This is a genomic window from Streptomyces sp. NPDC051243 (assembly GCF_044455405.1).
GTDB lineage: Bacteria > Actinomycetota > Actinomycetes > Streptomycetales > Streptomycetaceae > Streptomyces.
In genome coordinates this window covers 170,850-228,087 of record NZ_JBITES010000001.1, presented here as the reverse complement: position 1 = coordinate 228,087, position 57,238 = coordinate 170,850, and the positions used below count along the sequence as shown (strand labels likewise).

Here is a 57,238-nt window from a genome sequence, read left to right as displayed (position 1 = left end):
GAAGACGGCGACCGAGAGGGACGGTTCGAGCTTCTTGGCGAAGTACGCCGCCCACAGGCCGGTGTAGCCGCCGCCGACAATGGCCACGTCGACGGATTCCTGGCCGGTGAAGCGGGGGAATGAGGGCTTCTTGTCGGCCAGTTGGGCCACCCAGAAGCCGAGTTCTCCGTTTCGGGGTGGTGCCGCAAGGGCGTTCATGGTGTGTCCTTCATCTGTCTCTGGGAACCGCGTGGGCCGCTGCTGGAAGGCGGTGTGGCCGCCGTCGACGGGCTGCGTTGCCCCGGTGATGTACGAGGAGTCCGACTACGCGAGGAACGGGACGGCGTCGGCGATCTCCTCGGGAGTGGCGAGGCGCTGGAGCGGGATCGGCCCTCATGGTCACGGCGGGTGGCCTCTTGGTCGTACCTGCGCCGGAAGGACGCCTCGATGACTAGGCCGTGTCCGCAAAGTCCCGCCTGCCCCGCGGCGTCTGGCACGCACTCTCGCCGCACCGGGCGAAAGCTCACGTACAACCAGTACGAGGGCTTCCGCCCGGCACGCCGAGAGCACGCACCAGACGCCGCGGGGCCCGCCCTCCGGGCGGACGACGGGACTTTGCGGACACGACCTAGGCCGTCGCTGTCCTGCATCGCGTCGGCCAGCAGGATCTGCACCGGGGTGTCGATCGTGCCGGCCGAGGGCGTCGATGCCTGTTGAAGCCGGGCCACCGCCGCACTGCTCATGATCGGCTCGCCGCTACACCGCAGTGCAGATCACCTGGATCTCGACAGGGGTGTTGAGGGGCAGCCCGGCGACGCCGATCGCGGTGCGGGCGTGCCGTCCGTTCTCGCCCAGCACCTCGATGAGCAGTTCACTGGCCGCGTTGGCGACGTTCGACTGCTCACCGAAGTCCGGCGTGCTGGCCACGAAGACCAGCATCTGCACGATCCTGACCCGGTCCAGGTCGCCCACCGCCTGCACAGCGGCCGCGAGCGCGTTGAGCGCGGCATGGCGCGCGAGCTCCCGCGCCGTCTCCAGGTCCACGTCCCGGCCGACAACGCCCTGACCCAGCAACTCGCCGTCCTTGAACGGGAGTTGGCCGGAGAGGTGGATGGTGGAGCCCACCGTCCGGTGGGGCACGAGATAGGTGGTGCCGGCGAGGACGGGTAGCTCCAGCCCTAGGGCGTGGAGCCTTTCTGAAGCCGAGTCACCCTTGACGGTCTGGGGCAAGGGCTGACTCATGCCGCCACCGCCTTGCTGTGGATCATTTCCTCAGTTCTCCGCTCGGGCGTCAGGGCCGAGGCAGGCCGAAGAGGACCGGGAGGTCGGCGATGTCGGTGATCCGCTCGTAGCCGAGCCAGTGCTCGTCGTGCTCCCAGCCGCGGTCGACGTACACCTTGTTCTCGATGCCCATGATGGCCGCTGAGCGCAGGTCGTACATCGGGCTCGCGGAGACATGCACGAGCTCGTCGGGTGTCACGCCGAGCTTGTCAAACATGTACTCGAAGGTGCGGAGTCGCGGCTTGTAGACGCCCATCTCCTCGGCGCTGATGACGTCTGCGAACGGGGCCTTGAGGTTCTCCGCGAGGCGCACGGCGTGCGCGGTGTCGCTGTTGGTGATGATGACCAGCGGGACCTCCTCGGCCAGGCGGTTCAGCGCCTCGGTGACACCGGGCCACGGGCCCCAGGTGGGGATGCGCTCGTACACCGCCCGCGCCTCGTCCTCGCGGTACTCGAGACCGACGCTGCGCGAGGCGCGCTCCATGGAACGCGCGACGACCTGGTGGAACGGCTGGTACGCGCCCGTGCACTCGTCGATCCGGTACGCCTTGCAGATCCGCAGGTATTCATCGGCGACCTCGGCCGGCAGGCGGTCGCCCAGGACCTCACGCATCGTGTCGTTGATGCTGAACTTGATCAGCGTTCCGTTCATGTCGAACGTCACGAACTTGGGCTTGGCGTCGAATGCCACGTGTCCTCCTGGTGTTTCAGTGGAGCGGCTGGATTCTGGTCGATTGTCGACCATCTGCTTGGTCGATTGTCGACCAAACGTTCCTCGGCTGTCAACAGGGTCGGACGAGCGCCTCGGGCGGGCCCGGCGCTGATCCACTTTCAGATGAGTGGGGTGATCCGCCGGGCAGGGCGCGACTATGGGCATGCCGAGCCACGGACGGCCACGCTCCCCTTGGCCGGCTGCATCCCCCTGCAGGTCCACAAGCGCCCGCGTCGCCGGATCGGCACCGGCCTGACAGCCAGACGCACCACCCGAGACGCCGACTGTCACCCGCGACCCGTGAGTCGGATGGGACGCGGCTGCGCTTCAGGAGTTCCGTGCCGGACGGCCGACTTGAGCCGTGGACGCAAAACCAGCAGAGGTATAGTCGACAAACGACCAAGTGGTCGACAAGCACCGAGGAGGGCGACGGGGTGGACCACAAGTTCGAGTGGCAGGAGCAGCGGATGACGACGCCGGACGGCGTCTACCGCACACTGCGTGCCGCCATCCTCGATGGGACCGTACCCCCTGGTGGCCAGCTGCGCGAGGCGCACATCGCCGCTGATCTCGGGATCAGCCGCTCCCCGCTGCGCGAGGCGCTGACCAAACTGGAGGAGGAAGGGCTCGTCGTCAAGATCCCCTACCGTGGGGCGTTCGTCGTAGAGGTGAGCGCTCGTGAGGTCGCCGAGATCGACTCGATCCGGCTACGTGTCGAGCCGTACGCCGCCGAGCTCTCGGCCGAGGCGCTGCGCGGTCCTGAGCGGCCCCAGTTGCTGCAAACCGTCGAGGATCTCCGTCGGGCCATGGAGAAGGACGACATCCCGGCCAGCATCGACGCGCACCTTCGATTCCACAGGCTCTTCTACGAACTCTCGGGGCACGGCGTCCTGCAGAGTCTCTGGAACGGCTGGGAGACCAAGCTGCGCCTCCACCTCAGCGTCGATCACCGCACTTACAGCGACGACCCGCAGCAATTGGTCGTCGAGCACGAGAGGTTGGCCGCGGTTGCCCTGGAAGGCGACACCGACGCGTTCCGCCGGGAACTGGCTGCCCATTTCCCCATGGGGCTGGGAGCCCAGTCGGGAGATCCAGGGGAACACGCGCCCCGGCATGCATGAGGCCATGTCGGCGTGCGTGAAGTGTCCGAGCCCGCTCGCCACTGTGATCAACGCGATCTTGTAGCGGATCTTGAGTGAGGTTGCCGGTTGCCGGTTGCCGGTTGTCGGCCGCCGGCACGGTGGGGCGGGTAGGCGGCGACGGGCCGATTATGGCCGCGCGGGCGGGCCCGTTCCTCCAAGAGACGGCGCGTCGTGGCGGCCTTCCGTCATATGCGCTGCTTCTCCTGCGGCGCAGTCGGCGTCGACTCCGGGGCGCTCGATCATCCCGGGGAAACCTTCAACTGGGTGTCGTCGGCAGGCGTGGATCTACGGCTCCATGGCGCGTGGGCCGCGTGAGTGCAGGAACCGGTCTGCACAGCGCCGACGGGTGACGCCCTCGCGCCGGGGCCCCTCCGCCGATTTCCATCTCCTCTCCCGCCCGCGTGCGCACCAGACGGCCGTCTCCCGTGCGGGAAAGGGTGGCTCCGTGTGGCCGGGCGCCCAACCATCCACAGCAGAGCGCCTCGTGGGCCGCCGACTCGGCGAAGATCACCGGGATCCTCCCACCGGAACGCGTAACGCTTGATCCCCTGCACCGCGACGCGGGACGCGACCCCGTTCCGTGGATCTTGCGGTTCCCGGCCCGCCGTCGGCCACTGCCTTGAGGTTGAGGATGCCTCACCGCTTGAGGGATCGGGGCCGTGGCGGCGGCTTTGATGTCGGCGCAGCCGGGCTCGCGGTAGGTCGGGAACGCCTCGCGGCACTGCTCCAGGGTCTCGCCGAGCCGCCGCCTGTTCTCGGAGATCGGCCGGCGGCGCGTCGGACTTCAACGGTCTGGCGGACAGGGCCGGAGTCGCGCCCCGGTGACGCCGTCCGCACCGTGCCGACGTTTGCTTTGCCGCGCCACCGCCAGATGATCACGATTGAGTCTTAGTCTTGACAGAGTCTAAATTTGGCCATACTTTCAAGCTCCTTGAGTAGGTGTGTGTGGCCTGGGGGTTTGTTCGTGTTGGTTGGCCGCCACATCCGGCCCCTGCTGAAATCGGAGTTGGACATGAGGTGCTACGACTGCCTCCAAGAGGCGCACAGCGACACCACCGGCATCGGTGTGTGCTCGCGCTGCGGCTTGGCCGCCTGTGAGAATCACGCCCGCGTACGTCAGGTGCAGGTCACCCGCCAGGTCGGCATGGGCGCCGCGTACGGCCGTATCCCGGCACGCAGGGTGGTATGCCATACCTGCGACAGGGCCGAGACGGCGCACTGACCGCATGGTGCGCTTGTCGCACCGGCATCACTGGTCGCCGAGGGGGCCGCTGTCCGTCCGGGCATGCGTTCTTGGCCTGTCCGGACGCCGTCTCTGATCGCTGTCGCAGTGTCCGGGCCTCAGCCGCGGCCACGGCTCGGTGCGCCACGCTGGAGGCGCGACCACGGACGACAAGAGCCGTAGGGGCGGGGCTTGTTCCTGCTCGGCGGCAGCTTCCTCAAGGCTTCATGACGTCCTTTTGTCGACGATCGTCCCGGCGTGTCGTGGTGGGCTGGCACAGTCATGGTGTCCACGCTGACTGCCGGACAAATCCGTCTTGCCCTGGCAGGTGACTTCGGTGATCAGGCCTTCCGGCAGTGTGGTGAAGGGGCCGGCCTTCCTCCCGGCCTGCAAACACCCGCAGGCGGTCGATCAGTTCCGAACTCGCCTGGAAAACTCACGCCACTGCGGCGTCTGCCTGAACCGCCACATCGCACCCTCGAACTGATTCCACGGCCGCTCGGGGTGGGGGGCCGTACTCGCCCATCGGCAGGAGCGCGCGGTCAACCTCCCCTGCTTGTCGGTGAGTTGCCTCCATGTCACGGTCGTCTTCCTGCCGTATCTCCCCAAGGCCGGCGGTGTTCTTGCCGGAACAACCGGGCGGCAGGCCGAGCCGCTCTGGTGGCATGGGGTCTCGTCGGGCGTGAGGTCGACCATCCGTGTCAACCGCTCGAGAGCCCGCTGCCGACGGCGATCGTCGTGAGGTGAGCCGGGTCGTGGCCTCGACCGGCGGCTGAAGTTTGTATTGACAGTGCTCGACGGACCCTCATATGGTCGACAAACGACAATACGGTGGCGGTATTAAGCCGCTATACGGCGTTATGTCACCACTGTTACTCGAGGAGAGAACCGAGTGCAGATGATCAACAATCATGTGAAGCGGGCTCTCGTGGCCAACTGCGTGGGCATGTGCCCTGTTCGGTCTGCGGAGGTGCCGCGATGAGCCAGTCCGTGGCTTCGGCAGCGAACACCGACTCGGCTTCCGATCGGCTCCAGACCCTGGGGCTGACCCTTCCCGGGCTCCGTGACAACCCGTACTACGTGCACCACCGGACCGTGGGATCCAGCATCTACATCTCGGGCCAACTGCCTTACAACGACGGCGAGTTGCTGGGTCAGGGCGTTGTCGGCCGGGACGTGGACCTGGAGACGGCGCGGGAGCTCGCGCGCCATGCCGCGCTCAACGCGCTCGCGGCCGCTGTGCAGGCGGTGGGCGACCTGGACCGGGTCAGGATCGTGCAGATGCTGGTCTTCGTGGCCAGCACGCCGGACTTCGGTGGGCAGTCGAACGTCGCCAACGCGGCCAGTGAACTGCTCATCGAGGTGCTGGGCGAGAACGGACGGCACGCTCGTACCGCGATCGGCGTCGCCGGGTTGCCGCTCAACAGTCCGGTCGAGATCCAGATGGTCTGCACCGCTGTGTAGGGCGGGCGCCCCTCGATCATTCCAGGCAGAACCACAAGGAGGGCAGCGTGAACCGGCTGCAACGAGCACTAGACGCTCTTGTCGAGCGGATCGACACCCCCGCGCCGATCGTGCTGGTCGACGTCATGCAAGGCAACATCGACCGCATACAGGGCTTCGCCGACCAGCACAACCTCAAGGTCAGGCCGCACGTCAAGACGCACAAGTGTGTGGAGATCGGCCGCCGCCAGATGGAGGCCGGCGCGGTCGGGATCACCGCGGGAAACGTCGGTGAGGCCGAGGTCTTCGCCGCGGCCGGGTTCGACGACATCTTCCTCGCCTACCCGATCTGGCCCGCGGGATCGAAGAAGCCCCGGATTCGCCGGCTCGCCGAGTCCGCCCGGCTGCGGGTCGGCGTCGACAACGTCGCGGCGATCGAGGCCCTCGCCGACGCGATGGGAGACGAACCGGACCGGCTGCAGGTCGTGATCGAGGTCGACTGCGGCGCCCGTCGTTCCGGGGCGCCGCCCGAGGTGGCGGGCGATCTCGCGCTCGCCGCCCGCAAGCGCGGTCTGGTGCCGGTGGGCGTCTTCACCTATCCCGGTCACGGTGGCGCCGGCCAGGACGTTCGCCGGCGCGCCGCGCAGGACCAGGAGGCCGCGCTCATCACCGCGGTACGCAGCCTCGCCGACGTCGGGGTCACCGCTGAGGTGGTCAGCGCCGGCTCCACTCCCACCCTCGAGTTCTCCACCAGCAGCGTGATCACCGAGATCCGTCCCGGCGAGTACGTCTTCGGCGATCTGAACAACGCCCGGCTGGGCTCCTGCGGGGAAGACCAGATCGCGCTCTTCGTCGCCGGCACCGTGGTCAGCGACTGGGTCCCCGACCAGGTCATCCTCGATGTGGGCACCAAAGCCCTCAGCCGCGAAGGCAGCCCCGAGATCGGCTACGGCAGCATCGCCGGCACGAAGGCAGTCCTGGCCAAGCTCAACGAGTACCACGGGTTCCTTCCGCTGCCGGACGGCGAGTTCCGCCCCAGCGTCGGCACCGTCGTACCGGTGGTGCCCAACCACGTATGCCCCGTAGTCCTCGGTTTCGAGGAGCTGATCGTCACCGACAGCACGGGCACGTCGCTGCAGCGCTGGCCGGTCGACGCCCGCGGATTCCTCAACTGAGCGGCCCCCAGGGACAAGACGCCGTGGTCGAGCCCGCAACCCGACGACCGATCTCCCCCGTAATGGAGTACCTGACATGAGACTCAACAACGTCACGGCCCTGGTGACAGGCGCCAGCAGTGGCATCGGGCAGGCCGTGAGCTCCCACTTCCGCCGCGAAGGCGCGCGACTGCTGCTCACCGGCCGCAGGGAGCGACTCGACAGCGCTCAGCCCGACGACCTGTATGTGCCCGGAGACCTCAACGACGAGGCGTTCGTCGAGCACCTGGCCAAGCAGGCCGCCGAGTCCTTCGGCACCGTCGACGTCGTCGTCCTCAACCACGGCCTGCAGGCCGCCGGCCCGCTCAGCGAGATGGCCCTCGACGACGCGAAGAACGTGCTCGAGAGCAACCTGCTCAGCGCCTTCCTGGTGATGAAGCACTTCGCACCGCTGATGCCCGAGACCGGTGGCTCGTTCGTCTGCGTCAGTTCACGGCTGGGCATGGTCGGCATGGCCGGCCAGGTCCTGTACTCCGCCGCCAAGGGGGGCCTCATCATGCTCGCCAAGGGCGCGGCGATCGAATGGGCCCCGCGCAACATCCGTGTCAACGTCGTCGCTCCGGGCCTGACCGCCACCCCGATCATCGAAGCGGCGTTCCAGCGCAGGCCCGACCCCGAGGGCTACCGCCGCGAGCGCGAGAGCACGATCCCGCTCCAACGCCTCGCCACCCCTGAAGAGGTCGCTGACGCGGTGCTCTTCTTCGCATCATCGGAGTCGTCGTACGTGACCGGATCGGTCCTGACCGTCGACGGCGGGTACACCGCTTTCTGAACATCCCCGCTGGGAAGGCATCACCACCAGCAATGGGCTGAACGACCTGCTCTCCGTCTCGTCTTCCGCCTCGGGCGACCGCCGATTGCGGCATGAACGGTCGAACACACGTCGAGCGCCCCCCAATCGCCGCACTCGAACGGTGCCACCCGCAGTGCGCCCGTGCCGGCAACCGCATCCGAGGCACCCGGCCACCCGGCCACCCCCGCACCAGCCGCGACGTGTCGCCGGCCTCCGCACACCGGGAACGGGCCGCGCCCACGAGTGTGTGCCCGAGCACGTCGGCAACGGCTCATGGACCGTGGCGGCGGCTACCAACTGCTCAAGCTCAAAAAGGAAAGACATGTCGCTCCTGAAGGCCATCGACACCAATCCCTCCTTCGCGCCGCGAAAGTCCGGCCCGCTCCCGGAACGCCTGATTTCCGGCAACCCCACTTTCCGGACCTGGGCCCAGGACGTCGCCCGTGGCGAGTCGATCCATACGGGAGTCTGGGAGGCGACGCCCGGCGAGATGCGCTCGATCAAGGGCGAGACCTTCGAGTTCTGCCACATCCTCTCCGGCATCGTCGAACTCACCCCCGAAGGCGGCGAGCCGGTGATCTACAAGGCCGGCGACAGCTTCGTCATGAAGCCGGGCTATGTCGGCGTCTGGAAGACCATCGAAACCGTGCGCAAGATCTACGTAACCGTGATGTGACGTCGATGCCCGCCCCGATCGTCTTCGGGATCTCTCGCGAAGTCACCTGCTGAGCGACGTCGCCGGGGCCGATGAACCGCTCGGCCCGCCCCTCAGCCGCACTCCCGGCTCTGCTTCATCCCTCGCGAGAGCCCTCACGCTGCGGCTCTGGTGAGGACCGCCCCACTCCGCAGGTCACCGCCTGTCACGGCTCCAGCTTCCCCACCGCTACTCAGCCGGTCCTCCAGTCGGCGTCGCTCCGACGACAAGGTCGTCGGGGACTTCGATCCACAGCGAACACGTGCCCACAGCGGCGATCGGCAACGCAAGCGGGCGATGCTCTGTCCGCGTTCGCCACCCTGCACCATCCCCCCCCGCACCCGCGAGGTAAAGCCCCGCACAGCTGGTCCCACGCGTCCCCAGATGAGGAGTATTGCCATGAGTGATGCCCAGATCGGTCGTAGAGCGCTCCTGCGCGGAGCAGGCGGCCTCGCTGCCCTCGCCGCTCTTCCCTCCCTCGCCGCCTGCGGCACCGGTACCAGCCGCGTGTCGGCCGGTGGGGGTAAGGGCGGCAAGACGGTGGTCGTCCGTGACAGCGGTGGTTCGTACGGGGCTGCGCTGCAGAAGGCGATCTATACGCCGTTCACGCAGGAGACCGGCATTGCCGTCAAGGTGCTGAACCTGGATGACGCTCCGCTGCTGGCGCAGATCAAGCAGGGTCGGCCGCAGTGCGATCTCATCAACAACTCGATGATGTCGCACACCAAGTATGCGAAGCAGGACGCGCTGGAGGCGCTGGACCTCGACCGGGTCAAGAGCGTGAAGAGCGCGAAGATCCCCGAGGCCCAGATCACTGAGCATGCCATCGGCCACGCCTTCTACGGCCAGTGCATCGGGTACCGCACGGACGCGTTCGGGGGTAAGAAGCCGGAGTCGTGGGCGGACTTCTGGGACACCAAGGCGTTCCAGGGCGGCCGTTCGATGGTCAGTCCGGACGGTGACCTGCCGGAGCTGGAGTTCGCGCTGCTGGCCGACGGTGTCCCGATGGACAAGCTGTACCCGCTGGATGTGGACCGTGCCTTCAAGGTGCTGACCCAGCTGCGGGGCGACATCAAGAAGTTCTGGGACAGCGGCCCGCTTCCCGGTGTGCTGCTCAGCCGCCAGGAGGTGACGATGTCCACCGTCTGGGACGGCCGGCTCGCCGATCTGCAGAAGCAGGGTGTCCCGGTGGAGCGGCAGCTCAACGGTACGCGCCGGCAGTTCTCGGGCTATGCCATCGCCAAGGGCGCGGCCAACATAGACGCCGCCTACCGGCTGATGGACTTCTCGTTGCGGGCGGAGAGCCAGGCCAACCTGGTCAAGTTCTTCCCGTCGAACCCCTCCTCGCCGGTGGCTTACGCCAAGCTCACGGAGGAGGAGCGCAACGCGTCCGCGGGTGCGCCGAAGTACTACGACAAGGGTTTTGACGCGGATGTCGACTGGTGGCTGAAGAACGAATCGGCCGTCACCAAGCGCTGGTTGGAGTGGGCTCGTGGCTGAATTCGGTGTCGCCGCACCGTCGGTGAAGGTGGCCGGCAACAAGCCGGCCACGGCGACCGGCAAGTCGCTGTCGGTGGTGGCTCTGCGTAAGACGTACGGGGACGTGGTCGCCGTTGATGAAGCGTCGATGGAGATCGCGGCGGGGGAGTTCGTCACTTTCCTCGGTTCCTCGGGGTCGGGCAAGACCACGACGTTGATGATGATCGCCGGGTTCTGCGAACCCGACTCCGGCACCGTCACCGTCGGGGACCGTGACGTCACGCGGCTCGCGCCGCAGAAGCGGGGGCTGGGGTTCGTCTTCCAGCAGTACCTGCTTTTCCCGCACATGACGGTCAGTGAGAACGTCGCGTTCCCGCTGACGCTGCGGGGCGTGGGCAAGGACGAGATCCGCCGTCGGGTGGGGGAGACGCTGGAGATCGCGGGCCTGTCCGGGTTCGGCGGCCGCAAGCCGCGTGAGCTGTCCGGTGGTCAGCAGCAGCGTGTGGCGTTGTGCCGGGCGCTGGTCTACCGCCCGCCGGTCATTCTCATGGACGAGCCGCTGGGCGCCCTGGACAAGAAGCTCCGCGACCAGCTTCAGGTGGAGATCAAGTCCATTCAGCAGGAACTCGGCCTGACCGTCATCTATGTGACGCACGATCAGGAAGAGGCGCTGGTCATGTCGGACCGTATCGCGGTGATGCGCAACGGCCTGATCGAGCAGTTCGACACCCCGAGGGAGTTGTTCGAGCGGCCAAGGACGCCGTTCGTGGCGGACTTCCTCGGCGCGGCGAACTTCCTGCCCGGCTGCATCGACAAGCATGACGGCGAGCACACCCTGGTCCGCCTTACCCAGTCCGACACTCTGCTGAAGGCGCGCCGTCACGACCTGCCCTCCGGCACCGAGGTGAAGGTTGCGGTGCAGCCGGGCCGGCTGCGGGCCTGTGCCGCCGATGACGGCTTCTGTACCGGCACGGTCGAGACCGCGACTTACGTGGGCACGTTGGTGCGCGCGGGTGTGCGGGTCGACGGCAAGGAGGCGCCGTTGCTGCGCCTGGAAGTACCCGCAGGCCGCGGCCCGGTCGCCGGCGAGCGGGTCGGAATCAGCGCGGACCCCGAGGACGTCAACCTCTTCGCCGACGAAAAGGCAGGGTGAGCCATGGCCGCCACCCTCACCGCGGCGGCTCCCGCCCGTCCGCGCAAGCTGTTGGCCTCGCGCCGGACCCGGGTCGGGATCCTGTACGCGCTGCCGGTCGTCGTCTATCTGCTGGTGCTGTTCGTCTACCCGATCTTCTCCACGCTGCTGCTCAGCCTGAAGGACGCCGACGGCTCCTTCACCCTGCACTGGTACGCCGACGCGCTCACGGGCGTGAACCTGTCGGTGCTGTTCACCACGCTGCGGATCTCCGCCGAGACAGCGGTGCTGAGTCTGGTGTTCGGGTTCGTTCTGGCTCAGGCGATCTGCCGGCTCAAGCCCATTCTGGCGGGTCTGGCGATGCTGGTCGTGGTCGTGCCGCACTTCGTCAGTGCTCTGGTGCGAACCTACGGCTGGATCATCATGCTCGGTGACAAGGGTCTGGTGAACGAGTCCCTGGCCGCGATGTCGGTTCCCGGAGCGCCGTTCCAGCTGCTCTACAACGAGCTTGGCGTGGTCATTGGTACCACCTCGATGATGCTCCCCTACACCGTGCTGCTGCTGTACGGCGTGATGCGCGGTGTGGACCGGCGGCTGCTGGCGGCCGCATCCAGCATGGGCGCAGGCAGGGTGACCATCTTCCGCCGGATCTATCTGCCGCTGGTCGCCCCCGGGCTGGCCAGTGCCGGGCTGCTCAGTTTCATCCTCTCGCTGGGCTACTACATCACCCCGGCCCTGATGGGCGGCCCCAACCAGACGATGATCGCCACCCTCATCAACCAGCAGGTCACCAAGGAGAACCAGTGGAATGGAGCGGCCGCGCAGGGCGTGATCCTGCTGGTCCTCACCCTCGCCGGACTGCTCCTGGTCAAGGCCGTGACCTCGCTCGGCGCCAGCCGTAAGAAGAGGAGCGCCACATGATGGAGCTGCGCAAGACCCTCGCCGGGCGGGTGGCGCTGACCGCGGTCGCCACCGTCATCCTCCTCTTCCTGGCGCTGCCGATCGTGGTCATCCTCGTCACCTCCTTCAGCAACAACGCCTTCGCCGCCTTCCCACCCGAGACGTGGACGCTGAACTGGTACAAGGCTCTGTTCGCCGACGGCAGCAAATGGCCCGCCGCCCTCACCCTGAGCGCTCTGGTCGCCGCGCTGAGCACCGTCTTCTCCCTCATCATCGGGGTGACCGCGGCGACCGCCCTGGTCCGCAGCGAACTCCCGCTGCGTTCGGCGGTCTTCGCCCTGGTCCTGGGCCCGCTGGTCATCCCGCAGATCGTCACCGCACTCGGCCTGTTCCTGCTGTTCGAGCCGGCCGCGATGCTGGGCAGCCCGATCGCCATCGCCCTCGGCCACACGGTGCTGGCCTCGCCGATCGCGGTGCTGATCCTGATCGCGACCCTGCGCGGGATCGACGAACGCCTCGAGGACGCCGCGGCCAGCATGGGCGCCGGCCGGCTGACGATCGCCCGGAAGATCACCTTCCCCCTGGCCGCGCCCGGCATGATCGCAGCGGCGATCTTCTCCTTCATCACCAGCTTCGACGAGTTCTACATCTCCCAGTTCCTCTCCTCCGTCGACACCGTCACCCTGCCGGTGCAGGTCTACAACTCGCTCACCTTCGAGATCGACCCCAGCGTGACAGCGGTCAGCGCGATCCTCATCGCCTTCGCGATCCTCGCCCTCGGCATCGTCGCCCTGGTCCGCTGGCTCGGCTCCGGACGGCAGGACTCCCTGCTCTCGGTCGAGAACACGGTCGGCGTCGCCAACCCCGGACGCGAGGCCGTATGACCACCCACCGATCGTGCTCCCTCGACACACCATCCTGCGATCAGCGAAAGAGCCACGCGCATGACTGACACGCTCACCGCTCCCCCAGGGGAGTCGGCAGTCCTGGAATCCGTCCCCCGTGGCTTCCTCGCCCACGACTGGCAACCCGCCGCCGGCGGTCGCACGTTCGAGGTGCGCAACCCCGCAACCGAGGAAGTCATAGCCACCGTCGCCGACTGCGGCGCACAAGACGCGCTCAAGGCACTGGACGCGGCGGCCGCGGCAGCCGACCAGTGGGCCCTCACCAGCCCGCGGGACCGTGCGACCGTCCTGCACCGGCTCACCGACTCCCTGATCGAACACCGTGAGCGTCTGGCCCGGATCATCACCCTGGAGATCGGCAAGACGATCACCGAAGCCCGGGGTGAGGTCGACTACGCCGCGGCCTATTTCCGCTGGTACGCCGAGGAAGCGGTCCGCCCGCACGCGCGCAGCACACCCTCCCCGGACGGCAAGAGTCACATCGTCACCGTGGCCGAACCGGTCGGGCCCTGCCTGCTGATCACTCCATGGAACGTCCCGCTGGCCATGGCCGCCCGCAAGGCCGCAGCCGCCCTCGCCGCAGGCTGCACCGCCGTGCTCAAGCCGGCCGCGCTCACCCCGCTGTCCTCCCTGGTGCTGGGTGAGTTGGCGCGTGAGGCCGGCGCGCCCGCGGGTGTCCTGACCGTGATCCCCAGCAACGACGCGGCAGGGGTCAGCACGGCTCTGCTGGCCGACCCCCGGCTGCGCAAGCTGTCCTTCACCGGGTCCACGCCGGTCGGCAGGCTGCTGCTTCAGCAGAGTGGTGCCCGGGTGCTGCGCACCTCGATGGAGCTGGGCGGCAACGCGCCGTTCCTGGTCTTCGACGACGCCGACCTCGACCTAGCGGTCCGCGAAGCGATGATCGCGAAGATGCGGCTGGGAGGCCAGTCCTGTGTCGGCGCCAACCGGTTCCTGGTCCAGGAGGGAATCGCCGACGCGTTCGCCGCTGCCATGGGCGAGCGGATGGCCGCCATCCGGGTGGGCTCTCCGGACCGGGAGGACACTGAGCTCGGTCCGCTGGCCGACCACCGTGCGGTGGACAAGGTCCGCCACCTCGTCGAGGACGCCGTGGCCCGTGGTGCCGTCGTCATCGGCAAGGCGGACATCCCTGACGGGCCAGGCCACTACGCAGCCCCGACCGTGCTGGACCACGTCCCCGCCGACGCCGCGATCATGCACGAGGAGGTCTTCGGACCTGTCGCCGCCATCCACCGGTTCTCCACCGAGGCCGAGGCCATAGCGGTGGCCAACAACACCGAGCACGGCCTCGCTTCGTACGTGATGACGTCCCACATCGACCGCGCCCGCCGGGTCGCCGCCCGTCTGCAGGCCGGCATGGTCGGCATCAACCGCGGCTTGGTCTCCGAGGTCGCGGCACCCTTCGGCGGGATCAAGCAGTCCGGTCTGGGCCGCGAAGGTGGACCCGAGGGTCTACACGAGTACCAGCAGCTCAAGTACCTGTCCATGCCCGGCTTCAACACCTGAGCAAGGCGGACTCGAGCGCAGGCCTCGCCCGTGTGCCGGCCGGGTGACCAGTGACCGGGATGATGATCCGTTCCGCGACGTCCACTGGGGCGCGGCCAAATCCGCCCCGGGTGGCCAGTCTCCGGCGGCGGCCTTGATACCGCCGGCCTGGCCGCCGGGACCGATCTTCGGCAGGACGGTGCTGTGAAGCAGTTCCCGCCGCTGGTGCCTGCCTCGCAGTGCTTGGTCATCGACGGCAAGGGGCATCCTGCAAAAGCTGAGCAGGTGTCTGGGGCGTCAAGCTGCCACGGCAGCCCGGTGGGAGCCTCGGCTCTTCCTCACCGGGCTGACGCCTTGTCGGCGTACACAGACGCCTTGTCGGCGTACACATAAGGTGCACAGCCACGCCCGGCATCCAGAGGCTCGACACACGCGTTGCGCTGCCGCCTCTGATCAGCTGCTGTCCCGCAATGCGGTGCGCCAGCGCATCGAACGGTTGGAGCGTCAGGGCCACATCGCCGGCTGCACCATTGTCCGCGCGGGTGAGGACACCGGTGTTGTCGTCTCGGCGCTGGTCCTCGTCTACCGGCAGGACCGCATGCGCGGCGGCGACGTCCTGGCCGCCCTCAAAGGCATCCCCGAGGTCGTCATCTGCGAGATCCTCAGTGGCGACTTCGACATCATCCGTACGGGACACGGTCACCGCGCTCACCCTGTCCAGCGTCGTCAACCGCCCGCGAGAAGGGCGGAGTTCTACGGCAACAGGGTGAGCAGCGCCGTCGCCTCTTCCCTCTCCAGCAGCCCGCCCTGCACCACGAGGTTGGCGCCATCGCTGAATTGGGCGAATGGCAGCCTCAGCTGCGCACGACCTCTTGCTGATTGATCGCCTGTGTTGCGGAGGTCCCGGTGCTCCGCACGGATGTAGTTCGAGGTGCCGTTCATGATTGTCCTGGACGCCGGTGATCTCCAGGCCGCCGAACATGGCTCGGCGGTGCGCAGGACGGGGGTACCGCTGAGTACCGAGCCCTCGAACTCGAAGCTGACACCACGCTCGACGGCCAGTCGCATCAGCGCCCGGCCGGCGAGCGCGACCGGTCCCTTGTCGGTGGTGCACACGTGCTTGCCCGATTCCAGGGCCCAGCGCACATGGGTGAGGGTGGGCTCGCCGTCGGTGGGGTTGGTGAACGTCGCCTCCACGACGATGTCGGCCGGCACCTCGCGGATCACCCACTCGTTGCGCGGAACAGCGCTGCCGCCGGCAAGGCCCGCGAAGCTCAACTCCCCGGGCTCGGCGGTCAGTAGCGGTGTCAGATCGATGTCGGCGGTGTCCACCAGGGAACCGGCCCGCAGATCGGTGATCGCCACCACTCGCAGGGCGAAATCCAGTTCCCCGGCCAGACGATCCCCGCTCCGGGATATGAGCTCGGTAAGCGCGCGATTGACGCCGCCGAATCCGATGAGGGCGAGATCGTATCGGCCCATGAGATCGCTCCTTCACAGTCCGCCGCCTTCACGGTGCGGCTGCTCAGAGCCTCGCTTCTGTGCCTGTCACCTGCTCCATGCCACAACGACCACACGGCATGCCGATCTGCTGTGTCGTAGGGCGATTCGCCCACCCAGGCAGCAGACCCACCGCAAGGGCCGGTACGGCGGCGAGGAGAAGCCACGGCACGGGCCGGGAGTCCCAGGTGCGGGCGGCGGCCACGACCCCGAAACCGGCCGCGATGAGCAGCAGCTGCGGTAAGCGCGGGCACGTACGCGGCGGTTGCCCGGAAGGCCGACCGATCAGGATCGTGGCTTGTACACCAATACGGTGGAAGGGCACTGACCGGAACAGACCTCAGCGGACCCGCAGGACATCGAGGGCCGTGAGTGCCACGTGCAGTTCGGTGCGCTGTTCGCCGGACTCGAGGTCGCAGTCGAGGATCCGCTCGATGATGCGCAGGCGTTGGTAGACGGTCTCGCGGGACAGGCCGCCGGAGCGGGCGGCCACGGTCTTGTTGCCTGCGGCGTCCAGGTAGTGGCGCAGGGTGGTCAGCAGGTCCGTGCCGTGGCGGGCGTCGTGGTCGGCGAGTCGGCCGAGCCGGCGTTCGGCGTAGTCCTGGATCCGGGTGTCTTCGCGGAGGGCGAAGAGGAGGCGGCGCAGGCCGATGTCGGATCGTTCGTGGTAGGAGCGGTCCGGGGGGAGCGGCTGGCCGGGCTCGGTGGCTTCGGCGACGCGGGTCGCCTCGCGGAAGGAGCGGGCGACGGCGGGGAGGTCTGTCGCCTCGCCGCCCGTGCTCACCGTTGTCCCGGGAACCAGGTCGAGTGCGGTGCGGCTCAGGTGCTCGACGACGGGTCGCCACGGTTGCTCGGGACGCAGGGACAGGAGAACGCCGACGCGGGTCGGTCCGAGGAGGCCGACGAGGGCCTGTGTTCCCTTCTTCTTCAGCTCCTCGGAGAGGAGTTCCTCGGCCTTGGCCGTGTCGTCCTCGCAGGGGACGTCCGCGAGTACGGCGATGAAGCGGGAGTCCGCCGTGGGCAGGCCCAGCGCGGCGATCCGGGCCTCGGCGTCGGCGGGCGAGCGGTGGCGCTGCTCGACGAGGTCGCGCAGCACGCTGCGGTGTGCGGCGCGTTCCCAGGGCGTGGGGTGGGTGAGACGGGCGATAGTGAGGGCCATCGCGGTTCTCTCCAGGACCGTGACGGCTTCCGGACCGAACGGGCCGAAGGGCGAGTGAGCGGCCGGGCCGGGCGGGGGCGGGAGCATGGCCACCCTGCCCCAGCGTTCGCCCTGGTACTCCACGGGTGCCACCAGCCAGCCCTCGGGGCCGGAGACGGTGGTGTGGTCGGCGGGCGGTGTCGCTCGGGAGCGCTGTTCCCAGGAGGTGAGCGCTGCCCCGGCCGTGTCACCGGAAGGCTCGCAGACGAGTGCCTGGTGGACCAGGTTCTCCAGGACAACGGTGTGGCCGCTCATCTCGGCGGCGGCGCGTACGACGTCCTCGGGCCCGGCGCCGCGCAGGGTGAGCGCGGTGAACGCCTCGTGGACGCGCTGGGTCCGCCGCATCACCTCGGCCTGGTTGCCGAGGATGAACGCGTGGACGACCTGGGTGACCTCCAGGAAGTTGACGTCCTTGGCCAGGGTGACGAGGGGCAGCCCGCGGACCTCGCAGGCGTGGACCAGGGGCTCGGGCGGGCGGTGGTAGCGGCGGACCAGTTCGATGACCAGGGCCGCCGCGCCGACGTCGGCGAGTTCGTCGACGTAACGGCGTACGCCGGCCGGCTCCTCGGGCAGAGGCATGCCGGTGGTCAGGACGAGTTCGCCGCCCTTCAGGAAGGAGGCGGGGTCGGTCAGTTCGGTGATGTGGACCCAGCGGACGGGCCGGTCGAGCCGCGACAAGCCGGTGACCACCTGCGGCTGTCCGGCGGCCAGGACGGGAAGGGCCAGCACGTCGGCCACGGTGAGCGGGCGGCCGGCGGTGTTCACGTCGCGGCTCGGCACGCAGGCCTCGGGGCCGTCGGCGCCCGGCCCCGGAGCCGTGGGGTGGTTCTCGCTCACGGTGCCTCCATGGGGGGTCCCGGCTCCGGTGAAGCCACGAGCTTGGGGAAGTGCCCCGTCACTCTGACAAGCGTCGCTGACCTGCGCAAGAGCCCGGAGACGGCAGCTGCGAGGCGGAGGGGCGGGGGTGAGGGCCCGGCACGCCTGACACAACGTCCGGATACCGCGTCCCGGCCGGACAGATCGCGCGTTGGCGCGGCCCCGGTCCCCCGAGATGCTCGTCAGACCGCAGCAGAACACCAGCACAACCACAGCAGAACCGACGCAGAACCGCAGCAGACCGAACACCGAGGCCGGGAGACGAACATGACCGCACTGTCGCCGCACCTTCGCCAGGCCACGCCCGTGGTGGCGGCCCGGGGCGAGGGCGTCCACCTCTTCGACCAGGACGGCCGCCGCTACCTCGACTTCACCGCCGGCATCGGCGTCACCAGCACCGGGCACTGCCACCCCAAGGTCGTCGCGGCGGCGCAGGAGCAGGTGGGCACGCTGATCCACGGCCAGTACACGACGGTCATGCACCAGCCGCTGCGCCGCCTGGTCGACAAGCTCGGCGAGGTGTTGCCGGCCGGCCTGGACAGCCTGTTCTTCACCAACTCCGGCAGCGAGGCGGTGGAGGCCGCGCTGCGGCTGGCCCGCCAGGCCACCGGCCGCCCGAACGTCGTCGTCTGCCACGGCGGCTTCCACGGCCGTACGGTCGCCGCCGCCTCCATGACGACCTCCGGCACCCGCTTCCGCTCCGGCTTCTCCCCGCTGATGAGCGGTGTCGTCGTCACCCCCTTCCCGTCGGCCTACCGCTACGGCTGGGACGAGGAGACCGCGACCCGCTTCGCCCTGAAGGAACTGGACTACACGCTCCAGACGATCTCCTCGCCCGCCGACACGGCCGCGATCATCGTCGAGCCGGTCCTCGGCGAGGGCGGCTACGTCCCCGCGAACCGGGCCTTCATGGAGGGCCTGCGGGAGCGGGCGGACCGCCACGGATTCCTCCTCATCCTCGACGAGGTGCAGACGGGCGTCGGCCGCACCGGCCGCTTCTGGGGCCACGACCACTTCGGCGTCACACCCGACATCCTCGTCACCGCCAAGGGCCTGGCCAGCGGGTTCCCGCTGTCCGGGATCGCCGCCTCCGAGGAGCTGATGAGCAAGGCGTGGCCCGGTTCGCAGGGCGGCACGTACGGCGCCAACGCCGTCGCCTGCGCCGCGGCCTGCGCCACCCTGGACGTCGTACGCGACGAGAAGCTCGTCGAGAACGCCGAGGCGATGGGCAAGCGGCTGCGCCAGGGCCTGGAGGCGGTGGCCGACCGGACGCCGGGCATCGGCGACGTGCGCGGCCTCGGCCTCATGCTCGCCACCGAGTTCGTCACCGAGGACGGCAGCCCCGACCCCGAGACCGCCGCCCGCGTGCAGCGTGCCGCCGTCGACGAGGGCCTGCTCCTGCTGCTGTGCGGTGCCTGGAACCAGGTCGTACGCATGATCCCGGCGCTCGTCATCGACGAGACGGCGGTGGACGAGGGCCTCCAGGCGTGGGCGACCGCCGTCGAGGCCGGCACCTCGGGAGCGGCAGGGCGATGACGGACACCGCCACGGCCCTGGAGGCGCTGGTCGCGCGGCTCGCCGAGACCGCGCCCGGCCTGCGGGTGGAGACCGGCCCCGGCTCCACCGGCCTCTACGCCTACGACGCCTCCAACTACCGGGTCCCGCCGAGGGCCGTGGTCTTTCCCCGCAGCGCCGACGACGTCGTCGCGGTGCTGCGGGCCTGCCGCGAGGCAGGTGTTCCCGTCACCGCGCGCGGCGGCGGCACCAGCATGGCGGGCAACGCGGTCGGGCCGGGCGTCGTCCTGGACTTCTCGCGGTACATGAACCAGATCCTGCACATCGACCCGCAGGAACGCACCGCACGCGTCGAGGCCGGAGTGATCCTGGACGCGCTGCGCAGCGCGACCGCACTGCACGGACTCACCTTCGGCCCCGACCCGTCCTCGCACAGCCGCTGCACCCTCGGCGGCATGATCGGCAATGACGCCTGCGGCAACCGGTCGGTGCGGCACGGGCGCACGAGCAGCCACATCGAGGAGCTGGAGATCGTGACGGCCGACGGCGTGCGGGCCGTCGCCGACCGCACCGGCCTGCGCGCCGCCGACCCGAACGACACGGACGCGGTCGAGCGGGTCGCCCGCCTCGAAGCGGACGTACGCCGCCTGATCGAGGCCGATCTGGCGCCGATCCGCACCGAACTGGGCCGTATTCCGCGTCAGGTCTCCGGCTACCAGCTGCACCACCTGCTGCCCGAGCACGGCTTCGACATGGCTCGCGCCCTGGTGGGCACCGAGGGCTCCTGTGCGGTCGTCACCGCGGCGACGGTCCGCCTGGTGGCGACCGCACAGGCTTCCACCCTCCTCACCCTCGGGTACGACGACGTCGTCGACGCCGCCGAGGACGTGCCCGAGATCCTCCGCTGGAATCCCACCGCCGTGGAGGGCATGGACGAGGCGATCGTCGCCACCATGCGGGCCCGGCGCGGTCCGGACTCCGTCACCGGGCTGCCGGAAGGGCGCGCCTGGCTGTATGTCGAGCTCGACGGCGACGACCAGGCGGCCGTCGACGCCCGCGCCGACGAATTGCTGGACGTACTCAAGGCCCGTGGCCGGATGACCGGTGGGCGGGTCGTGCACAGCCCGGCCGAACGGCGCTCGCTGTGGCGGGTCCGTGAGGACGGGGCAGGGCTCGCCGCCCGACTCGTCGACGGCGGGGAGTCCTGGCCCGGCTGGGAGGACGCGGCGGTCGCGCCCGAGCACCTGGCCGCCTACCTGCGCGGCTTCCGCAAGCTGCTGGCCGCCCACGGGCTGACCGGCGTGCTGTACGGGCACTTCGGCGCGGGCTGCGTCCACGTACGAATCGACTTCGACCTCGCCACGGACTCGGGGCGGGCCGCCACCCGCCGGTTCCTCTCCGAAGCCGCCGCCCTGGTCGTCGAGCACGGCGGAACCCTGTCGGGCGAACACGGCGACGGGCGGGCCCGCGGCGAGCTGCTGGAGGTCATGTACAGCCACCGCATGATCCGGGCGTTCGCCGCCTTCAAGGAGATCTTCGACCCCGCGGGTCTGCTCAACCCCGGCGTCATCGTGGCCCCGGCCCGCCTCGATGCCGACCTGGCGCTGCACACGTCCTCTGACGTGTTGCCCGTCGAGACCCTGTTCTCCTTCCCGCACGACGAGGACGGCTTCGCGGGCGCCGTACGCCGCTGTGTCGGGGTCGGCCGCTGCCGTAGCGACGCGGGTGGCGTGATGTGCCCGAGCTACCGGGCCACGGGGGAGGAGAACGACTCGACCCGTGGCCGGGCCCGTCTGCTCCAGGAGATGGTGCGGGGCGGGACCGTCCAGGACGGCTGGCGCTCCACGGAGGTGCGTGACGCCCTCGACCTGTGCCTGTCCTGCAAGGCCTGCTCCAGCGACTGTCCGGTAGGCGTCGACATGGCCACGTACAAGGCGGAGTTCCTGCACCAGCACTACAAGGGGAGGATCCGGCCCCGCTCCCACTACTCGCTGGGCTGGCTGCCCCTGACGTCCAAGCTCGCCGGATACGCGGCCCGCCCGGTGAACGCGCTGCTGCGCGGCCCCCTCGGAAAGCTGCTCGCGCGCCTGGGCGGCGTGACCACGAAGCGCCGGATCCCCGCCTTCGCCTCCCGGCGCTCGCTGCGCCGGGCCGTGCGCACGGCAACGACCGGCGAACCGGCCAAGACGCTGCTGTTCGTCGACAGTTTCACCCGCGCCTTCCGCCCCGAGGTCGCCGGAGCGGCCGGCCGCGTACTCGCCGACGCAGGCCTCCCCTGCACGGCGGAGGAGGATCTGTGCTGTGGCCTGACCTGGGTGAGCACCGGACAGTTGTCCCGCGCGCGCCGCATCATGGCCCGCACGGTCGACCGCCTGGACAACGGCGACGACCTGCCCATCGTCGTGGCCGAACCCAGCTGCGCCGCAGCGCTCAAGCGTGACGTGCCCGAACTCCTCGGCACCGACGCCGCCCGGCGCGTCGCGGCCCGGGTCCACACCCTCACCGGGGCCCTGATCGATCTCGCCGCCCCCGGCTGGACGCCACCGGAGTTGCCGGACAACGTCGTCCTGCAGACCCACTGCCACGAGTACGCCACCTTCAAGGGTCGCCACCCTCGCGACCTTCTCAGCCGCCTCGGCGTACGCCAGGTCGACGAGGCCGAGGGGTGCTGCGGACTCGCCGGGAACTTCGGCTTCGAGGCACAGCACTACGACACCTCGATGGCCGTCGCCGACCTGGCCCTGAAGCCGCGCCTCGACGACATCGACACCGTCGACGGGGCCACGCCGACGGTCGTCGTGGCCGACGGCTTCAGCTGCGCCACCCAGATCGACCACCTCGCCGGAGACCGGGGCATCCGCGCCCTGCACCTGGCGGAACTGCTCGACCCCGCCGCCGACCGACCCGGACAACCAGGAGAGAACTCATGACCGACACACCCACGCAGTTGTTCATCGGCGGTGCCTGGGTGGACGCCGCGGACGGCGCCACCATGCCCGTCGACGACCCCGCCACCGGCGAGATCCTCTGCCACGTCGCCGACGCCGGCCCCAAGGACGCGAAGCTCGCCGAGGAAGCGGCCGTGCAGGCGCAGGAGGAGTGGGCACGTACGGCGCCCCGGGTGCGCAGCGAGATCCTGCGCCGCGCCTACGAGATCATCGTCGAGCGCACCGACGAGCTCGCCCACCTGATGACGGCCGAGATGGGCAAGCCGCTCGCCGAGGCCAGGGGAGAGGTCGCGTACGCGGCCGAGTTCTTCCGGTGGTTCTCCGAGGAGGCCGTCCGTATCGACGGTGGCCTCGCCACCCTGCCGGACGGCCGCAACCGCATGCTGCTCTCCCGCCGCCCGGTCGGCCCCTGTCTGCTGATCACCCCGTGGAACTTCCCGCTGGCCATGGGCACCCGCAAGATCGGCCCGGCCGTCGCGGCCGGCTGCACGATGGTGCTCAAGCCCGCCCCGCAGACCCCTCTCTCCAGCCTTGCTCTCGCCGCGATCCTCAAGGAGGCCGGGCTGCCGGACGGCGTGCTGAACGTCGTCACCACCTCCCGTGCGGGGGAGGTCTGCGAACCGCTCCTGCGCGGCGGGCGGATTCGCAAGCTCTCCTTCACCGGCTCCACGGCCGTCGGGCAGCTGCTCCTCGCCCAGAGCGCGGAGGCTGTCGTACGGACCTCGATGGAGCTGGGCGGCAACGCGCCGTTCATCGTCTTCGAGGACGCCGACCTGGACAAGGCCGTGGACGGCGCGATGGTCGCCAAGATGCGCAACATGGGCGAGGCCTGCACGGCCGCCAACCGCTTCTTCGTGCACCGGTCGGTGGCGCAGGAGTTCGGACGGCGGCTGGCCGAGCGTATGGGCGAGCTGGTCGTCGGTCCGGGCACCCGGGACGGCGTCGACGTCGGCCCCCTGATCGACCGGAGGGGCCGCGCCAAGGTGGAGGAGCTGGTCGCCGACGCGGTGGAGCGTGGGGCGCAGGTGCTCGTAGGAGGCCGTACACCCGAAGGCCCCGGCTGCTTCTACCCGCCGACCGTGCTGGCCGACGTCGATCCCGGCAGTCGCCTGATGGACACGGAGATCTTCGGCCCGGTCGCCGCGATCCTCACCTTCGACGACGAGGACGAGGTGATCCGCCGGGCCAACGACACGCCCTGGGGCCTGGTCGGCTACGTCTTCACCGAGGGCCTCGACCGTGCCCTGCGGGTGAGCGAGCGGCTGGAGGTGGGCATGGTGGGGCTGAACACGGGTCTTGTATCCAACCCGGCCGCACCCTTCGGCGGCGTCAAGCAGTCCGGGCTCGGCCGCGAGGGCGGCCGGGTGGGGATCGACGAGTTCCTGGAGTACCAGTACCTCGCGGTGCCCGTGCGATGACGGCGGTCATGCCCTGACCGCACCGCAGCACGCACCGTGACGGGCCTCACCCGTGCCCGGCTTTCCACGCCGCCGGGCGCGGGTGGACGGCCATCGATTTCTCGACGCCAAGGAAAGAAAGAACATGTCGTTCCTGAAGACCATCGACACCGACCCCTCGTTCGCGCCGCACAAGTCCGGCCCGCTCCCGGAGCGTCTGGTTTCCGGCGACCCCGCGTTCATGACCTGGCCCCAGGACATCGCCCGCGGGGAGATGATCCATACGGGAGTCTGGGAGGCGACGCCCGGCGAGACCCGCTCGATCAAGGGCGAGACGTTCGAGTTCTGCCACATCCTCGCCGGCATCGTCGAACTCACCCCGGAAGGTGGCGAGCCGGTGGTCTACAAGGGGGGCGACAGCTTTGTCATGAAGCCGGGCTTCGTCGGCGTCTGGAAGACCATCGAAACCGTGCGCAAGATCTACGTGATCGTGAAGTGATGCATCAGCCGGAGTGAGGAGCGGGAGCCGGGACCGTCGTCAGGCCGGGTGCCGGGCGGTGATCTCCGCGGCCGTCTCGGCGACCAGCCGGCCCAGCTCGGGCAGCCGTCCGGGCTCGAAGCGGGAGTCGGGCAGGGAGACGGCCACGGCGGCCAACGGTGTTCCCTCACCGTCGAGCACGGGTGCCGCGATCGCGCAGACACCCTGCAGGTACTGGTTGTGGTTGACGGCGTAGCCACGCTCTCTCACGCGGCGGAGCTCGGCGCGCAGTTGCCCCGGGTCGGTGATGGTCTCCTCGCCGTAACCCTCCAGCGGCCCCGCGGTGACCTCTTCTATGTCGGACTTGCCCAGATGGGCCAGGACGGCGTTCCCGGCGGCGGTGGCGTGCAGGGGTGAGGTGTCGCCGATGGCGTGGAAGGTGCGTACGGCGTGGTCGCAGTCGACGCGGTCGACGACGACCATGCCGTGCAGGGCGTCCGGTACCGAAAGGTGGATGGTCTCGTTGAGCGCGTCGCGGAGCCGGATCATGGGTTCACGGGCGGCGGCGAACAGGCTGGAGCCCTGTAGGGCTGCGGGGCGTACGGCCAGGACGCGGGCGCCGACCTCCCAGCGGGTGGTGTCCTTGCGGTTGGCGCGCAGCCAGCCCGCCTCGTTGAGGGTGACCAGGGTGCGCTGCACGGTGGACTTCGGGAGCCCGAAGATCCTCGTCAACTCCCCGACAGTCACGGGTTGGTGTCGGGCGACTGCCTCCAGAACCCGTAGCGACCTGATGACGCTCTTCATTTCCATTCGATGCCCCCTCAGACCTGCGGATTCGTGGTTCTCAACTTCCTGGCTCCGGTCACGGACTCACGGTCATGATCCGTGCCGGATTCCAGCATAGCGTGCCACAATACGGCATGCGGCGGGGTTCGGTCGATCAGTGGACCGGCTGGGCGCAGGGCGGACGCTGCCGTGACTCAAGACTGAGGGCCGGCTCGCGCGCTCACGCGTGCGAGGCCGGCCCTCGGTCGACGGCTTGCGGGCCGTCGTCTTGCGTTCAGGCGCCCATGCGGCGCCGTGAGATCTCCGCGGCCGTGTCGGCGACGAGGCGGCCCCACTTGGGTGTCTGTTCACCGTCGTAGCGCGCCTCGGGCATGGAGACGGCCACGGCTGCCAGCGGGGTGCCGTCCTCGTCGAGCACGGCGGCGGCGACGGCGCAGACGCCCGGCCGGTACTGGTTGCGGTTGACCGCGTAGCCGTCGGTGCGGATCCGGTCCAGCTCGGCGCGCAGCTCGTCGGGCTCGACAGGGGTCGTGTCGCTGAACCGCTCCAGCCCCGCCGCGATGAGGTCGTCGACGTCCCGCCTCGGAAGGTGGGCGAGAACGGCGCGCCCGACGGCCGTGGCGTGCAGAGGTGAGGTGTCGCCGATCGTGTGGAAGGTGCGCACGGGGTGGTCGCAGTCGACGCGGTCCACCACGACCATGCACTGCAGGGCATCCGGTACCGACAGGTGGATGGTCTCGTTCACCGCGTCCCGAAGGCGAACCATGGGTTCACGGGCGGCGGCGAACAGGCTGGAGCCCTGCAGGGCTGCGGGGCGCACGGCCAGCACGCGGGCGCCGATCTCCCAGCGGGTGGTGTCCTTGCGGTTGGCGCGCAGCCAGCCGGCCTCCGCCAGCGTGACCAGGGTGCGCTGCACGGTGGACTTCGGCAGTCCGAAGAGCTTCGTCAACTCCCCTACGGTCACGGGCTGATGCTGGGCGACCGCCTCCAGGATGCGCAGCGACCTGGTGACGCTCTTCATTTCCATCCGGTTTCCCCCTGTTAATCCTTCAAATTTCTGCCGTACACCCTCTTGACTCCCCTCTGAAGCCACTGTCATTCTCTGTGCCAGATTCTAGCACAGCATTCCACATAGTGGCACGGCCCTTCGGAGAGATCCCCCGGAAGTGAGCCGGACTGCGAGAACGCGGCGGTTGCGAGCCGCAGGTCCACGAGGAGGGCCTGGCTCCCGCCCAAATCGTCTCGAATCGAACATCCTCACGTCGAAGGCCCAGCATGCGCCTCGGCGATACGAAAGGAAAGTCCTGTGTCAGCTGCCAGGAAGCGCGTCGCGGTGGTCGGCGTCGGAACGATGGGCAGCCAGGCCGCCTGGCGGCTGGCGGCCCGCGGCGCCGAGGTCGTCGGCTACGACCGCTACGCACCCGGCCACGACCGCAGTGCCGCCGGCGGCGAGTCCCGGATCTTCCGCAGCGCCCATTTCGAGGACTCCCGGTACGTTCCGCTCCTCAAGCACGCCGACGCCCTGTGGGAGCAGCTCCAGCAGGAGACCGGCCGCGAGCTGCGCCGTCTGACCGGATGCCTGCTGATGGGGCCGACCGAGCACCAGCAGATGGCCACCGTCCTCCAGTCCATCGCCGAGCACGACCTCGACCACGAGGTGCTGGACGCCGAGGCGCTCGCCAAGCGCTTCCCGCAGTACCGCATCGAGGACGGCGACGCGGCCGTCCTCGACCGCCGCGCCGGATTCATCCGCCCGGAGCTGACCATCCAGACCGCCGCCCGCCGCGCCGAGCAACTGGGCGCCGTCATCCACCGCTACAGCACGGTCCGCGAGATCGTCCCCGTCGCGGGCGGCGTGGAGATCCGCACCGACTCCGGCAGCGAGCGCTTCGACACCGCCGTCGTCACGCCCGGCCCCTGGGTCAACGACCTGCTGCCCGACCTGCCGTGGGAGGTGGAAGTCCGCCGCCTCGTCAGCGCCTGGTACGTGCCCACCGCCCCCGACGCCTGGTTCGGCGAGGAGCGCCCGGCGTTCATCCGCACGGCACCCACCCACTGCTACGGCCTGCCCTCCCCGGACGGCATCTCGGTCAAGCTCGGACTGTCCCGCGCGCTGCACCGGCTCGCCGACGACCCCAACCAACTGGACCGCACCGTGCGGCCGGACGAACTGGAGATCTTCTCCGAGCTGATCGGGCGCTACCTGCCCGACCTTCACCCGGACCCCACCCGCCTCTCGGTCTACATGGAGGGCTACACCGAGAGCAGCCGCCCACTGGTCGGCCCGCTGCCCGGCGCCGAGAACGTCATCCTGCTCGCCGGATTCTCCGGCCACGGCTTCAAACTCTCGCCCGCCTTCGGCGATATCGCCGCGGACCTCGCGCTGGACGGCGCCTCGCCCCAGCCCATCGACTTCCTCTCCACCGTCGGCCGTACGGAGGCATGACCGTGCAGGACACCACCCTCTCCGTCGGCTCCCTGGCGGCCCGGCCCGGCACCAAGGCCCGCGGCACCGTCCAGGCCGACCTCGGCACCCTCACCGCGGACATCCCGGTGACCCTGGTCAACGGAGCCCGCCCGGGTCCCCGGGTCGTCATCACCGCCGGCGTGCACGGCGGCGAGTTCACACCCATCGAAGCGGCCGTGCGCCTGGCAGACCTGCTGGAGCCCGGCGAGGTGAGCGGGCAGGTGATCATCTGTCCGGTCGCCAACCCGCCCGCCGTGTACCAGGGCCGGCTCAACATCTCCCCGGTCGACGGCGTGAACCTCAACCGTGTCTTCCCCGGCGACCCGGTCGGCGGCCCCACCGAACGGCTGGCCGCCTGGCTCTTCACCCACCTCGTCGACGGCGCCGATGTCTACATCGACCTGCACTGCGGGGGCATCGACCAGGTCCTGCGGGACTTCGTCGGCTACCGCCTCACCGGTGACCCCGACCTGGACAAGGCGACGGCCGAACTGGCAGGCTCCTTCGGCATCGAGGACGTCATCCTCGGGCTGACGCCCGAGGGCGGCAACAGCCACGCGGCCGCCGCCCGCCGGGGCGTCTCGGCGGTCCTCGTCGAGGTGGGCCAGCTCGGCCGGCGGGACGAGGCCACCGCCCTCCGCCGCGTCGACGGCCTGCTGAAGGCACTTCGCCATCTGGGCGTCCTCGACCAGGACGACTCCGCTCCGGCGCCGATCCGCGAGTGGGTCTGGTCCGCCGGCGTCACCGCCGCGGCCACCGGCCTGTGGTACCCGGAGTTCTCCTTCGACGCCGCCGTCATCGGCGAAGTCGCCGAGGGCGACCTCCTCGGCCGCATCGTCGACCCGACCGACGGCACGGAGCACACCGTCCACGCCCCGGCCGACGGCCGGATCTTCTACGGCATGCACGGCCTCACCGTCGCCCCCGGCACCGAACTCGCCGCCCTCGCCGTCCCGTGGGACCCCGACACGGCCGCGCGGGCCGACACCCTCCGGGCCCCCGGTCTTGGCGCCGGATCCGACGAGGCGGGCCCCCGCCCCTAGACCCCCATTCCAGCCGCCCCCCATTCCACGTCCCCAGCCGCTCCCCTTCTCACGGCCAGCACCACCCAGGAGGCACACGATGAAAGATGCCCGAATAGACCGCAGACTGTTCCTGCGAGGAATAGGCGGGATCACTGCGGGTGTCGCCGCCGCGACCACCCTCTCCGCCTGCGGCACCGGCACCAGCCGGTCCGGCGCCGACAGCGGTGGCAAGGGCGGCAAGACGGTGGTCGTCCGCGACAGTGGCGGTTCCTACGGGGCTGCGCTGCAGAAGGCGATCTATACGCCGTTCACGCAGGAGACCGGTATCCAGGTGAAGGTGCTGAACCTGGATGACGCTCCGCTGCTGGCGCAGATCAAGCAGGGTCGGCCGCAGTGCGATCTCATCAACAACTCGATGATGTCGCACACCAAGTACGTCAAGCAGGACGCGCTGGAGGCGCTGGACCTCGACCGGGTCAAGAGCGTGAAGAGCGCGAAGATCCCCGAGAACCAGATCACCGAGCATGCCGTCGGCAGCAGCTTCTACGGCGCCTGTATGGCATACCGCACGGATGCTTTCGGGGGTAAGAAGCCGGAGTCGTGGGCGGACTTCTGGGACACCGGGGCGTTCCAGGGCGGCCGGTCGATGTGCAATCCGGACGGTGACCTGCCGGAGCTGGAGTTCGCGCTGCTGGCCGATGGCGTCCCGATGGACAAGCTGTACCCGCTGGATGTGGACCGTGCCTTCAAGGTGCTGACCCAGCTGCGGGGCGACATCAAGAAGTTCTGGGACAGCGGCCCGCTCCCCGGTGTGCTGCTCAGCCGCCAGGAAGTGACCATGTCCACCGTGTGGGACGGTCGTATCGCGGACCTGGAGAAGCAGGGTGTCCCGGTCACCAGGCAGCTGAACGGCATGCGCCGGCAGTTCCAGGGCTATGCCATCGCCAAGGGCGCGGCCAACATAGACGCCGCCTACCGGCTGATGGACTTCTCGCTGCGGGCGGAGAGCCAGGCCAACCTGGCCAAGGCGTTCCCGTCGAACCCGTCGTCCCCGCTGGCTTACGCGAAGCTCACCGAGGACGAGCGCAACGCGCTGGCGGGTGCGCCGAAGTACTACGACAAGGGCTTCGACACGGACATCGACTGGTGGCTGAAGAACGAATCGGCCGTCACCAAGCGCTGGTTGGAGTGGGCTCGTGGCTGAATTCGGTGTCGCCGCACCGTCGGTGAAGGTGGCCGGCAACAAGCCGGCCACCACGACCGGCAAGTCGCTGTCGGTAGTGGCATTGCGTAAGACGTACGGGGACGTGGTCGCCGTCGACGAGGCGTCGATGGAGATCGCGGCGGGGGAGTTCGTCACTTTCCTCGGTTCCTCGGGGTCGGGCAAGACCACGACGTTGATGATGATCGCCGGGTTCTGCGAACCCGACTCCGGCACCATCACCGTCGGGGACCGTGACGTGACGCGTCTTGCCCCGCAGAAGCGAAACCTCGGCTTCGTCTTCCAGCAGTACCTGCTCTTCCCGCACATGACCGTGAGCGAGAACGTCGCCTTCCCGCTCACACTGCGCGGAGTGCCGAAGGACGAGATCCGCCGTCGGGTGGGGGAGACGCTGGAGATCGCCGGCCTGTCCGGGTTCGGCGGCCGCAAGCCGCGTGAGCTGTCCGGTGGTCAGCAGCAGCGCGTCGCCCTGTGCCGGGCCCTGGTCTACCGCCCCCCGGTCATCCTCATGGACGAGCCGCTGGGCGCCCTGGACAAGAAGCTCCGCGACCAGCTTCAGGTGGAGATCAAGACCATCCAGCAGGAACTCGGCCTGACCGTCATCTATGTGACGCACGATCAGGAAGAAGCGCTGGTCATGTCGGACCGTATCGCGGTGATGCGCAACGGCCTGATCGAGCAGTTCGACACCCCGAGGGAGCTGTTCGAGCGGCCCAAGACACCGTTCGTCGCGGACTTCCTCGGCGCGGCGAACTTCCTGCCCGGCCGTATCGACAAGCATGACGGCGAGCACACCCTGGTCCGCCTCGACAGTGGTGGTCTCATCAAGGCCCGCCGTCACCAGCTGGCTCCCGGCACACAGGTGAAGGTCGCGGTGCAGCCGGGCCGGCTGCGGGCCAGTGCCACCGACGACGGCTTCTGTACCGGCACGGTCGAAACCGCCACCTACGTCGGCACCCTCGTCCGCGCCGGCGTGCGCATCGACGGCGGTCAGGCGCCGCTGCTGCGCCTGGAAGTACCCGCAGGCCGCGGCCCCGTCGCCGGCGAGCGGGTCGGCCTCACCGCCGACCCCGAGGACGTCAACCTCTTCGCCGACGAACAGGCGGGGTGAGCCATGGCCGCCACCCTCACCGCCAACGCTCCCGCCCGCCCCCGCAAACTCCTCGCCTCGCGCCGGACCCGGGTCGGGATCCTGTACGCGCTGCCGGTCGTCGTCTATCTGCTGGTGCTGTTCGTCTACCCGATCTTCTCCACGCTGCTGCTCAGCCTGAAGGACGCCGACGGCTCCTTCACCCTGCACTGGTACGCCGACGCCCTCACCGGCGTCAACCTCTCCGTGCTGTTCACCACGCTGCGGATCTCCGCCGAAACAGCAGTGCTGAGCCTGGTCTTCGGGTTCGTCCTGGCCCAGGCGATCACCCGGCTCAAGCCCATCCTCGCCGGCCTGGCGATGCTGGTCGTGGTCGTCCCGCACTTCGTCAGCGCCCTGGTGCGCACCTACGGCTGGATCATCATGCTCGGTGACAAGGGCCTGGTGAACGAGTCCCTGGCCGCGATGTCGGTTCCCGGAGCGCCGTTCCAGCTGCTCTACAACGAACTTGGCGTGGTCATCGGTACCACCTCGATGATGCTCCCCTACACCGTGCTGCTGCTGTACGGCGTGATGCGCGGAGTGGACCGCCGCCTGCTCGCCGCAGCCGCGAGCATGGGCGCGGGCCGAGTGACCATCTTCCGGCGGGTGTATCTGCCGCTGGTCGCCCCCGGGCTGGCCAGTGCTGGACTGCTCAGTTTCATCCTCTCGCTGGGCTACTACATCACCCCGGCCCTGATGGGCGGCCCCAACCAGACGATGATCGCCACCCTCATCAACCAGCAGGTCACCAAGGAGAACCAGTGGAACGGGGCGGCCGCGCAGGGCGTGATCCTGCTGGTCCTCACCCTCGCCGGACTGCTCCTGGTGAAGGTTGTCACCTCGCTCGGCGCCAGCCGTAGGAGGAGGAACGGATCATGATGGAGCTGCGCAAGACCCTCACCGGCCGTATCGCCCTGACGGCCATCGCCACCGTGATCCTGCTGTTCCTGGCGCTGCCGATCGTCGTCATCCTCGTCACCTCCTTCAGCAACAACGCCTTCGCTTCTTTCCCCCCGGAGGCGTGGACGCTGAACTGGTACAAGGCCCTGTTCGCCGACGGCAGCAAATGGCCCGCCGCGCTCACCCTGAGCGCTCTGGTCGCCGCGCTGAGCACCGTCTTCTCCCTCATCATCGGGGTGACCGCGGCGACCGCCCTGGTCCGCAGCGAACTCCCGCTGCGTTCGGCGGTCTTCGCCCTGGTCCTGGGCCCGCTGGTCATCCCGCAGATCGTCACCGCACTCGGCCTGTTCCTCCTCTTCGAACCCGCCGCGATGCTGGGCAGCCCGATCGCCATCGCCCTCGGCCACACGGTGCTGGCCTCGCCGATCGCGGTGCTGATCCTGATCGCGACCCTGCGCGGGATCGACGAACGCCTCGAGGACGCCGCGGCCAGCATGGGCGCCGGCCGGCTGACGATCGCCCGGAAGATCACCTTCCCCCTGGCCGCGCCCGGCATGATCGCAGCGGCGATCTTCTCCTTCATCACCAGCTTCGACGAGTTCTACATCTCCCAGTTCCTCTCCTCCGTCGACACCGTCACCCTGCCCGTGCAGGTCTACAACTCGCTCACCTTCGAGATCGACCCCAGCGTGACAGCGGTCAGCGCGATCCTCATCGCCTTCGCGATCCTCGCCCTCGGCATCGTCGCCCTGGTCCGCTGGCTCGGCTCCGGACGGCAGGACTCCCTGCTCTCGGTCGAGAACACCGTCGGCGTCGCCAACCCCGGAGGCGAGGCCGTATGACCACCGCCGCCGCTCAGCTGACCGCGGCCACCGCTCAGCGGCACCTACTGCTGCACATGACCGCCAACGGATCGCTCGGCGACGAGGGCGAAGAGCTCCTCGTCGTCCAGCGAGGGGAGGGCGCGTACGTCGACGACGCGGACGGCAACCGCTACATCGACGGTCTGTCAGGGCTGTACTGCTGCCAGCTCGGCTACTCCTACGGCCCGGAGTTCGCAGAGGCAGCCGAACGGCAATTGCGCGAGCTGTGCTACAGCCCGCTGTGGACCGGCTCCGCGCACCCCTCGGCCATCGAACTCGCCGAGCGGCTCTCCCGGATCGCTCCCGTCGACATCGAGCACACGTTCTTCTCGAGCGGCGGCGCCGAAGCCGTCGAGACGGCCTGGAAGCTCGCCCGCAGCTACCACGCCCTGCGCGGTGAGCCGGGCCGCACCAAGGCGATCGCCCGGCGCGGCGCCTACCACGGGCTGACCATCGGCACGCTGTCGTTCAACGACGACCCCGGGCTGACGGAGCCGTACGGCCCGCCGGCGATCAACACCAGGTTCGTGTCCAACACCAACCGCCTCGGCCTCGCACCGGAGTTCGCGGACGACGAGGTGTACACGGCATGGCTGCTCGCGGAGTTGGAGGCCGCGATCCTGACCGAGGGCCCGGAGACGATCGCCATGCTGATCGCCGAGCCGGTGCAGAACCGGGGCGGCTGCATCACCCCGCCCCAGGGTTACTGGCAGGGGTTGCGGGCGCTGGCCGACCGGTACGGCTTCCTGCTCGTCGCCGACGAGGTCATCACGGCCTTCGGCCGGATCGGCGAGTGGTTCGGCGGTGACCGCTACGGCGCCCGCCCGGACATGGTCACCGTCGCCAAGGGCATCACCGCCGGATACGCCCCCCTGGGCGCGACGCTGGTCGGCACCAAGGTCACCGAGGTCATCAACCGGCCCGGCGCGGTCCTCAACCACGGCTACACCTTCGCCGGGCACCCGCTGAGCACGGCCATCGCCCTGCGCAACCTGGACATCATGGAGCGGGACCGCATCCTGGACAACGTCCGCGGCCTCCAGGGCGACCTGGCGAGGCGCATGGCGGCGCTCAAGGACCTGCCGATCGTCGGCGACGTCCGCGGCACCGGGTTCTTCTACTCCTGCGAACTCGTCGGCGATCTCGACGACGGCGCTTTCAGCGCCAAGGCCCGAACCGAACTGATCGGCGACCTGATCCCGCGTCGGCTGCGCGAGGCCGGCCTGCTGGCCCGCGTCTACAACCGCTCCGCGCCTCTGGTCCAGATCGCGCCCCCGCTGATCAGCGACCGCGCCGTCCTCGACCGTATCGCCGCGATCATCGCGGGCGTCCTCGCCGAGGCATCGGCCCGCATCTGATCCACCTCTTGGAAAGGATCCACATGTACTCCATCGGTCCGCTGACCGTCGCCCCCGGCGAGCGCGCCCAGGGCCTGATCCCGGTCGGCACCAGCAGCTACGGCGTGGAGCTCGGCATTCCGCTGATCGTCGTCAACGGCGTCCAGGACGGCCCGGTCCTGTGTGTGGACGCGGGCGTCCACGGTGACGAGTACGACGGTCAGGAGGCCATCCGCCGCGTGCTCGCCGAGATCGACCCGGCCACCCTGCGCGGCACCGTCGTCGGCATCCCCTGCCTGAACACCCCCGCCTTCGAGGCCGCCGCCCGCGCCAGCGGCATCGACCACCTCAACCTCAACCGCATCTTCCCGGGCGACGCGGAGGGCTCGTACTCGCAGCGCCTGGCCGCCACCTTCGTCGAGCAGGTCGTCCCCGCCGTCGACGCCGTGGTCGATCTGCACACCGGTGGCGCCTACGGCGAGATCGCCCCGCTGGTCATCCTCCAGGGCGGCTACGAGGACCTGGCGACGGACCTGGCCCTCGCCGCCGGGCACGAGCTGGTCTGGAAGGGCGGCAAGTGGGGCGGCACGGTCCGCCACCCCGTCCTCGAAGCCGGCAAGCCCGCCATCACCATCGAGTGCGGCGGCGCCACGTACCGCGAGGCGAACGTCGAGCACCACATGAACTCGATCCGCAACATCCTGCGCAGCCTCGGCATGATCGACGGCGAGGCGAAGCTGCGGGACACCTACACGACCGTCTCCGGCACCTTCGCCCGCTCCGCCTCCGGTGGCTTCTTCGTCGCCCGCGCCGAGCCGGGGGAGACGTGCAAGGAAGGCGACCTGATCGCCACCATCACCGACCACTACGGCAACACGCTGGAGGAGGTCCTCGCCCCGCAGGAGGGCATCGTGCTCTGGGTCCGCCGGATCCGCACGGTCCGCCCCGGCGACGAGGTTGTCATCTTCGGCGAGGTGCTGGGGGAGATCAAGCCATGATTGACGAAGTCCAGCTGACCGAGCTGCTGATCGGCGGTAAGCACGTCCCCGCCGCCGACGGCCGCACCTTCACCGTCCTCGACCCGTCGAACGGCACGGCCATCGCCCGGGTGGCGCTGGGCGGCAAGGCCGATGTGGACCAGGCGGTGGCGGCGGCCCGCGCGGCCTTCACGGCACCCGAGTGGGCGCGGATGCGCGCCGCCGACCGGGGCCGGATCCTGTACCGGATCGCCGAGGCCATCCGCTACCAGGGCGAACGGCTGGCCCGCCTGGAGAGCCAGGACGTCGGCAAGCCGCTGCGCCAGGCGAAGGCCGATGTCGAGGCGGCCGCCCGCTACTTCGAGTTCTACGCGGGCGTCGCCGACAAGCTCGGCGGTTCGACGATCCCGCTCGGCCCCGGCCTGCTCGACTACACCGTCCGTGAGCCGATCGGCGTCTCCGGCCACATCATCCCCTTCAACTACCCCCTCCAGAACACCGGGAGGGGCTCTGCCCCGGCGCTCGCCGCCGGCTGCACGGTGGTGCTCAAGCCGTCTCCCGAGGCGCCGCTCACCCCGCTGGAGATCGGCAGGATCGCCCTGGAGTGCGGTCTTCCGCCGGGCGTCCTCAACGTGGTCCCCGGTGACGGAGAGACCGGCGCGGCCCTCGCCGGGCACCCGGACATCGACCAGGTCACCTTCACGGGTTCGGTGCCGACCGGCATCAAGGTCGCCCAGGCCGCCGCCGCCAACGTGGTGCCCTCGGTCACGGAACTTGGCGGCAAGTCGCCGGTCGTCGTCTTCGCGGACGCCGACTTCGACCTGGCGCTCGGGGCCGTCGCCGCCTCCGCGTTCGGCAACGCCGGGCAGACCTGCTCGGCCGGCACCCGGCTGCTCCTCCAGCGCGGCGCCGAGGAGTTCCTGGACAAGCTCGTCGCGCACGCCGCGTCCCTGCGCATCGGCCCGGGTCTCACCGACCCGGACGTCGGCCCGCTGGTCGCCGCACGGCAGCGGGACAGGGTCCTCGGCTACCTGGAGCTGGCACGGGAGGAGGGCGCCGTGGCACGGGCCGGGGGAGGTGCTCCCTCGGACCCCGAGCTGGCCGACGGCTACTACGTCGAGCCGACCGTCCTCACCGGGCTCGACAACCAGGCCCGTTGCGCCCGCGAGGAGATCTTCGGTCCCGTCGTCACGGTCATCGAGTTCGACGACGCGGACGAGGCGCTGGAGATCGCCAACGACAGCCCGTACGGCCTCGCCTCGTACGTGTGGACCCGCGACATCGACAAGGCGATGCGTATGGCCGAGGGCATCCGGGCCGGCCAGGTCTATGTCAACGCCACCGGCGTCGGCACGGGCGTAGAGCTCCCCTTCGGTGGCTACAAGCACAGCGGCTGGGGACGGGAGAAGGGCCTCGAAGGCCTGGCCAGCTACCTGCAGACCAAGAACGTCTGCATCGGGTTCGGCAACCGGTCATGAGATACCGCACGCTCGGCGAGCGCGGTCCGGCCGTCTCGGTGGTCGGCGTGGGCGGCAACAACTTCGGCAGCCGTCTCGACGAGGACGGCACGAAGGCCGTCGTCCACGCCGCCCTCGACGCGGGGATCACCCTGTTCGACACCGCCGACATGTACGGCGGGTCCGGTGAGCGGGGTGGCTCGCGCGGCGACGGCGAACGCCTGCTGGGCGGTGCCCTCAAGGGTCACCGCGACGACATCGTGCTCGCCACCAAGTTCGGCATGGAGATGGACCGGGATGCCGACCTGTACGGTCCGCGCGGATCCCGCGCCTACATCCGGTACGCGGTGGAGGCGTCACTACGCCGGCTCGGCACCGACCGGATCGACCTGTACCAGTACCACGAACCGGACGGCGTCACGCCGTTGGAGGAGACGGTCGCCGCGCTCCAGGAGCTGGTCGACGAAGGCAAGATCCGCTACCTCGGCTGCTCCAACCTCCCGGCCGAGCAGGTCACGGACGCCTTCGTGTCCACCCAGGCGCGCTACCACCTGCTCGACCGCGGTGCGGAACGGGACCTCATCCCGGCCTGCCTGCACCACGGCCTCGGCCTGCTGCCGTACTACCCGCTGGCCAACGGCCTGCTCAGCGGCAAGTACCGCCGCGGCGAGGAGCCCCCGCCCGGCAGCCGCCTGTCCTGGCGTCAGGGCTGGCTCACCGACGCGGCCCTCGACAGGGTCGAGGCGCTCACCGCATACGGCGCCGACCGCGGACTGACCCTCCTCCAGGTCGCGGTCGGCGCACTGGCGGCCTTCTCCGCCGTCGGCTCCGTCATCTGCGGAGCCATGACCCCCGAACAGGTCACCGCCAACGCGGCGGCGGCCGACTGGATACCAAGTCCGGCCGACCTGGCCGCGCTTGACGCGATCGTCGCCCCCGGCGAACGCGTCGTCTGAAGCCCCCACCCCCTCTGAGAACCGCGAGAGAGCAAGGCTGGACACCATGCGAGAGATCGTCACCTTCGACGCCTATGCGACCCTGATCAACTTCGAGCTCGGCCCGACGACCCTGAAGGTCCTCGAGGACCGGCTCGATCTGGACAACCTGGATGTCGACGAGTTCCTCGACGACTTCCGCGTCATGCGCTTCCAGGCTGTCCTGGAGGCCTACCGCCCCTACCACGAGATCCTGCACTCCAGCCTGCGCAACGCCATGCGGCTGCACGGCCTGGAGTACCGCGAGACCGACGGCGAGGCCCTCGTGGACGCCGTCCCCACCTTCGGCCCCTTCCCGGAGGTCCCGGAGGCACTGCGGAAGCTGAAGACCAAGTACGAGATCGCGATCATCTCCAACTCCGACGACAACCTGATCGCGCGGAACGTCAAGAACATCGGTGTCGAGTTCGACTACGTCATCACCGCCCAGCAGGCCGGCGCCTACAAGCCGGACCGCCAGGCCTTCAAGCACGCCCACCGCACCATGGGTGTCGAGGCGTCGCAGGTCATCCACGTCGCCCAGGGCTGGGAGTACGACCACATCCCGACCCGCGACCTGGGTCTGAAGCGCCGGGTGTGGATCAACCGCTACGGCCGCAAGGGCAGCGCCGACTACCAGCCGTACGACGAGCTGCCCGACCTGTCGGGCCTGCCGAAGCTGCTCGGCTGCTGACCAACGGCACACCGGCGACACAGGACTGAGAAACACAGAGGACGCACGCCATGAAGCAGATCCCCTACTGGCTGGACACAGCTCCGGCCCTGCCCGACCGTTCCGGAAAGGACCTGCCCGAAGAGGCGGACGTGGTGGTGATCGGCGGCGGCCTCACCGGCCTGTCCACCGCCTATCACACCGCCCGCAAGGGTGCCCGGACCGTCCTCGTCGAGAAGGACAAGGTCGGTTCGGGCGCCTCCGGGCGCAACGGCAGCATGTGCACCCAGGGCATCACCATCAGCCCCGCCGAGGCGCGCAAGCGCTACGGCCAGGAGCGGGCCCGTGAGCTCTACGACGCCTTCCGCGACGCGGTCGACCTGGTCGAGGAGCTCACCCGAACCGAGAACATCGACTGCGACTTCAACCGCTCCGGGCGCCTCGGCGCGGTCTGCAAGCCCGGCCACTTCGACGGTCTGCGGGCCAAGCAGCGCGACCTGGCCGACAACTTCGGCCACGAGACGGTCGTCCTCAGCAAGAGCGAGCTGCGGGCCGAACTCGGCACGGACTACTACCACGGCGCTCTGCTCGACCCGGACAGTGCGGGCCTGCACGTGGGCAAGTTCGTCGGCGGCCTGGCGGACGCCGCCGAGCGGGCCGGCGCCGACATCCACGAGCGCAACGCCGCGACCGGCCTCACCCGGCTCCCCGGCGGCGGCTTCGTGGTGGAGACCATGCACGGCACCATCCGTGCCAAGCAGGTCATGGCGGCGACCGACGCCTACACCGACAAGTCGATGCCGTGGTTCCGCAAGCGGCTGATCAACGTCGGCAGCTTCATCATCGTCACCGAGCCGCTGGGGGAGGCGCGTGCCAAGGAGCTCATCCCGAACGGCCGCCTGCTGGTCGCCCACAAGAACGTCGGCCACTACGTCCGGCTCACCCCGGACAACCGACTCGCCTTCGGCGGCCGGGCCCGCTTCGCTCCTTCCAACCCGGCTTCCGACATCAAGAGCGGTGACATCCTCAAGCGGGAGATGACCGAGATCTTCCCGCAGCTGGCGGGGGTGCGCATCGACTACGTGTGGGGCGGCATGGTCGGTTTCTCCTGGGACCGCATCCCGCACGCTGGCGAGGTCAACGGCCTGTACTACTCCATGGGTTACTGCGGCCACGGCGTCCAGATGGCCACGTACATGGGCCGCGCGGTCGCCGAGATGATGGACGGCAAGCCCGAGGCCAACCCGATGCGCGGCTTCGGCTTCCCGAAGGTGCCCGTCCCCTTCTACAACGGCACCGCCTGGTTCCTGCCGTTCGGCGGCGCCTACTACAAGGCGAAGGATCGCCTGCTCTGAGCAGGTACCGACACCGGTGACACCACGGGGCCTTCCGTGCAGCCGCGCGGAGGGCCCCACCATGCCTCCCGAGAGAAGCCCCAGCCTCATGAACGCCGTCACACGCATTGAGCACGACTTGCTCGGCGACCGGGATGTCCCCACCGACGCCTACTGGGGCGTGCACACCCTGCGCGCCACGGAGAACTTCCCGATCACCGGCACTCCCATCTCCGCCTACCCGCATCTGATCGACGCCCTCGCCGCCGTCAAGGAGGCCGCCGCCCTGGCGAATGAGGAACTGGGGCTGCTGGCGCCGGAGAAGGCCGCCGCCATCATCGCCGCCTGCCGGGAGATCCGCTCCGGCAAGCTGCACGAGCAGTTCGTCGTCGACGTCATCCAAGGTGGTGCCGGCACTTCGACGAACATGAACGCCAACGAGGTGATCGCGAACCGGGCGTTGGAGCTGCTGGGCCGTGCCAAGGGCGAGTACCGGTACCTGCACCCCAACGAGGACGTCAACCTCGGCCAGTCCACCAATGACGTCTATCCGACCGCCGTGAAGATCGCGACCGTGTTCGCGGTGCATGAGCTGCTCAAGGCGATGGCGGTCCTGCAGGACTCCTTCGCCCGTAAGGCAGTGGAGTTCCGCGATGTGCTGAAGATGGGGCGCACCCAGCTCCAGGATGCCGTGCCTATGACTCTGGGCCAGGAGTTCTCCACGTTCGCGGTGATGCTGGACGAGGACCGCAGCCGCCTCGCCGAGGCCGTGGAGCTTGTCCATGAGATCAACCTCGGCGCCACCGCCATCGGTACCGGGCTCAACGCACCTGCCGGCTACGCCGAGTCGGCCCGCCGCCACCTCGCCGAGATCACCGGTCTGCCGCTGGTCACCGCCGCCAACCTCGTCGAGGCCACGCAGGACTGCGGCGCCTTCGTCCAGATGTCGGGCGTGCTCAAGCGCATCGCCGTGAAGCTGTCGAAGAGCTGCAACGACCTTCGCCTGCTCTCCTCCGGCCCCCGCGCCGGCCTCAACGAGATCAACCTGCCGCCCGTACAGGCCGGTTCGTCGATCATGCCCGGCAAGGTCAACCCGGTGATCCCCGAGGTCGTCAACCAGGTCGCCTTCGAGGTCATCGGAAACGACGTCGCCATCACCATGGCCGCCGAGGCGGGACAGCTCCAGCTCAACGCCTTCGAACCGATCATCCTGCACTCCCTGTCGGAGTCCCTCACCCACCTCCGCGCGGCCTGCCTCACCCTGGCCGAGCGTTGCGTGGACGGCATCACCGCCAACGAGGACGAACTCCGCGCGGCGGTGGAGAGCTCCATCGGTCTGGTGACCGCGCTCAACCCTTACATCGGGTACATGGCGGCCACCGACATCGCCAAGGAGGCACTCGCCACCGGCCGGGGCGTGGCCGAACTCGTCCTGGAGAAGGGCCTGTTGCCCGCCCAGACCCTCGCCGACCTGCTGCGGCCCGAGGCCGTGGCGGGCAGCGGTCGGGTGCTGGCCTGACAGGGAACGAACATGAGACTCCAGAATGTCAACGCTGTGATCACCGGAGCATCAAGCGGCATCGGTCAGGCTGTCGCCTCCCACTTCCGCCGCGAGGGCGCCAACCTCCTGCTCACCGGACGGCGGCCTGAGCCCCAGAACGCTGCGGGGCATGTTCAGTGGCGACCATGCGGTCACGGACGCCATGACCTGGCACTACACCGCGGCGACAGGACGTCGGCGGATGCATCGAGGCGATGGTCGGTCCTGGCCGCAGGTATGCCGAACGGACCCTCACGAGCCGTCCATTGGTTGAGGTTTCGCCTGTCGAAGGGAATCAAGTGGGGGAGGGCGGTTCGGGCACCGGCGACAAGGGCGGTTCGGGCGGTCGGCTGCGGGTGGCTCTCGCCGTACCGTCCGTACAGGCGCTCGCCCCGTGCAGTCTGCCGCGTACGGCGTCGGACAGGATGTTGTTGAGGCAATGGGTGTGCAGGGGCTCGACGTCAGTACGCCCTGGTCGGGCCGGGCGTCGTCGAGCCGGCGCACAACCGGGGAGTCGATCCTGGTTCAGGCGAGGTCGTGACGGCCTTCCCGGAGTTGCGCGATGACGTCGCCCAGGGGTACGGCCATGGCTCGTCCGACGTTGATCCAGTCGTCCTTGGCGTGGCCGAGGAGGTAGTCGCGCCGTTCTGGTACGCGCTCCGCGCGCCAGTTCGTGATCAGCGCGCGCAGCGTGAGTCGTGCCAGCGCGGCAATCGGCAGCAGCGGAAGCTCCGAGTCGTCGATGGGGCGTGCCCGTTCGTAGCCGGCGACGAAGGCGCAGGCATCCAGCCAGGGATGATCTGGCACGCGGCCGAGCAGGTTGGCCAGGGAGACAGCGGGGTCGAAGATCACGGCACTGCGCATGGTGTCACCGAAGTCGATGACGCCGGTGACAAAGTCGTCGCTTCGCGGATCCACGACCACGTTGTAAGGGCTGTAGTCGCCGTGGATCACTTGCGTTTCGAGATCATTCAGCCTTGGGACGATGGCTCCGTCGAAAAGCCGGAAGACCTCCTGAGCCAACTGACGGTGCTCGTTATTCGGCGTGTGCTCGACAAGTCCGGTCAGCTGGTGGAAATGCCGGATGTCCCATACCAACCCTCGTCGGTCCGCAGGGTGCTCAAATGCTTTCAGTGCCACGTCGACTCGTCCCAGCATCTCGCCCACCTTGGCGAGCTGCTCAGCCGTTGGATTCGTTCGTGCCAGGACCGGACCTTCGACGAAGTCGAACACCCGCAGGACTCGAGTCCTGCCGTCGTTCGTTCTGATGACCACGCGGTCGTCTCCGCCGACGGTCAGCTTCACCCGCTGGACCGGCAATTCCGGAGCGGCGCCTTGGAGAAAACGCATCACGGCGGTCTGTAGAGCGACAACCGTCTCTGCCTCGTCAGGGGGTGAGACCTTCACGAGGTAGTCGTTCGAGCCGGTACTGAGCCTGAACGTGTCATCCTTCTCCGTCGCCAGTCGCTCGAGACGTCCGCCGACGTGGTAACGCCCCTCAAGGAGGGCGCTCACCAGCATGACGTCGATGGGCTCGTGAGACGATGCCAGGCCGCTCTCCTCGAAGAGCCGTTGAACGATTCTCATTGCCGGTGAGGTGTTCATGGTCAGTTCCTTGGCCAGCCTGCTACAGACGGTCCTTCGCGACCTCGGAGAAGGTCTCCAGGAATCGGGTCACATCGGCGGAGGTGAAGGCCAGCGGGGGACGGATCTTCAGAACGTTCGCCGCTTTGCCCGTGCCGCTGATGAGGATCCGACGGTCGCGCATGTCGTTGATGACATCTTCGGTGCGTGAGCGGTCGGGCTCGAGCGTCTCCCGGTCCTTGACGAGCTCCACACCGACGTAGAGACCGCTGCCGCGCACCTCGGCGACGTAAGGGGAATCCTTCGTGATCTCCTGGAGCCCTGTGCGCAGAGCCGTACCGTTCTCGAGAGCGCGCTGCTGCACGTTCTCGTTCTCGAAGACATCCAGGACTGCGGCGCCGGCGGCCACGGGGATCGAGCTGCCGGCGAAGGTGTTGAAGTAGCGAACGCTCTGTCCGAACTCCTCGCAGACCTCGGGACGGAAAGCCACCCCCGAAATCGGCAGTCCATTGCCCATCGGCTTACCCATGGTGACTATGTCCGGCAGCACGGCGTGGCGGGCGAAGCCCCACATCGAGTCTCCGAGCCGGGCGAATCCCGACTGCACCTCGTCCGCGATGTAGACACCGCCGGCCGCGTGCACCTCCTCCACCACGGCCTTCATGTAACCGACCGGGTCCGTGAAGATTCCATCGCTGGAGTAGGCGCAGTCGGTGATCAGTGCCGCGAGCCGGTAACCATGGCGCTCCAGGTCGTCGATCGCGCCGCGCACCTGGTTGCGCATGTGCTCGGCGAGCGTGGATCCGGGCGCGACCAGGCGCGGGTCAGGAGGGTCGATGAGCCGGACGTTCGGTCCCAGCGGTGACCCTGTGCCCAGAGTCGGCGAGAAGCTCGCCACCTCACGAGTGAGGCCGTGGTAGGCCCAGCGAGTCACGATGATTCCCTCACCGCCCGTGTGGAACCTCGCCACCCGCACCGCGAGGTCGTTGGCCTCCGACCCGCTGCACGCGAGACTCAGCTTCGACAACTCCTCGGGGAAGGTGGCGAGAAGCCGCTCCGCATAGTCGACCAGCGACTCCTGGACGTAGCGGGTGTTGGTGTTGACTGCCGCCATCTGGCGGGAGACGGCATCGGCCACGTGCGGGTGGGCGTGCCCGACGCACGGAACGTTGTTGTACGCGTCGAGGTAGTCGTTGCCGTCGCGGTCGATCAGGTGGGCTCCGTGACCGGAGACGAATTCGACCGGCTCCTTGTAGATGAGCGTATAGCCAGGACCGAGCACTTTGTTCCGGCGTCGGATGGTCTCCTGGAGGTGTTCGGGGAGCTCGCTCAGCCCGCCCGGGTCGAACCGGTTGGGGTAGTGGGCGAGGGCTGGACTCAGCGTCGAAGCCATCGGAGGCACACCTTTCGGCCTGGTTCAGTCGGAGTTGCTCACTGCTGTGGCCGAGACTCTACCATCTTTAGTTCCAGTTCCAGCCTGAAACAAAAATCGTGGCGCTCCGCGAGCTCTGCTCGCACGGCGAGAGAGGTTCCTCTCGACCCCTTTTTCATGCACTCCTGAGGGGGCCCAAGGCCTCCAGGACCGGACTGCCGCCTGCTGGCTCGGCGTAGCGGTCTCGCTATGGTCATGAGGTGACCAGCAATCCCACATCGCGCGACTACAACAAGGCCTCGGTCCTTGATGTAGTCCTGACCAGGGCGCCCTTGACGCGGAACGAGCTCATCGAGCTCACGGGCTTGAGCAAGGCCACGGTGTCCCGAGCCGTGGAGGAGCTTCGGGCGGATGGCTTCGTCATCGACGGCGGAGTGGATGAGGTTGTCGGCCGCGGCCGCCGGTCCACCTATCTGGACGTGCCCGGTACGACCGGGCACGTCGTCGGTATCAGCTTCGGCGCGCAGACCACCTGCGTCCTCGTCACCGATCTGAGGGGCCGCGGGGTCCACCACGTGACGGTTCCCACCGAGGCCCACGACGACGTCAGGGCCGGCGCCGAATGGCTGGTCGGCTTGGTTGCGAAGGCCAGCGAATCCGCACAGGGACCACTGCGCCAGGTCGTCGCCGCGGTGCCTGGCCGGGTCCGGAACGGCAAGGAGATCTTCGGCCCGGCGGAGTCGATGAAAATCTTCGCTGGCTCTGATCTTCAGCGAGCCATTGAAGACCTGATCAATGCTCCCGTGCTCCTCGACAGTGACGCCAACGCGTCCTTGCTCGGAATCCTCACCAACGACGCCACCGTCAGGAACGCCGCGCTCTTCAGCCTCAGCACCAGCCTGAACTTCGCCAGCTGCACAGATCGCGAGCTCGCCCGCGGGCGGACGCCCGCCTTCGGGGACATTGGTGTGCTCTCCTCCGGCGTTGACGATGAGATCCTCGATGAGCTGCTGAGCACAAGCGGTCTTCTTCGCTTTGCTCGTGTGCGCGGCCTCGAGCTGGAACGCATCGAAGACCTCTGGCGGGAACCGCACGAAGAGATGCCGCACGCCGAGGTGCTGGAAGCGTTCACCACGGCAATCGCGACTGCTGTCAGCGTCGTCGCCGTGATGCTGGACCCTGAATCGGTCTATTTCGTGGGCCGATTGCGCCCGCTCGTCGAAGAAGTGCTTCCCGAGGTGCGCAGACGACTGGGCCAGAGCCTTCCGGCGGTCCCGGAGATCAAGACGGTGACGCAGGTGATGGGCCTGTCGACAGCAGAAGGAGCGGTGTACGCGTGCCTGACCCTGGCTCAGGGCCGGCTACGAGACGCTGTGCTCGGGGCACGTCGCCAGAGCCAACCTGCGGAGCGATCCGCACCAGCCTTCTGACTCGGCCACCACACGATCTGTCACTGGGGGTGGCCAGGGATTGAATGCTGGTCCGGCATCAGGTTTGACAGGAACCTTCGCGGCCCATGCTGCCGTATCCGAAGCCGCCGAACGTGGCTGTAGCGGCACTCGTTCTGCGGTGGACGGCGGATGGTCGGCCGCGGCGGTGGCGACCGGCAGCAGGCCGAGCGGCGTGCGGGCCCGGTCGCCGGACATCTCGGCGGGCAGCCGTACGGCTTCTCCGACGAAGCCTGCGACCCAGGGGGTGGCGGGGAGCAACCTCCCATAGCCCGTCCGGCACCAGCCGCTCAACTATGTCCGGGTGTCGGCATTGGTTTCGGGTGGCGGACGATATGCCACGGTACGACTGTCCGTGGGCGGCTGCGGCAGGACGCTTGCCGACCTGATGCCGGCTTCGGGGCTGGGTGTGGCTCGCCCGGGCCGAGGCACAAGCTTTCTCCGGGTGACGTGTCGATTGAGCTGGCGCCTGTTCGGCAGATCTTGGTTGATGGTCGCCAGCAGGTGTGTGACCAGGGGATTGTGGTCGTTCTCGCGCCAGGCGACGGCCACTCGTGTACGGGCTGTGCCTGGTTCGATCCTGCGGAAGGCGACGCCTTTGAGGCGGATGCGTCGGATGCTCGCCGGGGCCAGGGAGACGCCCAGACCGGTTTCCACGAGGGCGCACACGGTTTGCCACTCCACCGCGTGCTGGACTACCTGCGGTGTGAACCCTGCAGCGGTGCACAGGCCGATGATCTGGTCGTGCAGTGGCGGGCCGACCGCGCGGGGCAGCAGCACGAAGGGCGAGTCCGCCAACTGTTCAACCCGTACGGTCCGTTGCGTGGCCAGAGGATGGGTGGACGGCAGCACGGCCACGAAAGGCTCGCTGAGTACCGTCCTGAAGCCGAGCCCAGTCTCGTCGGTGGGGGGTTCGCGCAGCAGACCGATGTCGATGGTCTTGTCATGCAGGGCGGCGATCTGCGGAGCGGTGGTCATCTCGTGGATGTCCAGGTGCACGCCGGGAAACTGGTGACGGAAGGTTCGCAGAAGGCCGGGCAGGACCGTCAGGGCGAGGGAGGCGGCGAAGCCGATCCGCAGGCGACCGGCCCGGCCACTGCCGACGGCCCGGGCTGCGGCCAGACCGTCCGCGAGGTCGGTGAGTGCCCGTCGGGCGGCGGGCAGCAGCTCGCTGCCGGCCGCCGTGAGGGTGACACGCCCTGGGGCGCGGGCGAACAGCTCGTGGCCGACCTTGTCCTCCAGGCGGCGGATCTGCTGGCTCAGCGGCGGCTGGGCAATGCCCAGTCGGGCGGCCGCGTGGCCGAAGTGGAGTTCCTCTGCGAGCACGACGAAGGCGTGCAACTGCGGTAGCGGGAGTTCGGGGCGGCGCTCCATACGCCCAGAGATATCAGACCATCCATGCGGCCGTATTAGACGTATCAATGCTGGTCATTTAGCGTTCGGCGCATGACAGAGCGACGCGCGATCCTCAGCGGCTCGGCCTTTGAGGAGCAGATCGGCTACGCCCGTGCCGTGGTCGACGGCGACTGGGTGCATGTGTCCGGGACGACCGGGTTCGACTACGCCACCATGACGATCTCCGACGACGTGGTGGAGCAGGCCGAGCAGTGCCTGCGCAACATCGAGGCCGCACTGGCCGAGGCGAAGTGCACCTTCGCCGACGTGGTGCGCGTGCGTTACCTCCTGCCCGACCGCGAAGACTTCGCATCCTGCTGGCCGGTCCTGCGCCGCTGCTTCGGGGAGGTTCGGCCGGCCGCCACGATGCTCATGTGTGGTCTCGCCGACCCGCGGATGAAGATCGAAATAGAGGTGTACGCGCGGCGGCGCGTCCCCCTCGCGGTGGCGCCATGAGCGATCACCCGGAAGCGCCTGTCGTGCCCGTCGGGGCCTATGAACCGCCCTACTACGTGGCGGTCTTCACCACGGTGCGAACCCAGGACCAGAGCGGCTACAGCGAGACCAACGCACGCATGGAAGACCTGGTGAAGGACGTCCCCGGATACCTCGGGACGGACCACGCGCAGACTCCTGGCGGGCTGGGCATCACCGTCAGCTACTTCCGGAACGCCGACGCCCTCACCCAGTGGCGGACCAACATCGAGCACCGGGCGGCGCAAGAGCGCGGGCGAGCCGAGTGGTACCAGAGCTACACGCTGCACGTGGCGAAAGTGGAGCGGAGCCACGGGTTCACACGAGCGCAGAACCCCGGTCGCTGAGGTGGTCTCGGTTGGTCAGCCTGCTGACCGGGCTCTGCGACAGCTGCCTTCCCGCGCCCCAAGGGTGGAGCCAAGTGCCGTTGCCGATGCCGCGGAGGTGTGGCCGCGCTGCCCCGCAACGTCTGCTGCTGAGCCGCGGCGCCCATCCGATCCTGCGTCCGGTTCGCTCTGGCGCAGGCGCTGGGCCTCCTCGAAGAGGCGGTTCGTGTGGTTCGCCAGTACGCCGCCCAGGAGGAGCTCCGGGCTGTAGAAGGAGCGTGCGGCGGCGGCCACCTCCTGTGCGGTCAGGTCGATTTGGATGATGTCGGTACGGCGGATCTCGGCGATCGAGCTTGCCCAGACGACGCGCCGTACATTCGCCCAGGCCAGCGCGCTCATGCACATCGAGCAGGGCTCGCCCGTCGTGTAGAGGGTGGTGTCGGCCCAGGCCTGGTTGCCGTGTCGCCGTACGTAGTCGTTCATGGCGGCCACCTCGCCGTGCAGCAGCGGGCTGTCCGCCCCGGTGTTGACGCCACCTGCCAGGACCTCGCCGGTGCGGTTGTGGACGATCACCGCGCCGAACGGCCACTCGGGATTTCGCCGGGCCCGGGCGACGGCCGGCCACATGAATGCCTCATGCCTGGCACCGGCACCGGCACCGGCACCAGCACCAGCGCCTGTTGGGACGGCCAACGGCGCCGCGACACCCGCCATCACGGCTGCCGTCCTGCCGAGGAACTGACGCCTGCACGAGTCCATGCACCTCTCCTCACCCGGCACCGATGACTTCGCAGCGTATCCGAACCGTCACGGGAAGGGGGTCTGGAAACCGCGGGCTCAGGTCGCAGCGGGGATGTGGCGCGCCGCTGCGAGTCCGGCCATCCTTCGAAGTGCCGTGAAGTAGGCGGCGCAGTACGCCTCGTTGATCAGTGGCATGATCCTGTCGAGGTCGGCGATGCACGACCAGAGGACGGCAATGCCACTGCTGTCGAGTCCGCCGCTCAGCTCTCTCTGGACGAGGCCCGCGACATCGGCGTCCAGGAGGACCAGCTCCACGCCCTCGATGTCCACGCCGCGGAAGCTTGCGGGAAACGGCGCGCGCCGATGTTCCTCCCACAGCCGGGCGAGTCGGTCCTCGGACTGTGCACCGCCCGCGTCAACCGCCGTCGCCTCCACCCCAGTTGGCCGTGCGCCGAGAAGCAGAGACACAGCGTCGAAGACGGCACGCACCATGCGGATGGCGTCGGCCGGCGTGCGGGCGGCACTTGTCGCGGTGCCCTGCGCAAGCTTGTCGCGCAGCAGCCGGCCGCCATCGAGTCGGGCGGCGAGTTCGGCCGTGATCAGCCCTGCGTCGGCGGCCCGCTCGGTCAGGTCCCGGAGGGGTTCGTCGACGGCCAGCCGTTCGGCAAGGACCTGCTCCAGGGCGAACAGGGAATGGGTGACGGCGACGGTGGCGAACTCGTACCGGTAGTAGGAGTGCCGGATGAGTTCGCGGGACGTTTCCAACGCACTCATGACGTACATCGACGCGTCGCCGGGCACAACCAGGTCGGCAATCAGAGCGCGCATGCCCGGATGGTCGAGGACGAGGTCACGGGCGCGCGGGTCCGGTACCGGCACAGGGAGCGGACCGGGCGACGGCGGCAGGGTGTTCACCAGCACAGTCTCGCCGCCCGCGGGCGCTCGGTGCCATCGCATTTGCTGGGAGGGCCGGAGACCCGCTGCCACCTGGTCCAGGCCGACTTGAGGCGGTCGGGCTGCTGACCGGCGTGCAGGAAAGGGCGGGTGGTCAGTGCGGTTCCGGTGCCGTACCGGAGACGGGCGGGTCCGTACGGAGCCGTGTCCCTTCGGCGCGCAGGCGGCGGACTGTCCGGGCCTCGGCGCGTTCCACGGCGCCGCGACCGTGGGTGTGCACCAGGGCCAGGTGGAACAGGGCCGGCGTGACGGGGGCCCAGCGGCGAATCCGGTCCGGGCGCAGGACGTAACGGATGACGTCCACCGGGCGGAACGGCACGTACTCGATGCTCTGGTGCTCCCAGCGGTCGGCGACGCCGCGCGAGATGCGGGAGCGCAGGGCCGGCCCGGTCAGGTCGGTGAGGTGTGCGGTGAAGTGGGCGCTCCACTGCCGTCGTTCGATGTCCAGGACGAAGGCCAGCAACGTGAGCGTGTACTCCTGCGGCTCCAGTGAGAGCTCCTCGCGCATGCCGCGCCGTGCTACGTCGTGCAGATCGGGCGCGCCGCGGCCGGCCGAGTCGATGTGCCGGGACAGCCCCTCGTTCACGGAGGAGCCCCACAGGCCGGGCCCTGACCTGACGTTGTCGGCTCGCCGGCTGACGACGAGCAGGTGATCGGCCGTGACCACGGCGACGTTCACACCGAAGCTGCACTGCAGGAAGGCGGGGGCGTCCAAGGGGTGGTCGGGATCGAGGTAGCGTCCGCGCGGAGTGGTTCCGTCGGCGAACCTGCGGTCGAGCTGCTGCGCCGCGAGGAACGTGAAGTAGTCGGTGGGGCGCAGGAGTAGCCGTACGTCCGCGTGCTCCTCGAGCGCGGTGCGGGAGATCTCCAGGCCCTCGACGGCATACCGGGGACCGTTCCAGACGCGCACCCGTGTGCCGGACGTCTCCGCCTGCTCCTCCGCCGCCTCGACCTCCGCGCGCCAGGCCGCCATCTCCTCCGGGAGGACCACCTCGCCCTGAAGCACCTGGACGCGGACCGACTCCGGCGCGATGGCCTGCTCTCCGTCGCCCTCGACCACCAGCGCCGACGTGTGCAGCGGGCCGATCGAGAAGGTGGACCACGTGGAGAGCGGGACTTCGCCCTCACGGTACGTCAGACTCCGTACGGCGGTGGCGAATCGGCGACGGATCCTGAACCAGCCGTCCTGGAGCGGCTGTTGGAACAGTATGGCCAGGATGATGCCGCACACGGCCCCGACTATCCCGTTGACAAGATCGATTCCGTTCACAAACCGGCAGCGTATAGCGCTCCCGGGAGAGCCGCATCGGCGGACCGGAGCGGTCGGGCGTCCCTGTCACGGCATTCGCGGAAGGTGACAAATGGCCAGCAGCCCAGGGCAGGTGCGGAAGCGCGCGGAGGACGCGCGCCCCGGGCGGCGACGGACGCGCGCCCCGGGCGGCGACGGACGCGGTCGTATCCGTGCTCAGGGACCCGCCGCGTCCGTCCCGTGTCCGCATCCGGCTATGTCCGTCCCATGCCCGCACCCGGCTATGGAGTGGCCCCGGCCGGCCGTGCATTGAAGGCATTCACATGCTCCGCGGCCCACTCGCCGAAGGTGCGGGCCGAGCGGCCGGTGATCTTCTCGACGGTGTCGACCACCGTGCGACCCACCTCCGGGGTGTTGCCGTACGCCTCCAGCAGGAAGCCGATCACATCCTCCGGATGGCCGGCCGCCCGCCACCGCTCGACGGCCTGCCCCTCGGTGAGTTCGACCAGGTCGATCTCCCGGCCGCGGGCGGCGGCGATCGTCGCCACCTTGTCGGCGACGGTGAGCAGTTCGGGTCCGGTGATGACGTACTCCTGGCCCCCGTGCCCCTCCTCGGTGAGCGCGACCGCGGCGACGGCGCCGATGTCCCCTTCGTGGACCATGGCGCTCAGCCGGGAGACGAACGGCTCGTGGACCTCGCCCGAGGTCACGCTCCCGTCCGCCCACTCCAGGGCGTTCGCCATGAACTCGACCGGCATGAGTACGGTCCAGTCCACACCGTCGTCCGCCCGCACGGCGTCCTCCAGGAGGGAGGGCCCGCCGCCGTGCAGCACGGTGACCCGGCGCACACCGGCCGCACGGGCCGGCCGCAGGATCCGCGGGCCGGTCTCCAGCGGTGCGAAGTAGGGGCCGCCGAAGGTGATCAGATGGAGGCCGGTGACGCCGTCCAGGGCCGGTATCAGGGTGTCGGGTTCGGTCAGGTCGCCCTGGACGACCTCGACGCCGGCCGGTAGGTCGGCCTTCGCCGCGTCCCGGGTGAGGGCACGGACCTCGTGGCCGCGGGCGAGCAGTTCGGCGACGACCTGGCGGCCGACGGTCCCGGTGGCTCCGGTGACGAGAACCTTCTGTGTCTGGGTCATGGGACGACCGTAGGGAGACTTGCGGTCAGCTTCGGTCCGCAAGTGGGGAACTCCGGCTCACTGGTTCGTGGCACGGGCGGGGCGCGGGGGCACATCGGTCGGCTCCGATCGCAGCCCTGTACTTTGTGAGCGCCACTGGCCGTCACGGAGATGGGCAAACCGGTCGCCGAGGCGGAGGGCGAGGTGGACAAGTCGGCCCGGACCGCCGACCAGGGGGTGCGGACGCCACCGCGGTCCCGGGAGGCCGGCGACCGGGCAGGTGAGCAGGCGCGGTCTACCGCAAGCGGGTCGTCTCCAGCAGTTCGCGGGCCATCTCGTGCGCGGGCCCTGCGGTCTGGTCGGCGACGCGGTGGAAGGTCTCCCGGGCGGGGCGGGCAGGCCAGTCGGGGGGCAGGTGCCGGGCGGGCAGCCTGGGGTCCGAGCGGATGGTCCAGAGCCACTCGCTGACCAGCCGCAGCCGGGTGCCGATCGGATCGTCCCCGGATCCGGCGTCGAGGTGGGCGGTCCACCGCTTGTCGAAGGTGACGTAGCGTGCGGCGATGCTCTCCAGGTCCCAGGTGTCACGGACCATGAGCCCGACGTCGGTGGCCTCGTCCGCCCGGGCGTGGAAGATCTTGACGTGGTCGGCCAGTCCGAGTTCCGAGACGACGGCGGCGACGTCGACGTCTCCGGGTGCGATCCACAGCCCGCTGTACAGCGCGCCGAACCCGGCCCAGGTGAGCCGGGATCGCAGGTCGTGGCGCTGGCGTTTCCAGGAGTCCGGGAGGGAGAAACCGAGCAGGGTCCAGGAGCCGTCCCACTCGTCGTTGACCGCGCCCTGCTGCCAGATGCGGGTACGGCCGTCCTCGAGGACGCGCGTCGCCTGCGGGGTCAGGCCGAAGAACATCTTCCGGCCCTCGCGCTGACGCCTCAGCAGGCCGCGGTTGACCATCCGGGTGAGCGTGGAGCGTACGGCCTGTTCACCGACCCCGACGCGGCCGAGCACGTCGATGATGCTGCCGGAGTAGACCCCCAGGTCGCCCTCCTCCAGGACGTGGTTGCCGAAGAAGGCGAGCATGAGCGACTGGGGGCGCGGCTGCGGGGCCTCCGAGATGTCGCCACCGTCCGAGGTGTCCAGGATGTCGTTGTACGCCACGGTGGAAAGGTTACGACTGCCCGCCGAGGGTGGTGCGGCGGGCAGTCGTACGGCGTCACCGGGCGGCGTCGGCGGGGTGGGCAAGGTCGTACGGGCGTGGGTACGGGGCGGGGTGGTAGTGCGTGTAGCGGGCGGGGGTCGTGGGGTCGGCCGCCTCGGCGCGGGCGTTGAGGGACCCTGGGTCGGTACCCGGCCAGGTGCCGGTGGTGAGGCGGTCCTCCAGGGCGCCCAGCGCGGCGAGGTTCTCGGCGGGGCTGAAGGTGCAGTGACCGGCGTTGCCGACGTATGCCTGGCGCAGGAGCGCGGTCGAGCCGGCGGCGGTGACCGCGCGGCGCAGGGCGCTCTCGGCCTGGACGGGGACGAGGGCGTCGCCGGTGGTGTGGATCGTGAACTGCGGTTTGGTGAGGCGGCCGGTGAACGAGCTGGTGCGGCTCATCCAGGCCACGGCGTCGGCGTCGGCGCCGATCCGCGGGGCCCGGTTGAGGGTGGCGAGGTCGGCGCGCAGGGACAGGCCGGCCTTCCTGTACAGCTCGGTGACCTCCTTGCGGACCGAGGACCGGCCGAGCAGCCTCGCGTAGTCGACCCCCGTGTTCCAGGACATGTTGCCGCCCGCCCGCATCTCGGCCTCCTGGCGCCAGCTGAAGGCGGGCAACTTCAGCAGGCCCTTGACGGCCGTGTACTGGTTGGCCTGCTGCGCGTCCCAGTCGGTGGGGTCCGGCCGCGGCTGGGACTGGTCGTTCCAGCCGGGGATGTTGTGCAGAGCGGCGGCCAGGGCGATCCGGGCCCGCCCCGCGGGCGTCGACTGCGCCGCGTCCAGCGCGGCCGTGAGGGTGTTCGCCGCCCGGGTCGCGGTCGCCTGGTCGGGCAGGTCGGTGAGCGGGATGCCGGAGTCGGGTGCCAGGAGGGTCTTGAGGGCGAAGACCGGGTCGAGGGTGCTGTTCCAGTTGGCGACCCCGCCGTGCACCAGGCCGCACATCGACAACGAGCCGTCGATCCGGGCCGGGTGGCGTTCGGCGAGCGCGGTGGTGACCAGGCCGCCGTACGACTGGCCCCAGGCGATGGTGCGCCGGGCCGTGCCGAAGCGGTCGGTGAAGGCGCTCAGGGTGGCGAGCTGGTCGGGGACGGCGTCCGTCACGGCCCAGCCCGTGCTGGCGTACGAGGAGCCGATCAGCGCGTAACCCCGGTCGAGCAGCCGGGACTTGGTGCTGTCGTCCGGGGCGTTCTGGGCGGGGTTGGGTGCGCCGGACGGCCGGTAGCCGTGGCTGAAGACCAGGACCGTGCCGTTCCAGTCGGCGGGCACGTCCATCGTGTACGTGGCGCCCGAGGGGAGCCGGCCGTCCACGTGGGTGGGGTCCCCGGGGGCGGCGACGGCCGAGCCGGGCAGTAACGCGGTGACGGCGAGCAGGAGGGCTGCACCGACGGCGGTGCGCGTGCGGGTGCCGGTCGTCATGCGGTGATCTCCTCCGTGTGGGGGGTGCCGGAGATGTCGGCGGCGGTGCCGGAGATGGACGTACGACTGGTCTCGCGCACGAACCAGACGGTCAGCGCGGTGATGAGCGAGCCGCCGCACAGCAGCAGCGCGACGGGCGTGCTGTTGCCGCTGCCCGCGACCAGGCTTCCGGCGATCATGGGGGAGAAGCCGGCGCCGACGAGGGTGGCGCCCTGGTAGCCGAGGGAGGCGCCGGTGTAGCGGACCCGGGTGCCGAACATCTCGCTGAACAGGGCGCCCAGCGGGCCGTACATCAGGGACTGGGCGATGCCGTGGCCGAGGACGACGGCCAGGATCAGCGCGCCCGGCGACTTCGAGTCGACCAGCGCGAGCACCGGGAAGGCCGTGGCGGCCGACAGGACGGCTCCGGCGAGGACGACCGGGCGGCGGCCGACGCGGTCCGAGAGCGTGGAGGCACAGGGCAGCACGACCAGGGCGACCGCGGCGGAGACCGTGAGCGCGGTGAGCACCTGCGGGCGGGCGTACCCGATTCCGGTGGCGTACGCGATGAGGTAACTGGTCAGCAGGGACTGGGCGGTGAAGGCGCCGATGCCGACACAGCAGGCCAGCAGTACCGGACGCGGGCGCCGCAGCACGTCGAGGATCGGCAGCCGCGCCTCGGCACGGTCCTTCTTCACCTCGGCGAACAGCGGGCTCTCCACCACCTTGAGCCGGACGAAGAGTCCGACGCCGAGCAGGACGACACTCAGCAGGAACGGTACGCGCCAGCCCCAGGCCGTGAACTGGTCCTTGGGGAGGGTGGAGACGAGGGCGACGACGGCCGCGGAGATCAGGGAGCCGAGCGGGGCTCCCATCTGCGTGAAGCTGGACCACAGTCCGCGGCGCCGCTCCCCGGCGTGCTCGACGACCATCAGCGTGGCACCGCCCCATTCACCGCCGATGGCGATGCCCTGGAGGACGCGCAGGGTGATCAGCAGGACCGGCGCCCACACGCCGATCGCGTCGTACGTGGGCAGCAGGCCGATGAGGAAGCTGGCGCCGCCCATCAGGCCCATGGTGAGCAGCAGCATCGACTTGCGGCCGAGCCGGTCGCCGAAGTGCCCGAAGAGGATGCCGCCGACCGGACGGGCGACATAGCCGGCGGCGAAGGTGCCGAACGCGGCGATGGTGCCGACGGCCGGGTCGGCGCCGGGGAAGAACAGCTCGCCGAAGACGAGGGCGGCGACGGTGCCGTAGACGAGGAAGTCGTAGAACTCCACGGCGGTGCCGAGCAGCCCGGAGAAGGCGACGCGGCGCAACTGGCGGGTGTGTTCGGGGTTCGTGGACGGTGCCGGCGACGGTGATGCGGCGGGGGACGGAGGCATCGCGGTCTCCCTTGACCGGGGGAAGGACACCGCGAAGGTAGGCGCTCTCGTTGCCGCCGTCAATAAAGTGCACAACATCGATTGGGCTTCGCGTCGGCGGGCGACGGCGACTAAGATCCACGAGTGACATCGCGTGCCGGTCACCGGCTGGGTGAGGCATGGAGGTGTCGGGAGATGCCTTCGGAGGCATTCCTTGTCAGTCGAGTTGAATCACACGATCGTCCATGCCCGGGACAACCGGGAGTCCGCGCAGTTCTTCACGGACCTGCTGGGCCTTGAGATCACCGCGGAGTGGGGCCCGTTCATCGCCGTCGAACTGAGCAACGGCGTCACGCTGGACTTCGCCACCATCCCCGCGGAGAGCATCACACCCCAGCACTACGCCTTCCTGATCTCCGAGGAGGAGTTCGACGCGGCGTACGCGCGGATCAGCCGGCGCGGAATCGAGCACTATGCCGACCCGCAGCGGCGGCAGCCCGGCACGATCAACCACAACGACGGTGGCCGTGGCGTGTACTTCATGGACCCGGTGGGCCACGCCATGGAACTCATCACCGTGCCGTACGGCGGCTGGGTGTCGTAAGCGCACGCGCTGAGGGCCGCATCCCCGGCGCGGGATGCGGCCCTCGAAGCCGATCGGCGTGCCCCGCGGTGCCACCGAGACAGGCCACCCACGACAGACCCGCTCGTGAGGCCCGACGCACCGCACCGTGGCACAGTGGCCGTATGTGCGGCCGTTACGCCTCCACTCGCAGCCCGCAGGACCTCGCCCAGATGTTCCAGGTCACCGACTGGCATCCCGAGGAAATCCTCGCGCCGAGCTGGAACGTGGCCCCGACCGACGAGGTGTGGGCCGTCCTGGAACGCACCGCGCGCGACGCCGACGAGGACGCTCCAGCACGCCGCAGGCTGAGGCCGCTGCGCTGGGGGCTCGTGCCCTCCTGGGCCAAGGACGCCAAGATCGGCGCACGGCTGATCAACGCGCGCGTGGAGACCGTGCACGAGAAGCCCGCCTTTCGCAAGGCCTTCGTCAGACGCCGTTGCCTGCTGCCCGCCGACGGCTTCTACGAGTGGGAGGAGGTCAAGGACCGCAAGTCGGGCAAGGTCCGCAAGCAGCCGTACTACATCCACCCGGAGGACGGGCAGGTGATGGCCCTCGCCGGCCTGTACGAGTACTGGCGCGACCCGGAGATCAAGGACGCCGACGATCCCGCCGCCTGGCTGATGACCTGCACCATCATCACCACCGAGGCCACCGACGCGGCCGGTCGCATCCACCCCCGTATGCCGCTCGCGCTCACCCCCGACCACTACGACGCCTGGCTCGACCCCCGCCACCGGAGCACCGACGACCTGCGCACCCTGCTCACCCCGCCGGCCGACGGCCACCTCGACGCGCGACCCGTCTCGCCCGCCGTCAACAGCGTGCAGAACAACGGTCCCCGGCTCCTGGACGAGGTCCCCGCAACCTGACCGGCCCTTGCCGCGGCGGAAGGTGAGTTCTCGGTAAGGGTTGCCCCGACGGGCGAGCGCGAGAGGTTTTTGACATCCGTTTTCATCTAGCGTGGAGCCGAAGCCGGGACGGACGGAGCTCGGCTGACCATTCGCC

51 protein-coding genes and 2 pseudogenes (1 of these 53 running past the window's edge) are annotated in these 57,238 nt (G+C 69.3%); 35 read left to right on the top strand and 18 right to left on the bottom strand.

What is annotated here, in order from left to right:
* From ACIBAG_RS01030 to ACIBAG_RS01020, 3 genes are all read right to left on the bottom strand, one after another.
* Window positions 1-198, bottom strand: the beginning of a protein-coding gene (locus ACIBAG_RS01030) for an NAD(P)/FAD-dependent oxidoreductase (RefSeq protein WP_399099503.1). 1,206 nt of this gene lie to the left of the window's left edge; only the first 198 of its 1,404 coding nucleotides appear in the window; its start codon is at window positions 196-198; the stop codon falls past the left edge of the window.
* A 537-nt stretch (window positions 199-735) separates the two neighbouring features.
* Window positions 736-1,221 carry a RidA family protein gene (locus ACIBAG_RS01025; RefSeq protein WP_399099501.1) on the bottom strand — a complete coding sequence of 162 codons (486 nt, stop codon included), beginning with the start codon at window positions 1,219-1,221 and terminating at the stop codon, window positions 736-738.
* A gap of 49 nt (window positions 1,222-1,270) precedes the next feature.
* Complete coding sequence (locus ACIBAG_RS01020; RefSeq protein ID WP_399099499.1) at window positions 1,271-1,951, bottom strand: haloacid dehalogenase type II; 681 nt, start codon at window positions 1,949-1,951, stop codon at window positions 1,271-1,273.
* Window positions 1,952-2,406: 455 nt separating this feature from the next.
* Here ACIBAG_RS01020 and ACIBAG_RS01015 point away from each other — a divergent pair, with 455 nt between their 5' ends.
* The 12 genes and pseudogenes from ACIBAG_RS01015 to ACIBAG_RS00960 all read left to right on the top strand — a co-directional run bounded on the left by ACIBAG_RS01015 (window position 2,407) and on the right by ACIBAG_RS00960 (window position 14,420).
* A complete protein-coding gene (locus tag ACIBAG_RS01015; RefSeq protein ID WP_399099497.1) occupies window positions 2,407-3,093 on the top strand; it encodes a GntR family transcriptional regulator in 687 nt (228 codons plus the stop codon).
* A gap of 1,033 nt (window positions 3,094-4,126) precedes the next feature.
* Window positions 4,127-4,336, top strand: coding sequence for a DUF2180 family protein (locus ACIBAG_RS01010; protein WP_399099496.1), 210 nt, complete (start codon window positions 4,127-4,129; stop codon window positions 4,334-4,336).
* A gap of 978 nt (window positions 4,337-5,314) precedes the next feature.
* Entirely contained in the window at window positions 5,315-5,800 is a 486-nt protein-coding gene (locus ACIBAG_RS01005; protein ID WP_399099494.1) for a RidA family protein, read from the top strand.
* A 47-nt stretch (window positions 5,801-5,847) separates the two neighbouring features.
* Window positions 5,848-6,954 carry an alanine racemase gene (locus tag ACIBAG_RS01000; protein WP_399099492.1) on the top strand — a complete coding sequence of 369 codons (1,107 nt, stop codon included), beginning with the start codon at window positions 5,848-5,850 and terminating at the stop codon, window positions 6,952-6,954.
* A 76-nt stretch (window positions 6,955-7,030) separates the two neighbouring features.
* A complete protein-coding gene (locus ACIBAG_RS00995) occupies window positions 7,031-7,765 on the top strand; it encodes an SDR family NAD(P)-dependent oxidoreductase (protein ID WP_399099490.1) in 735 nt (244 codons plus the stop codon).
* A gap of 343 nt (window positions 7,766-8,108) precedes the next feature.
* Complete coding sequence (locus tag ACIBAG_RS00990) at window positions 8,109-8,462, top strand: cupin domain-containing protein (RefSeq protein ID WP_399099488.1); 354 nt, start codon at window positions 8,109-8,111, stop codon at window positions 8,460-8,462.
* A gap of 173 nt (window positions 8,463-8,635) precedes the next feature.
* A pseudogene (locus tag ACIBAG_RS00985) lies at window positions 8,636-8,812 on the top strand (transposase); the annotation flags it as partial.
* 67 nt (window positions 8,813-8,879) lie between these two features.
* Window positions 8,880-9,980: an ABC transporter substrate-binding protein gene (locus ACIBAG_RS00980; protein WP_399099486.1), complete on the top strand. Its 1,101-nt coding sequence runs from the start codon at window positions 8,880-8,882 to the stop codon at window positions 9,978-9,980.
* On the top strand, window positions 9,973-11,112 hold the full coding sequence (locus ACIBAG_RS00975) for an ABC transporter ATP-binding protein (protein ID WP_399099484.1): 1,140 nt from the start codon (window positions 9,973-9,975) through the stop codon (window positions 11,110-11,112). The genes ACIBAG_RS00980 and ACIBAG_RS00975 overlap by 8 nt, the downstream gene beginning before the upstream one ends.
* Before the next feature lie 3 nt (window positions 11,113-11,115).
* Window positions 11,116-12,012 carry an ABC transporter permease gene (locus ACIBAG_RS00970; protein ID WP_399099482.1) on the top strand — a complete coding sequence of 299 codons (897 nt, stop codon included), beginning with the start codon at window positions 11,116-11,118 and terminating at the stop codon, window positions 12,010-12,012.
* Window positions 12,009-12,875, top strand: a complete 867-nt coding sequence (locus tag ACIBAG_RS00965; protein ID WP_399099480.1) for an ABC transporter permease — start codon at window positions 12,009-12,011, stop codon at window positions 12,873-12,875. Before ACIBAG_RS00970 ends, ACIBAG_RS00965 begins: the two co-directional genes overlap by 4 nt.
* Before the next feature lie 60 nt (window positions 12,876-12,935).
* The gene (locus ACIBAG_RS00960; RefSeq protein WP_399099478.1) at window positions 12,936-14,420 is read left to right on the top strand and encodes an NAD-dependent succinate-semialdehyde dehydrogenase; all 1,485 of its coding nucleotides are present in this window, start codon (window positions 12,936-12,938) and stop codon (window positions 14,418-14,420) included.
* Between the two features lie 226 nt (window positions 14,421-14,646).
* Here ACIBAG_RS00960 and ACIBAG_RS00955 read toward each other — a convergent pair whose 3' ends face one another.
* The 3 genes from ACIBAG_RS00955 to ACIBAG_RS00945 form a co-directional block, all read right to left on the bottom strand.
* Window positions 14,647-15,111, bottom strand: a complete 465-nt coding sequence (locus tag ACIBAG_RS00955; protein WP_399099476.1) for a hypothetical protein — start codon at window positions 15,109-15,111, stop codon at window positions 14,647-14,649.
* A gap of 41 nt (window positions 15,112-15,152) precedes the next feature.
* Window positions 15,153-15,881 (bottom strand): hypothetical protein, encoded by a 729-nt coding sequence (locus ACIBAG_RS00950; protein WP_399099474.1) that lies wholly within the window; start codon window positions 15,879-15,881, stop codon window positions 15,153-15,155.
* A 358-nt stretch (window positions 15,882-16,239) separates the two neighbouring features.
* A complete protein-coding gene (locus ACIBAG_RS00945; RefSeq protein WP_399099472.1) occupies window positions 16,240-17,934 on the bottom strand; it encodes a PucR family transcriptional regulator in 1,695 nt (564 codons plus the stop codon).
* A gap of 306 nt (window positions 17,935-18,240) precedes the next feature.
* On the opposite strand from ACIBAG_RS00945, the gene ACIBAG_RS00940 reads away from it, so the two are divergent.
* From ACIBAG_RS00940 to ACIBAG_RS00925, 4 genes are read left to right on the top strand one after another with little or no spacing between them, the layout of a single operon-like run.
* Window positions 18,241-19,509, top strand: a complete 1,269-nt coding sequence (locus tag ACIBAG_RS00940) for an aspartate aminotransferase family protein (RefSeq protein ID WP_399099470.1) — start codon at window positions 18,241-18,243, stop codon at window positions 19,507-19,509.
* Window positions 19,506-22,418 (top strand): FAD-binding and (Fe-S)-binding domain-containing protein, encoded by a 2,913-nt coding sequence (locus tag ACIBAG_RS00935; RefSeq protein WP_399099468.1) that lies wholly within the window; start codon window positions 19,506-19,508, stop codon window positions 22,416-22,418. Before ACIBAG_RS00940 ends, ACIBAG_RS00935 begins: the two co-directional genes overlap by 4 nt.
* Window positions 22,415-23,854, top strand: coding sequence for an NAD-dependent succinate-semialdehyde dehydrogenase (locus ACIBAG_RS00930; protein ID WP_399099466.1), 1,440 nt, complete (start codon window positions 22,415-22,417; stop codon window positions 23,852-23,854). Before ACIBAG_RS00935 ends, ACIBAG_RS00930 begins: the two co-directional genes overlap by 4 nt.
* Window positions 23,855-23,906: 52 nt before the next feature.
* Window positions 23,907-24,332, top strand: a complete 426-nt coding sequence (locus tag ACIBAG_RS00925; protein ID WP_399099464.1) for a cupin domain-containing protein — start codon at window positions 23,907-23,909, stop codon at window positions 24,330-24,332.
* 39 nt (window positions 24,333-24,371) lie between these two features.
* On the opposite strand, the gene ACIBAG_RS00920 is transcribed toward ACIBAG_RS00925, so the two are convergent.
* Window positions 24,372-25,115 (bottom strand): IclR family transcriptional regulator, encoded by a 744-nt coding sequence (locus ACIBAG_RS00920; protein WP_399100533.1) that lies wholly within the window; start codon window positions 25,113-25,115, stop codon window positions 24,372-24,374.
* A gap of 256 nt (window positions 25,116-25,371) precedes the next feature.
* Entirely contained in the window at window positions 25,372-26,118 is a 747-nt protein-coding gene (locus tag ACIBAG_RS00915; RefSeq protein ID WP_399100531.1) for an IclR family transcriptional regulator, read from the bottom strand.
* 285 nt (window positions 26,119-26,403) lie between these two features.
* Here ACIBAG_RS00915 and solA point away from each other — a divergent pair, with 285 nt between their 5' ends.
* From solA to ACIBAG_RS00845, 14 genes are all read left to right on the top strand, one after another.
* Window positions 26,404-27,543 (top strand): N-methyl-L-tryptophan oxidase, encoded by a 1,140-nt coding sequence (gene solA, locus ACIBAG_RS00910; protein WP_399099462.1) that lies wholly within the window; start codon window positions 26,404-26,406, stop codon window positions 27,541-27,543.
* On the top strand, window positions 27,540-28,607 hold the full coding sequence (locus tag ACIBAG_RS00905; RefSeq protein ID WP_399099460.1) for a succinylglutamate desuccinylase/aspartoacylase family protein: 1,068 nt from the start codon (window positions 27,540-27,542) through the stop codon (window positions 28,605-28,607). The genes solA and ACIBAG_RS00905 overlap by 4 nt, the downstream gene beginning before the upstream one ends.
* 79 nt (window positions 28,608-28,686) lie before the next feature.
* Window positions 28,687-29,793, top strand: coding sequence for an extracellular solute-binding protein (locus ACIBAG_RS00900; protein WP_399099458.1), 1,107 nt, complete (start codon window positions 28,687-28,689; stop codon window positions 29,791-29,793).
* Window positions 29,786-30,922: an ABC transporter ATP-binding protein gene (locus ACIBAG_RS00895; protein ID WP_399099456.1), complete on the top strand. Its 1,137-nt coding sequence runs from the start codon at window positions 29,786-29,788 to the stop codon at window positions 30,920-30,922. Before ACIBAG_RS00900 ends, ACIBAG_RS00895 begins: the two co-directional genes overlap by 8 nt.
* 3 nt (window positions 30,923-30,925) lie before the next feature.
* Window positions 30,926-31,822 (top strand): ABC transporter permease, encoded by an 897-nt coding sequence (locus ACIBAG_RS00890; protein WP_399099454.1) that lies wholly within the window; start codon window positions 30,926-30,928, stop codon window positions 31,820-31,822.
* Window positions 31,819-32,685, top strand: a complete 867-nt coding sequence (locus ACIBAG_RS00885; RefSeq protein ID WP_399099452.1) for an ABC transporter permease — start codon at window positions 31,819-31,821, stop codon at window positions 32,683-32,685. Before ACIBAG_RS00890 ends, ACIBAG_RS00885 begins: the two co-directional genes overlap by 4 nt.
* A complete protein-coding gene (locus ACIBAG_RS00880; protein ID WP_399099450.1) occupies window positions 32,682-34,064 on the top strand; it encodes an aminotransferase class III-fold pyridoxal phosphate-dependent enzyme in 1,383 nt (460 codons plus the stop codon). The genes ACIBAG_RS00885 and ACIBAG_RS00880 overlap by 4 nt, the downstream gene beginning before the upstream one ends.
* Before the next feature lie 23 nt (window positions 34,065-34,087).
* Entirely contained in the window at window positions 34,088-35,041 is a 954-nt protein-coding gene (locus ACIBAG_RS00875; protein ID WP_399099448.1) for a succinylglutamate desuccinylase/aspartoacylase family protein, read from the top strand.
* Complete coding sequence (locus tag ACIBAG_RS00870; RefSeq protein WP_399099444.1) at window positions 35,038-36,498, top strand: aldehyde dehydrogenase family protein; 1,461 nt, start codon at window positions 35,038-35,040, stop codon at window positions 36,496-36,498. Before ACIBAG_RS00875 ends, ACIBAG_RS00870 begins: the two co-directional genes overlap by 4 nt.
* The gene (locus ACIBAG_RS00865; RefSeq protein WP_399099442.1) at window positions 36,495-37,433 is read left to right on the top strand and encodes an aldo/keto reductase; all 939 of its coding nucleotides are present in this window, start codon (window positions 36,495-36,497) and stop codon (window positions 37,431-37,433) included. The genes ACIBAG_RS00870 and ACIBAG_RS00865 overlap by 4 nt, the downstream gene beginning before the upstream one ends.
* Window positions 37,434-37,479: 46 nt before the next feature.
* Complete coding sequence (locus ACIBAG_RS00860) at window positions 37,480-38,145, top strand: haloacid dehalogenase type II (RefSeq protein WP_399099440.1); 666 nt, start codon at window positions 37,480-37,482, stop codon at window positions 38,143-38,145.
* Between the two features lie 50 nt (window positions 38,146-38,195).
* Window positions 38,196-39,479, top strand: a complete 1,284-nt coding sequence (locus ACIBAG_RS00855; protein ID WP_399099438.1) for an NAD(P)/FAD-dependent oxidoreductase — start codon at window positions 38,196-38,198, stop codon at window positions 39,477-39,479.
* Window positions 39,480-39,567: 88 nt separating this feature from the next.
* Complete coding sequence (gene aspA, locus ACIBAG_RS00850) at window positions 39,568-40,977, top strand: aspartate ammonia-lyase (protein WP_399099436.1); 1,410 nt, start codon at window positions 39,568-39,570, stop codon at window positions 40,975-40,977.
* A gap of 12 nt (window positions 40,978-40,989) precedes the next feature.
* Window positions 40,990-41,433, top strand: coding sequence for an SDR family NAD(P)-dependent oxidoreductase (locus ACIBAG_RS00845; RefSeq protein ID WP_399099434.1), 444 nt, complete (start codon window positions 40,990-40,992; stop codon window positions 41,431-41,433).
* A gap of 90 nt (window positions 41,434-41,523) precedes the next feature.
* Here ACIBAG_RS00845 and ACIBAG_RS00840 read toward each other — a convergent pair whose 3' ends face one another.
* Entirely contained in the window at window positions 41,524-42,603 is a 1,080-nt protein-coding gene (locus ACIBAG_RS00840) for a phosphotransferase (RefSeq protein WP_399099431.1), read from the bottom strand.
* A gap of 22 nt (window positions 42,604-42,625) precedes the next feature.
* On the bottom strand, window positions 42,626-43,975 hold the full coding sequence (locus tag ACIBAG_RS00835; RefSeq protein ID WP_399099429.1) for an aspartate aminotransferase family protein: 1,350 nt from the start codon (window positions 43,973-43,975) through the stop codon (window positions 42,626-42,628).
* 239 nt (window positions 43,976-44,214) lie between these two features.
* On the opposite strand from ACIBAG_RS00835, the gene ACIBAG_RS00830 reads away from it, so the two are divergent.
* Window positions 44,215-45,384, top strand: a complete 1,170-nt coding sequence (locus tag ACIBAG_RS00830; protein WP_399099427.1) for an ROK family transcriptional regulator — start codon at window positions 44,215-44,217, stop codon at window positions 45,382-45,384.
* 492 nt (window positions 45,385-45,876) lie between these two features.
* Here the strand turns inward: ACIBAG_RS00830 and ACIBAG_RS00825 are convergent.
* Window positions 45,877-46,776 (bottom strand): annotated as a pseudogene (locus tag ACIBAG_RS00825) (LysR family transcriptional regulator); the annotation flags it as partial.
* A 72-nt stretch (window positions 46,777-46,848) separates the two neighbouring features.
* On the opposite strand from ACIBAG_RS00825, the gene ACIBAG_RS00820 reads away from it, so the two are divergent.
* On the top strand, window positions 46,849-47,253 hold the full coding sequence (locus tag ACIBAG_RS00820) for a RidA family protein (protein WP_399099425.1): 405 nt from the start codon (window positions 46,849-46,851) through the stop codon (window positions 47,251-47,253).
* The gene (locus tag ACIBAG_RS00815; RefSeq protein ID WP_399099423.1) at window positions 47,250-47,618 is read left to right on the top strand and encodes an antibiotic biosynthesis monooxygenase family protein; all 369 of its coding nucleotides are present in this window, start codon (window positions 47,250-47,252) and stop codon (window positions 47,616-47,618) included. The genes ACIBAG_RS00820 and ACIBAG_RS00815 overlap by 4 nt, the downstream gene beginning before the upstream one ends.
* A 15-nt stretch (window positions 47,619-47,633) precedes the next feature.
* On the opposite strand, the gene ACIBAG_RS00810 is transcribed toward ACIBAG_RS00815, so the two are convergent.
* From ACIBAG_RS00810 to ACIBAG_RS00780, 7 genes are all read right to left on the bottom strand, one after another.
* On the bottom strand, window positions 47,634-48,224 hold the full coding sequence (locus ACIBAG_RS00810; protein ID WP_399099421.1) for a nucleoside deaminase: 591 nt from the start codon (window positions 48,222-48,224) through the stop codon (window positions 47,634-47,636).
* A 210-nt stretch (window positions 48,225-48,434) separates the two neighbouring features.
* On the bottom strand, window positions 48,435-49,166 hold the full coding sequence (locus tag ACIBAG_RS00805) for a hypothetical protein (protein WP_399099419.1): 732 nt from the start codon (window positions 49,164-49,166) through the stop codon (window positions 48,435-48,437).
* Between the two features lie 220 nt (window positions 49,167-49,386).
* Window positions 49,387-50,523, bottom strand: a complete 1,137-nt coding sequence (locus ACIBAG_RS00800; protein WP_399099417.1) for a hypothetical protein — start codon at window positions 50,521-50,523, stop codon at window positions 49,387-49,389.
* A 299-nt stretch (window positions 50,524-50,822) separates the two neighbouring features.
* Window positions 50,823-51,680: an SDR family oxidoreductase gene (locus ACIBAG_RS00795; protein ID WP_399099415.1), complete on the bottom strand. Its 858-nt coding sequence runs from the start codon at window positions 51,678-51,680 to the stop codon at window positions 50,823-50,825.
* A gap of 274 nt (window positions 51,681-51,954) precedes the next feature.
* Complete coding sequence (locus tag ACIBAG_RS00790) at window positions 51,955-52,815, bottom strand: PaaX family transcriptional regulator C-terminal domain-containing protein (RefSeq protein ID WP_399099411.1); 861 nt, start codon at window positions 52,813-52,815, stop codon at window positions 51,955-51,957.
* Between the two features lie 55 nt (window positions 52,816-52,870).
* The gene (locus ACIBAG_RS00785; RefSeq protein ID WP_399099409.1) at window positions 52,871-54,265 is read right to left on the bottom strand and encodes an alpha/beta hydrolase family protein; all 1,395 of its coding nucleotides are present in this window, start codon (window positions 54,263-54,265) and stop codon (window positions 52,871-52,873) included.
* The gene (locus tag ACIBAG_RS00780; RefSeq protein WP_399099407.1) at window positions 54,262-55,629 is read right to left on the bottom strand and encodes an MFS transporter; all 1,368 of its coding nucleotides are present in this window, start codon (window positions 55,627-55,629) and stop codon (window positions 54,262-54,264) included. Before ACIBAG_RS00780 ends, ACIBAG_RS00785 begins: the two co-directional genes overlap by 4 nt.
* Before the next feature lie 193 nt (window positions 55,630-55,822).
* On the opposite strand from ACIBAG_RS00780, the gene ACIBAG_RS00775 reads away from it, so the two are divergent.
* Both ACIBAG_RS00775 and ACIBAG_RS00770 read left to right on the top strand, forming a co-directional pair.
* Window positions 55,823-56,212 carry a VOC family protein gene (locus ACIBAG_RS00775; RefSeq protein WP_399099405.1) on the top strand — a complete coding sequence of 130 codons (390 nt, stop codon included), beginning with the start codon at window positions 55,823-55,825 and terminating at the stop codon, window positions 56,210-56,212.
* Window positions 56,213-56,355: 143 nt separating this feature from the next.
* A complete protein-coding gene (locus ACIBAG_RS00770; RefSeq protein WP_399099403.1) occupies window positions 56,356-57,102 on the top strand; it encodes an SOS response-associated peptidase in 747 nt (248 codons plus the stop codon).
* Window positions 57,103-57,238: the final 136 nt, after the last annotated feature.

Coding starts and splice junctions, on each gene's coding strand:
- ACIBAG_RS00845 (WP_399099434.1), top strand. CDS start 40,990: ATGAGACTCCAGAATGTCAACGCTGTGATCACCGGAGCATCAAGCGGC.
- ACIBAG_RS00880 (WP_399099450.1), top strand. CDS start 32,682: ATGACCACCGCCGCCGCTCAGCTGACCGCGGCCACCGCTCAGCGGCAC.
- ACIBAG_RS00935 (WP_399099468.1), top strand. CDS start 19,506: ATGACGGACACCGCCACGGCCCTGGAGGCGCTGGTCGCGCGGCTCGCC.
- aspA (WP_399099436.1), top strand. CDS start 39,568: ATGAACGCCGTCACACGCATTGAGCACGACTTGCTCGGCGACCGGGAT.
- ACIBAG_RS00930 (WP_399099466.1), top strand. CDS start 22,415: ATGACCGACACACCCACGCAGTTGTTCATCGGCGGTGCCTGGGTGGAC.
- ACIBAG_RS00820 (WP_399099425.1), top strand. CDS start 46,849: ATGACAGAGCGACGCGCGATCCTCAGCGGCTCGGCCTTTGAGGAGCAG.
- ACIBAG_RS00780 (WP_399099407.1), bottom strand. CDS start 55,629: ATGCCTCCGTCCCCCGCCGCATCACCGTCGCCGGCACCGTCCACGAAC.
- ACIBAG_RS01025 (WP_399099501.1), bottom strand. CDS start 1,221: ATGAGTCAGCCCTTGCCCCAGACCGTCAAGGGTGACTCGGCTTCAGAA.
- ACIBAG_RS00795 (WP_399099415.1), bottom strand. CDS start 51,680: ATGACCCAGACACAGAAGGTTCTCGTCACCGGAGCCACCGGGACCGTC.
- ACIBAG_RS00885 (WP_399099452.1), top strand. CDS start 31,819: ATGATGGAGCTGCGCAAGACCCTCACCGGCCGTATCGCCCTGACGGCC.
- ACIBAG_RS00810 (WP_399099421.1), bottom strand. CDS start 48,224: ATGTGGCCGGCCGTCGCCCGGGCCCGGCGAAATCCCGAGTGGCCGTTC.
- ACIBAG_RS00965 (WP_399099480.1), top strand. CDS start 12,009: ATGATGGAGCTGCGCAAGACCCTCGCCGGGCGGGTGGCGCTGACCGCG.
- ACIBAG_RS00940 (WP_399099470.1), top strand. CDS start 18,241: ATGACCGCACTGTCGCCGCACCTTCGCCAGGCCACGCCCGTGGTGGCG.
- ACIBAG_RS00860 (WP_399099440.1), top strand. CDS start 37,480: ATGCGAGAGATCGTCACCTTCGACGCCTATGCGACCCTGATCAACTTC.
- ACIBAG_RS00805 (WP_399099419.1), bottom strand. CDS start 49,166: ATGCGCGCTCTGATTGCCGACCTGGTTGTGCCCGGCGACGCGTCGATG.
- ACIBAG_RS00865 (WP_399099442.1), top strand. CDS start 36,495: ATGAGATACCGCACGCTCGGCGAGCGCGGTCCGGCCGTCTCGGTGGTC.
- ACIBAG_RS01005 (WP_399099494.1), top strand. CDS start 5,315: ATGAGCCAGTCCGTGGCTTCGGCAGCGAACACCGACTCGGCTTCCGAT.
- ACIBAG_RS00915 (WP_399100531.1), bottom strand. CDS start 26,118: ATGAAGAGCGTCACCAGGTCGCTGCGCATCCTGGAGGCGGTCGCCCAG.
- ACIBAG_RS00980 (WP_399099486.1), top strand. CDS start 8,880: ATGAGTGATGCCCAGATCGGTCGTAGAGCGCTCCTGCGCGGAGCAGGC.
- ACIBAG_RS00840 (WP_399099431.1), bottom strand. CDS start 42,603: ATGAACACCTCACCGGCAATGAGAATCGTTCAACGGCTCTTCGAGGAG.
- ACIBAG_RS00785 (WP_399099409.1), bottom strand. CDS start 54,265: ATGACGACCGGCACCCGCACGCGCACCGCCGTCGGTGCAGCCCTCCTG.
- ACIBAG_RS00890 (WP_399099454.1), top strand. CDS start 30,926: ATGGCCGCCACCCTCACCGCCAACGCTCCCGCCCGCCCCCGCAAACTC.
- ACIBAG_RS00995 (WP_399099490.1), top strand. CDS start 7,031: ATGAGACTCAACAACGTCACGGCCCTGGTGACAGGCGCCAGCAGTGGC.
- ACIBAG_RS00900 (WP_399099458.1), top strand. CDS start 28,687: ATGAAAGATGCCCGAATAGACCGCAGACTGTTCCTGCGAGGAATAGGC.
- ACIBAG_RS00960 (WP_399099478.1), top strand. CDS start 12,936: ATGACTGACACGCTCACCGCTCCCCCAGGGGAGTCGGCAGTCCTGGAA.
- ACIBAG_RS00990 (WP_399099488.1), top strand. CDS start 8,109: ATGTCGCTCCTGAAGGCCATCGACACCAATCCCTCCTTCGCGCCGCGA.
- ACIBAG_RS00835 (WP_399099429.1), bottom strand. CDS start 43,975: ATGGCTTCGACGCTGAGTCCAGCCCTCGCCCACTACCCCAACCGGTTC.
- ACIBAG_RS00770 (WP_399099403.1), top strand. CDS start 56,356: ATGTGCGGCCGTTACGCCTCCACTCGCAGCCCGCAGGACCTCGCCCAG.
- ACIBAG_RS00920 (WP_399100533.1), bottom strand. CDS start 25,115: ATGAAGAGCGTCATCAGGTCGCTACGGGTTCTGGAGGCAGTCGCCCGA.
- ACIBAG_RS00855 (WP_399099438.1), top strand. CDS start 38,196: ATGAAGCAGATCCCCTACTGGCTGGACACAGCTCCGGCCCTGCCCGAC.
- ACIBAG_RS01010 (WP_399099496.1), top strand. CDS start 4,127: ATGAGGTGCTACGACTGCCTCCAAGAGGCGCACAGCGACACCACCGGC.
- ACIBAG_RS00815 (WP_399099423.1), top strand. CDS start 47,250: ATGAGCGATCACCCGGAAGCGCCTGTCGTGCCCGTCGGGGCCTATGAA.
- ACIBAG_RS00905 (WP_399099460.1), top strand. CDS start 27,540: ATGACCGTGCAGGACACCACCCTCTCCGTCGGCTCCCTGGCGGCCCGG.
- ACIBAG_RS00950 (WP_399099474.1), bottom strand. CDS start 15,881: ATGGGCCGATACGATCTCGCCCTCATCGGATTCGGCGGCGTCAATCGC.
- ACIBAG_RS00870 (WP_399099444.1), top strand. CDS start 35,038: ATGATTGACGAAGTCCAGCTGACCGAGCTGCTGATCGGCGGTAAGCAC.
- ACIBAG_RS00875 (WP_399099448.1), top strand. CDS start 34,088: ATGTACTCCATCGGTCCGCTGACCGTCGCCCCCGGCGAGCGCGCCCAG.
- ACIBAG_RS00970 (WP_399099482.1), top strand. CDS start 11,116: ATGGCCGCCACCCTCACCGCGGCGGCTCCCGCCCGTCCGCGCAAGCTG.